51 protein-coding genes (1 of these 51 only partly in view) are annotated in these 57,671 nt (G+C 48.2%); 19 read left to right on the top strand and 32 right to left on the bottom strand.

Annotated features, from left to right (window positions below; all coding sequences use genetic code 11):
• The 6 genes from GA0116948_RS17990 to GA0116948_RS18015 form a co-directional block, all read right to left on the bottom strand.
• Positions 1-504, bottom strand: the start of a protein-coding gene (locus GA0116948_RS17990) for an efflux RND transporter periplasmic adaptor subunit (protein ID WP_089714778.1). The gene continues 858 nt to the left of window position 1, outside the view; 504 of the gene's 1,362 nt are visible here — the first part of the coding sequence; the start codon lies at positions 502-504; the stop codon falls past the left edge of the window.
• Between the two features lie 39 nt (positions 505-543).
• Positions 544-2,001, bottom strand: coding sequence for a TolC family protein (locus GA0116948_RS17995; RefSeq protein WP_089714780.1), 1,458 nt, complete (start codon positions 1,999-2,001; stop codon positions 544-546).
• Positions 2,002-2,092: 91 nt separating this feature from the next.
• Positions 2,093-2,758 (bottom strand): ABC transporter ATP-binding protein, encoded by a 666-nt coding sequence (locus GA0116948_RS18000; protein WP_089714782.1) that lies wholly within the window; start codon positions 2,756-2,758, stop codon positions 2,093-2,095.
• Between the two features lie 51 nt (positions 2,759-2,809).
• On the bottom strand, positions 2,810-5,230 hold the full coding sequence (locus GA0116948_RS18005; RefSeq protein WP_089714784.1) for an ABC transporter permease: 2,421 nt from the start codon (positions 5,228-5,230) through the stop codon (positions 2,810-2,812).
• A gap of 72 nt (positions 5,231-5,302) precedes the next feature.
• The gene (locus tag GA0116948_RS18010; RefSeq protein WP_089714785.1) at positions 5,303-5,992 is read right to left on the bottom strand and encodes an ABC transporter ATP-binding protein; all 690 of its coding nucleotides are present in this window, start codon (positions 5,990-5,992) and stop codon (positions 5,303-5,305) included.
• 26 nt (positions 5,993-6,018) lie between these two features.
• Positions 6,019-7,266, bottom strand: a complete 1,248-nt coding sequence (locus GA0116948_RS18015) for an efflux RND transporter periplasmic adaptor subunit (protein WP_089714787.1) — start codon at positions 7,264-7,266, stop codon at positions 6,019-6,021.
• A gap of 282 nt (positions 7,267-7,548) precedes the next feature.
• Between GA0116948_RS18015 and GA0116948_RS18020 the strand changes: the two genes are divergently transcribed.
• The 5 genes from GA0116948_RS18020 (at position 7,549) to GA0116948_RS18040 (ending at position 13,838) form a co-directional block, all read left to right on the top strand.
• Positions 7,549-8,889, top strand: a complete 1,341-nt coding sequence (locus tag GA0116948_RS18020; protein ID WP_089714789.1) for a sigma-54-dependent transcriptional regulator — start codon at positions 7,549-7,551, stop codon at positions 8,887-8,889.
• A 3-nt stretch (positions 8,890-8,892) separates the two neighbouring features.
• Positions 8,893-10,224 (top strand): sensor histidine kinase, encoded by a 1,332-nt coding sequence (locus tag GA0116948_RS18025; protein ID WP_089714791.1) that lies wholly within the window; start codon positions 8,893-8,895, stop codon positions 10,222-10,224.
• Positions 10,225-10,488: 264 nt separating this feature from the next.
• Positions 10,489-11,232, top strand: coding sequence for a hypothetical protein (locus tag GA0116948_RS18030; RefSeq protein ID WP_123891860.1), 744 nt, complete (start codon positions 10,489-10,491; stop codon positions 11,230-11,232).
• 47 nt (positions 11,233-11,279) lie between these two features.
• The gene (nadB, locus tag GA0116948_RS18035; protein WP_089714794.1) at positions 11,280-12,878 is read left to right on the top strand and encodes an L-aspartate oxidase; all 1,599 of its coding nucleotides are present in this window, start codon (positions 11,280-11,282) and stop codon (positions 12,876-12,878) included.
• Positions 12,879-12,953: 75 nt separating this feature from the next.
• Positions 12,954-13,838, top strand: coding sequence for a lysophospholipid acyltransferase family protein (locus GA0116948_RS18040; protein WP_089714796.1), 885 nt, complete (start codon positions 12,954-12,956; stop codon positions 13,836-13,838).
• A 138-nt stretch (positions 13,839-13,976) separates the two neighbouring features.
• Here GA0116948_RS18040 and GA0116948_RS18045 read toward each other — a convergent pair whose 3' ends face one another.
• From GA0116948_RS18045 to GA0116948_RS18070, 6 genes are all read right to left on the bottom strand, one after another.
• Positions 13,977-14,351 (bottom strand): LysM peptidoglycan-binding domain-containing protein, encoded by a 375-nt coding sequence (locus GA0116948_RS18045; protein WP_089714797.1) that lies wholly within the window; start codon positions 14,349-14,351, stop codon positions 13,977-13,979.
• A 7-nt stretch (positions 14,352-14,358) separates the two neighbouring features.
• The gene (locus GA0116948_RS18050) at positions 14,359-14,850 is read right to left on the bottom strand and encodes a BON domain-containing protein (protein WP_089714799.1); all 492 of its coding nucleotides are present in this window, start codon (positions 14,848-14,850) and stop codon (positions 14,359-14,361) included.
• Between the two features lie 161 nt (positions 14,851-15,011).
• The gene (locus GA0116948_RS18055; RefSeq protein WP_089714801.1) at positions 15,012-16,415 is read right to left on the bottom strand and encodes an MBL fold metallo-hydrolase; all 1,404 of its coding nucleotides are present in this window, start codon (positions 16,413-16,415) and stop codon (positions 15,012-15,014) included.
• Between the two features lie 203 nt (positions 16,416-16,618).
• Complete coding sequence (locus GA0116948_RS18060; RefSeq protein ID WP_089714803.1) at positions 16,619-16,978, bottom strand: ArsR/SmtB family transcription factor; 360 nt, start codon at positions 16,976-16,978, stop codon at positions 16,619-16,621.
• A 219-nt stretch (positions 16,979-17,197) separates the two neighbouring features.
• Entirely contained in the window at positions 17,198-17,872 is a 675-nt protein-coding gene (gene tsaB / locus GA0116948_RS18065) for a tRNA (adenosine(37)-N6)-threonylcarbamoyltransferase complex dimerization subunit type 1 TsaB (RefSeq protein WP_089714805.1), read from the bottom strand.
• A 3-nt stretch (positions 17,873-17,875) separates the two neighbouring features.
• Positions 17,876-18,532, bottom strand: coding sequence for a 3-hydroxyacyl-CoA dehydrogenase family protein (locus GA0116948_RS18070; protein WP_205686175.1), 657 nt, complete (start codon positions 18,530-18,532; stop codon positions 17,876-17,878).
• Between the two features lie 109 nt (positions 18,533-18,641).
• Here GA0116948_RS18070 and GA0116948_RS18075 point away from each other — a divergent pair, with 109 nt between their 5' ends.
• On the top strand, positions 18,642-19,022 hold the full coding sequence (locus GA0116948_RS18075) for a RidA family protein (RefSeq protein ID WP_089714809.1): 381 nt from the start codon (positions 18,642-18,644) through the stop codon (positions 19,020-19,022).
• A 79-nt stretch (positions 19,023-19,101) separates the two neighbouring features.
• On the opposite strand, the gene GA0116948_RS18080 is transcribed toward GA0116948_RS18075, so the two are convergent.
• From GA0116948_RS18080 to GA0116948_RS18095, 4 genes are all read right to left on the bottom strand, one after another.
• Complete coding sequence (locus tag GA0116948_RS18080; protein ID WP_165798526.1) at positions 19,102-20,679, bottom strand: L,D-transpeptidase family protein; 1,578 nt, start codon at positions 20,677-20,679, stop codon at positions 19,102-19,104.
• A gap of 214 nt (positions 20,680-20,893) precedes the next feature.
• On the bottom strand, positions 20,894-22,444 hold the full coding sequence (locus GA0116948_RS18085) for an Rne/Rng family ribonuclease (RefSeq protein ID WP_089714813.1): 1,551 nt from the start codon (positions 22,442-22,444) through the stop codon (positions 20,894-20,896).
• Positions 22,445-22,895: 451 nt separating this feature from the next.
• A complete protein-coding gene (locus GA0116948_RS18090) occupies positions 22,896-23,747 on the bottom strand; it encodes a tetratricopeptide repeat protein (RefSeq protein WP_123891861.1) in 852 nt (283 codons plus the stop codon).
• Positions 23,748-23,773: 26 nt separating this feature from the next.
• Positions 23,774-24,058, bottom strand: a complete 285-nt coding sequence (locus GA0116948_RS18095; RefSeq protein ID WP_089714817.1) for an HU family DNA-binding protein — start codon at positions 24,056-24,058, stop codon at positions 23,774-23,776.
• 192 nt (positions 24,059-24,250) lie between these two features.
• On the opposite strand from GA0116948_RS18095, the gene mutY reads away from it, so the two are divergent.
• The 8 genes from mutY to GA0116948_RS18135 all read left to right on the top strand — a co-directional run bounded on the left by mutY (position 24,251) and on the right by GA0116948_RS18135 (position 31,030).
• Positions 24,251-25,336 (top strand): A/G-specific adenine glycosylase, encoded by a 1,086-nt coding sequence (gene mutY / locus GA0116948_RS18100; protein ID WP_089714819.1) that lies wholly within the window; start codon positions 24,251-24,253, stop codon positions 25,334-25,336.
• 56 nt (positions 25,337-25,392) lie between these two features.
• On the top strand, positions 25,393-25,800 hold the full coding sequence (locus GA0116948_RS18105; protein ID WP_089714821.1) for a hypothetical protein: 408 nt from the start codon (positions 25,393-25,395) through the stop codon (positions 25,798-25,800).
• A gap of 90 nt (positions 25,801-25,890) precedes the next feature.
• Complete coding sequence (locus GA0116948_RS18110) at positions 25,891-26,355, top strand: single-stranded DNA-binding protein (protein WP_089714822.1); 465 nt, start codon at positions 25,891-25,893, stop codon at positions 26,353-26,355.
• A 156-nt stretch (positions 26,356-26,511) separates the two neighbouring features.
• Positions 26,512-27,870, top strand: coding sequence for a gliding motility-associated protein GldE (gene gldE, locus GA0116948_RS18115; protein WP_240619251.1), 1,359 nt, complete (start codon positions 26,512-26,514; stop codon positions 27,868-27,870).
• Between the two features lie 6 nt (positions 27,871-27,876).
• Positions 27,877-28,476 (top strand): gliding motility lipoprotein GldD, encoded by a 600-nt coding sequence (gldD, locus tag GA0116948_RS18120; RefSeq protein ID WP_240619252.1) that lies wholly within the window; start codon positions 27,877-27,879, stop codon positions 28,474-28,476.
• 70 nt (positions 28,477-28,546) lie between these two features.
• Positions 28,547-29,128, top strand: coding sequence for a DUF3109 family protein (locus GA0116948_RS18125; RefSeq protein WP_089714827.1), 582 nt, complete (start codon positions 28,547-28,549; stop codon positions 29,126-29,128).
• Between the two features lie 168 nt (positions 29,129-29,296).
• The gene (locus GA0116948_RS18130; protein ID WP_089714829.1) at positions 29,297-30,673 is read left to right on the top strand and encodes a LutB/LldF family L-lactate oxidation iron-sulfur protein; all 1,377 of its coding nucleotides are present in this window, start codon (positions 29,297-29,299) and stop codon (positions 30,671-30,673) included.
• A gap of 153 nt (positions 30,674-30,826) precedes the next feature.
• Entirely contained in the window at positions 30,827-31,030 is a 204-nt protein-coding gene (locus tag GA0116948_RS18135; protein WP_089714830.1) for a YqaE/Pmp3 family membrane protein, read from the top strand.
• Between the two features lie 6 nt (positions 31,031-31,036).
• On the opposite strand, the gene GA0116948_RS18140 is transcribed toward GA0116948_RS18135, so the two are convergent.
• The 8 genes from GA0116948_RS18140 to GA0116948_RS18175 all read right to left on the bottom strand — a co-directional run bounded on the left by GA0116948_RS18140 (position 31,037) and on the right by GA0116948_RS18175 (position 43,216).
• Positions 31,037-32,455, bottom strand: a complete 1,419-nt coding sequence (locus GA0116948_RS18140) for a carboxypeptidase-like regulatory domain-containing protein (RefSeq protein WP_089714832.1) — start codon at positions 32,453-32,455, stop codon at positions 31,037-31,039.
• Positions 32,448-33,023 carry an RNA polymerase sigma factor gene (locus tag GA0116948_RS18145; RefSeq protein WP_089714834.1) on the bottom strand — a complete coding sequence of 192 codons (576 nt, stop codon included), beginning with the start codon at positions 33,021-33,023 and terminating at the stop codon, positions 32,448-32,450. Before GA0116948_RS18145 ends, GA0116948_RS18140 begins: the two co-directional genes overlap by 8 nt.
• A gap of 191 nt (positions 33,024-33,214) precedes the next feature.
• Positions 33,215-34,732: a bifunctional phosphoribosylaminoimidazolecarboxamide formyltransferase/IMP cyclohydrolase gene (gene purH, locus GA0116948_RS18150; protein WP_089714836.1), complete on the bottom strand. Its 1,518-nt coding sequence runs from the start codon at positions 34,730-34,732 to the stop codon at positions 33,215-33,217.
• A 12-nt stretch (positions 34,733-34,744) separates the two neighbouring features.
• Entirely contained in the window at positions 34,745-36,817 is a 2,073-nt protein-coding gene (locus tag GA0116948_RS18155; protein ID WP_089714837.1) for a ComEC/Rec2 family competence protein, read from the bottom strand.
• A gap of 129 nt (positions 36,818-36,946) precedes the next feature.
• Positions 36,947-39,763 (bottom strand): carbamoyl-phosphate synthase large subunit, encoded by a 2,817-nt coding sequence (carB, locus tag GA0116948_RS18160; RefSeq protein ID WP_089714884.1) that lies wholly within the window; start codon positions 39,761-39,763, stop codon positions 36,947-36,949.
• Between the two features lie 296 nt (positions 39,764-40,059).
• The gene (locus GA0116948_RS18165) at positions 40,060-41,208 is read right to left on the bottom strand and encodes an MFS transporter (RefSeq protein ID WP_240619253.1); all 1,149 of its coding nucleotides are present in this window, start codon (positions 41,206-41,208) and stop codon (positions 40,060-40,062) included.
• A 54-nt stretch (positions 41,209-41,262) separates the two neighbouring features.
• On the bottom strand, positions 41,263-42,009 hold the full coding sequence (locus GA0116948_RS18170; RefSeq protein WP_089714886.1) for a DeoR/GlpR family DNA-binding transcription regulator: 747 nt from the start codon (positions 42,007-42,009) through the stop codon (positions 41,263-41,265).
• Between the two features lie 598 nt (positions 42,010-42,607).
• The gene (locus GA0116948_RS18175) at positions 42,608-43,216 is read right to left on the bottom strand and encodes a helix-turn-helix domain-containing protein (protein ID WP_108675062.1); all 609 of its coding nucleotides are present in this window, start codon (positions 43,214-43,216) and stop codon (positions 42,608-42,610) included.
• A gap of 225 nt (positions 43,217-43,441) precedes the next feature.
• On the opposite strand from GA0116948_RS18175, the gene GA0116948_RS21710 reads away from it, so the two are divergent.
• The 4 genes from GA0116948_RS21710 (at position 43,442) to GA0116948_RS18190 (ending at position 47,029) form a co-directional block, all read left to right on the top strand.
• The gene (locus tag GA0116948_RS21710; RefSeq protein ID WP_262487174.1) at positions 43,442-43,567 is read left to right on the top strand and encodes a hypothetical protein; all 126 of its coding nucleotides are present in this window, start codon (positions 43,442-43,444) and stop codon (positions 43,565-43,567) included.
• 122 nt (positions 43,568-43,689) lie between these two features.
• Positions 43,690-43,920, top strand: coding sequence for a hypothetical protein (locus GA0116948_RS18180; RefSeq protein ID WP_089714843.1), 231 nt, complete (start codon positions 43,690-43,692; stop codon positions 43,918-43,920).
• Positions 43,921-44,069: 149 nt separating this feature from the next.
• Positions 44,070-45,980: an acetate--CoA ligase gene (gene acs / locus GA0116948_RS18185; protein WP_089714845.1), complete on the top strand. Its 1,911-nt coding sequence runs from the start codon at positions 44,070-44,072 to the stop codon at positions 45,978-45,980.
• 98 nt (positions 45,981-46,078) lie between these two features.
• Positions 46,079-47,029, top strand: coding sequence for an alpha/beta hydrolase (locus tag GA0116948_RS18190; RefSeq protein WP_089714846.1), 951 nt, complete (start codon positions 46,079-46,081; stop codon positions 47,027-47,029).
• 43 nt (positions 47,030-47,072) lie between these two features.
• Here GA0116948_RS18190 and GA0116948_RS18195 read toward each other — a convergent pair whose 3' ends face one another.
• The 7 genes from GA0116948_RS18195 to GA0116948_RS18225 form a co-directional block, all read right to left on the bottom strand.
• Positions 47,073-47,771 carry a L,D-transpeptidase family protein gene (locus GA0116948_RS18195; protein WP_089714847.1) on the bottom strand — a complete coding sequence of 233 codons (699 nt, stop codon included), beginning with the start codon at positions 47,769-47,771 and terminating at the stop codon, positions 47,073-47,075.
• Positions 47,772-47,906: 135 nt separating this feature from the next.
• Positions 47,907-50,855, bottom strand: coding sequence for a M16 family metallopeptidase (locus GA0116948_RS18200; protein ID WP_089714849.1), 2,949 nt, complete (start codon positions 50,853-50,855; stop codon positions 47,907-47,909).
• Positions 50,856-50,986: 131 nt separating this feature from the next.
• The gene (locus tag GA0116948_RS18205; protein ID WP_165798527.1) at positions 50,987-51,754 is read right to left on the bottom strand and encodes a FecR family protein; all 768 of its coding nucleotides are present in this window, start codon (positions 51,752-51,754) and stop codon (positions 50,987-50,989) included.
• An 88-nt stretch (positions 51,755-51,842) separates the two neighbouring features.
• On the bottom strand, positions 51,843-52,139 hold the full coding sequence (locus tag GA0116948_RS18210; protein WP_123891863.1) for a hypothetical protein: 297 nt from the start codon (positions 52,137-52,139) through the stop codon (positions 51,843-51,845).
• A 40-nt stretch (positions 52,140-52,179) separates the two neighbouring features.
• Positions 52,180-53,121 (bottom strand): outer membrane beta-barrel protein, encoded by a 942-nt coding sequence (locus GA0116948_RS18215; protein ID WP_089714855.1) that lies wholly within the window; start codon positions 53,119-53,121, stop codon positions 52,180-52,182.
• The gene (locus GA0116948_RS18220; protein WP_089714857.1) at positions 53,118-54,233 is read right to left on the bottom strand and encodes an anti-sigma factor; all 1,116 of its coding nucleotides are present in this window, start codon (positions 54,231-54,233) and stop codon (positions 53,118-53,120) included. Before GA0116948_RS18220 ends, GA0116948_RS18215 begins: the two co-directional genes overlap by 4 nt.
• A 21-nt stretch (positions 54,234-54,254) precedes the next feature.
• A complete protein-coding gene (locus GA0116948_RS18225) occupies positions 54,255-54,740 on the bottom strand; it encodes an RNA polymerase sigma factor (protein ID WP_089714888.1) in 486 nt (161 codons plus the stop codon).
• A gap of 309 nt (positions 54,741-55,049) precedes the next feature.
• On the opposite strand from GA0116948_RS18225, the gene kbl reads away from it, so the two are divergent.
• A complete protein-coding gene (kbl, locus tag GA0116948_RS18230) occupies positions 55,050-56,240 on the top strand; it encodes a glycine C-acetyltransferase (RefSeq protein WP_089714859.1) in 1,191 nt (396 codons plus the stop codon).
• 314 nt (positions 56,241-56,554) lie between these two features.
• Here the strand turns inward: kbl and GA0116948_RS18235 are convergent, their stop codons facing one another.
• Positions 56,555-57,670 carry an efflux RND transporter periplasmic adaptor subunit gene (locus GA0116948_RS18235; protein ID WP_205686176.1) on the bottom strand — a complete coding sequence of 372 codons (1,116 nt, stop codon included), beginning with the start codon at positions 57,668-57,670 and terminating at the stop codon, positions 56,555-56,557.
• Position 57,671: the final 1 nt, after the last annotated feature.

Raw genomic sequence — 57,671 nt, forward strand, 5'->3', positions numbered from 1 at the left:
GGCTGCATTATAATCTGCCTGAGCAGAAAGGTAATTTGCCTGGGCAGTTTCGAACTCCGAGCGGCTCACTACTTTTTGTTCATTGAGTGCTTTATTACGGTCGTAAGCGGCCTTGGCCTGGGCCAGTTTGGCCTCATAGGAGCTGAGGGCTGCATGGGAATTGGCCAGCAGGGCCTGCGACTGACTATAGGCAGCCGTGGCACGGTCTAATTGGGAGCCGTAAATGTCGGCATAAATACGGGCCAGGGTTTGACCCTTTTTAACGGAATCGCCCTCCATTACTAGCAGGTCGGTAATTTCACCCGATACGTCGGAGCTTACTTTCACCTCCGTTTCAGGATAGATTTTACCGCTTGCAGATACTACTTCAATAATATCGCGGGTGGCTGCTTTGTCGGTAGCGACCTTAATGCCCTCATCTTTGTGGGTGGCTTTATAACCCACGATAATAAGCACAATCACTACCAGTATCCCTCCAATCCAATAGAGCGTCCTTTTTTTCATATTGCGGTGGTGTGTGTTGATAGAAACCGCGGGAGGTATTTACAGGGAAATATGTTGATCCCGGTAAAACTCCAGCAGCTTCATTTTAAAGATGTAGTCGTACAAAGCAGACACTTTATCGATTTGTGCCCGGAACAGGTTACTCTGGGTGGTGATGAAATCGATCGTATTCATCAGCCCCAGTTCGTAACGTTTTCCGGCAAAGTCAAAAGCGCGCTGCGATGCTTCCACGGTACGGGAAGCGGCGTTGTATTTCTGTAAAGAGCCTACGGCGTTGGCATAGGCCGTATAAATATCTTCTCTTAATTGCTGGTTGTCTGCGTCTGTCGTGAGCTTTTGCTGCTCAAGATTTAGTTTTGATTTGTTGTAATTAGTGCGCAACTGCCAGCCATTGAGGATAGGGATGTTCAAGCCTGCCGCATAGGTCTGCTGAAAGTTATCGCTGAACTGACGCCCAAATTTACCCATAGCCTGCGCAGAATAATTAGACCCCCAATAGCCTGACAGGCCAATGGTGGGGAACAGCGATCCCCTCGCCGATTTTACCAGTTTATCGTACTCTTTTATACGTAATTGGTCTGCCCGGATAAGCGGGTAGGTAGATTGTGCTGCGCTGAATACCATTTCGGGCGACAGTTCGGTAAGGTGGGGCATAGGAATATCGGCGATATTGCCCGGTATCTGCGGCACATAAGGCTGATCAAAACCCAGGTTCAGCAAGGCTTTCATCTGTAGTACAGAAACAATAGCCGTGGTTTGCGCGCTCACCAGCGTACTGCTATCGCGGGCCTGCTGGGCTTCGAGATCGGCTTGATTACTTTCTGGTACCGCACCGGCTATTACCTGCTTGCGGGTATTTTCTAACTGGGAGTTGGTAAGCTTTAACTGGTTTTCACTGATATGCACCTGTTCATTGTTCAGCAGGATTTGCAAAAATGCCTGGGCAATATTGAGGGCAATGTCGTTGCGAGCCTTTTCCAGCAGGAAGTTGTTCGCCTGTGCTTCAAAGCGGTTGCCGGCAATGCGGTTGCGCGCCGAGAACCAGTTGAATAAGGTGGCACTCGATTGAAAATTGGCACTGGTAGCAAAATATCCCTTGTTTACATACTCATAAGAGGTAAGGTCAACCGTACGGCCCAGGTTATAGTTCTCGCTTACATTACCAACCACGGTAGGTACCTGCGCCAACTTGCTTTGCTGATAAGTAAGCTCTGCAAACCGTTTCGTAACATCCTGCTGCTTAATGGTAATATTATGCTGCATGGCATAGTCCACACTTTCCTGCAATGTCCAGGTACGGGTAGAATCGGCAATTTGGGCGGCCGCAGGCTGCACGCTAGCTACTTGTAAAAGGATGAGCAAGCCAATACTTGCCGGGGTGAATAACTTCATGGGTAAATCTGAATATAGTTGTGGCAGCGCCAGTTGAATTTTCCACACCAGGGGCAGTATACGAGCAGGCATGATGCGGTGCCGCACTAAGTTAATGCAAAACATGATATAATATTTAGGGTACTATTTAGAAATATAGGAATAGGCTGACCAGCGTGCCGGACAAGATAAATTTACTGGGCAGGTCCAATTGGCATTAAGCCAATACTTTTCCATCCTGTAGCCGGATCACGCGCTGGCCATAACTGGCATTTTCTTCGGAGTGGGTTACTTGAATAATGGTGATCTTATCCTGTTCGTTCAGGGTGCGGAAAAGTTCCATAATCTGGCGGGCCTGCTCGGAGTGCAGGTTGCCGGTAGGTTCGTCTGCCAGGAGCACTTGCGGCTGCGCCACTACGGCGCGGGCAATGCCCACCAATTGTTGCTGCCCGCCGGAAAGCTGGGCAGGAAAGAGGTCTTTCTTAGCCACGATATTAAAGCGGTCCAGGATATCGGCCACCTTGCTTTTACGCTCGCTGGCACCCATTTTTTTATAGAGCAGCGGGGTTTCTATATTTTCATACACCGTAAGTTCATCGATGAGGTGATAAGCCTGGAATACGAAGCCAATTTGACCACGATGCAATTGCGTTCTTTTCTTTTCATTCAGTTTGCTCACCAGCTCCCCATCAAAAATGTATTGCCCATCTGTAGGCTCTTCCAATAGGCCTATGATATGCAGCAGGGTAGACTTTCCGCTGCCGGAAGGCCCCATGATAGACACAAATTCCCCATCATGGATCACCAGGTCTATATCATGCAGAATATTCACTTTCCCAAAGCCTGCCGGGTAACTCTTGCTAATGTGTTTTAATTGTATCATAATGCGGTAAGCTAATTTTAAACAGTAGTACAATGATGGAAGGTAGCTGCGCTATTCACTGCGCAGGCTATTCACCGGGTTGGCCAGTGCCGTACGGACGGCATTAAAACTAATGGTAAGGAAAGCAATGCCCAAGCCTAGGAAAGCCGCCACTACAAAGACGCCTATATGAATTTGAATGCGATAGGCGTAATCCGCCAGCCACTGGTTCATCGCCCACCACGATACGGGTATGGCCAGGACAATAGCCAGTGCCACCAACTTCAGGAAATCGCCGGAAAGCAGGGCCACAATGCTATTTACACTAGCCCCCAGTACTTTGCGGATGCCCACTTCACGGGTACGCAGCGACATGGCCATTACCGCAATGGCAAACAATCCCATGCAAGCAATTACGATGGCCAGCACAGCGCTGCTGATGAAGATGCTGGTAAGCCTTCCCTCCTGCCGGTATTGCCTTTCGGTATTTTCATCCAGGAAAGATCCCTGGAAAGGTTTGCCCGGCTCCAGTGCTATCCAGGCTTTCTTTACCAGATCCATAGAGGCAGGTAAATGACCGGGAGCTACCTTCACGAAAATATAGTTCAGGTAAGAAGGGGCGCGAATGGTTATGCTCAGCGGATCTATATTGTTTTTCAGGGATTGATAATTAAAATCTTTCACTACGCCAATCACCGTCATCAGGCTGTCGTTCACACCCAGCGGCAGCCGCACGCCAATAGCTGTTTGCACCCCACCCAGCTCTCTGGCCATTGCCTCGTTAATCACCAGGCCTTCCTGCACATCGGTAGGATGATTGCGCGAGAAGTCGCGGCCTGCCAGCAACTGCAGGTCCAGCGTGGAAAGATAATCGTACCCTACGTTCATCCAGTGGGTTTGTACGCTGTGATCATTATAGGTGAAGCCCATGATGGAAGTGCTGTTGCCCCCATCTAGCCCACGACCCAGGTTCACATCGGCGCCGCTGATACTGCGCACCTGGCTTTGGCTGCTTAAACGGTCGCGCAGTAGCCGGATCAATTTTTCAGGATCAGAGCCGGTTTCCAGCGGGATGCTGATTACTTCCGATTTATTATAACCCAAGGGCTGGTTACGCAGGTAGCTTACCTGCTGCCATGCAATGAGCGTGCAGCAGATGAGGGCTGCCGCAATGACAAACTGCGCCACGATCAAGATATTACGCAGGCCATTGTTTTTGCCCGCCGCTACCTTGCCTTTCAGTACCAGCAGCGTATTTTGCCGCGCCATACGCCAGGCAGGATAACCGCCCGCCAGCAGGGTAACAATGCCAAAGCAGGCCAGTACGCTGCTCAGTAAACGGGGTGTATACAACAGCGAAAAATGAATATTGGCCCGGAAGGTAGCGTTAAAGGCAGGCAGCAGCAAAGCTGCCACAGCAAGGCCCAGCAATAGGGCAATGCTGCACTGAATAAACGCTTCACTCCATAATTGCAAAACAAGTTGCTGCCGCAGCGCCCCCATCACCTTCCGCATCCCGATCTCCCGGCCACGTCCAAAGGCGCGCGCCAGCGTGATGTTTACAAAGTTGGTGGCGGCGATGAATAAGATAAAGCCAGTAATAAGCATCAACAGCAAAATATACCGGTGTCCCACACCTGCACCCATGCTGCTGATGGCGTTGAAATGCATTTCCGGCAAGGGAATAAGGCCATAACGGCGATAAGTACCGTCGGCACTGGGTTTTACACCATCTTTTTTATCCTGCACCAAAAAATCTTTCAGGTATTTCTGTACGATAGACTGCGTGCCAGCCAGGAAAGCGGCTGTTTTAGAAGGGTCTTTCAATTGGACGAACTGGCTGGCTACGCTTGCACCCCACAGGTTTTTTACAACAGGATAGTCCACAAATTTTTCAAAACGCAGGTAGAGGGCATTGTCGAAGGAAGAATTGGCCGGGGGATCGGCCACCACCGCAGTCACTACATAGCCTTCAAAACCATTTCCCATATTTACCTGCACCGTTTTGCCCACCGGCGATTCCCGGCCAAACAAAGCCTTGGCGATCTTTTGAGAAAGGACCATATTGTTCAGCTCTTGCAATGGTTCATGCGCACCCTCTACCACCGGGAAGGTAAACATGCGAAAGTAATCTCCATCCACCAGGTCTATGTTTTCGCTGAGTTGCTGATCACCATAACGAACCAGTCCTCCCGTGGAAATGAAGCGAGTGGAAGCCTTTATGTTGTTCATTTCCGCCAGCATGGTGGGTTGCAAGGCGGCAGGCAGGTTGGCCTTTTCGTTCACTTTTTGCCGGGTGTTTTCACTGCGGTACACCTGGAAAATGGCCGACTTATTTTTGTGAAAGGCATCGTAAGAATTTTCAAAAAACACCGTCATGCCCAACAGTAGTGCTGCCGCAAAAGCGACCGTCATACCCAGCAGATTCACGCCAGTTATTACTTTCGATTTCCAAAGATTTCTCCAGGCTATTTTCAGGTAGGTTCTAAACATATATGGCGGTGTCTGATTGTTGAAAAGGTTTTCGGCCAGGTAATGACCGTGTTAAATGTATAACGCAAACGATTACACGTGAAATTGTTCTTTGATATTTTCCGTTACCACACGCCCGTCAAAGAGGTTGATGATGCGGTGGGCAAAACCAGCGTCGTAAGGCGAATGGGTAACCATGATCAGGGTGGTGCCGGCATCGTTTAATTCTTGCAGCAACTTCATGACCTCTTCCCCATTGGTGGAGTCCAGGTTGCCCGTTGGTTCATCCGCCAGGATAAGTTTTGGAGCTGCCACCACGGCGCGGGCAATGGCCACGCGCTGTTGCTGCCCGCCAGACAACTGCTGCGGGAAGTGATTACGACGGTGCATAATGTTCATGCGCTCCAGCACTTTCTCTACCTTTTCTTTGCGCTCAGACACGGGTACTTTCAGGTAGAGTAAAGGCAGTTCTACATTTTCGTAAACGGTAAGCTCGTCTATCAGATTAAAACTCTGGAACACAAAGCCAATGGCGCCTTTGCGAAGCTGGGCGCGTTGCCTTTCACTCATGTGACCCACTTCTTTGTCCCAGAAATGATACTCACCGCCAGTGGGACTGTCTAACAGACCAATGATGTTAAGTAAAGTCGATTTGCCACAGCCGGAAGGACCCATGATCGCAACAAATTCTCCGTCTTTTATTTCGAGGTTAATGCCATTGAGGGCAGTAGTTTCTACTTCTTCGGTAGCAAACAATTTTTGTAAGTTCACGGTACGTATCATTGATAGTTATTTTAGTCGATGTATAATTAGAATTCAAGTACTTCTTTGTTGCCAAATGTTTCGTAGGAGGAGGTGATCACCTGTTCACCTGGATGCAGGCCTTCTAGTACTTCATAGTACATCGGGTTCTTGCGACCCAGGGTAATGTTGCGCTTCACGGCACGGCGCCCGCTGTTGTCTACCACGTATACCCAGTTGCCGCCTGTGTCGGAGAAGAAGCCCCCACTGGGTAGCAGGGTAGCGGAGGCAGACTTGCCTAGTTCCAACCGGATAGGCGAAGACTGGCCGCGGCGAATGCCATCCGGGGCCTGTTTTCCAAAGTTCAGGTCTACCGCAAAGCTACCATCCTTTATTTCGGGGTACACCTTGGTAACAGTAAGTTCGTAATTACCACCGTTAAATTCAAACGTAGCTTTCAGCCCGGCAAATACGCGGGTGAGATAATGCTCGTCTACAGTGGCGCGCATTTTAAATCCTGTGATGTCATCGATCTGGCCAAGGTTCTGCCCTTCTACAATATTGGAGCCTACTTCTACATCTATGCTGGATAGTTGCCCATCCACCGGTGCGCGTACTACCAGGTTGCTAAGGTTTTCTTTCATAAGGGCCAAGTTGCGCTGACTGCGTGCTACGGTGCCGCTTAGCTGGGCCACCTGAACACGGGCGTTTTCTTCTTGGAATTGTTGGTACTGGGCCTGGATATCACGCTGGTGGGTTAATCCTTCCAATTCGTATTTATTCTTATTAAATTCCTGTCGCGATACAATGCGTTCGTCTACCAGTTGCTTGTTCCTTTCATAAAGATCTTTGGCCTGCGAGATCTGGCGGTCTAGGTCTGCCAATGTTTTTTCCGATTCGTAGTGATTTTGTTTGAGGCTCAGTTTCGAGTTTTCCAGTTCATTGATAAGCCGGTAAATTTCCGTTTCGTGGTTCACATAATCCATCATTACATGTTGGTTTTCCAGGCGCAGGATAGAATCGCCCTTTTTTACCATACTGCCGCCCTCCAGGAATTTCCTGGTTACATACCCGCCCTGTATGGCATCCAGGCGAATGGTATTGAGCGGTAGCACTACGGCGGTAACCGCAATATAATCATCAAAAGGGCCCTGGCTCACTTTTGAAATAGTTACTTTGTCTTTTTCTACGTTAAGTTTGGAACGGTGGTCGGCAAAGATGAGGTTATAGCCGAGCAGCAACGCTACCAGGGTACCACCGGCGATGTAAAATATTCGCTTTCTATTCCAGTACTTTTTTTCAATTTTCTTATCCATAGCGGTGTCTTAAAGATTATTGGCTGAACAGGGTGAGCCAATACATGTGCCAAACGCCGAAATGCTTGACAATAGGCACTTTACAAGGATTTTACTAATTACAAGCGTACGCTGTTGAACATATCTTGTTCATTTCCGGACGATTTAATCCTGCCAGTACCGATACGTGGTTACAGCGTCAAATCTTTTATTATATTGGTACGTCCGGTTTTGAGACGATATTAGTGCCTAATCTGCAGAACAGGAACACCGTTTGCTCCACCCTTTTTCACAATTAAACATATGATTACACTAGACCCGGCCAAAATCTTAATTATTGATGACGACCTGGATGTGCTGCGCGCCGCACGCCTGCTGCTGAAAAGACATTTTGAGCAGGTAGATTTTGAAAAGAATCCCCAGAAGATCCCCTACCTGGTTTCCAATTTCGATTATGATGTGATCCTGCTGGATATGAACTTTACCCGCGACCTAAGCAGTGGTAAGGAGGGTTTTGAATGGCTAGACCGCATCCTGGATACCAAACCCCAATCTGCCGTAATCCTGTTTACAGCCTATGGCGATGTAGAGATGGCAGTACGCGCTATCAAAGCAGGCGCTGCAGATTTTGTGCTGAAGCCCTGGGAAAACCAGAAACTGCTGGACACCGTGCATGCCGCCTTGCAAAAACGCCGGGCCACCCAAAAAGAAAAAGCCAATAGCAACAATAGCCAACACCTCATAGGTCAAAGCCCCGCTATGCAAGCTGTGTTTGAAACCGTATCGCGCGTGGCTAATACCGATGCAAATATTTTGATCCTGGGAGAAAATGGCACCGGCAAAGACGTGTTGGCCCGCCATATCCATACGCTTTCTTTACGCAAGGACAAACCCTTTGTAGGCGTAGACCTGGGTGCCATCAGCGAATCGCTTTTTGAAAGCGAATTGTTTGGACACGTAAAAGGCGCCTTCACAGATGCCCGCGACGACCGCAAAGGCCGTTTTGAAGAAGCCAATGGTGGCACAATTTTCCTCGATGAGTTGGGCAACATCACGTTACCCCTGCAAGCTAAATTGCTCACCGTGCTGCAAAACCGTTCTGTTACCCGCGTTGGCTCCAATAAACTGATTCCACTGGATGTGCGACTTATCTGCGCTACCAACCGTAATATCCAGCAAATGGCCGCCCAGCAGCAGTTTCGACAGGACCTACTGTACCGAATTAATACCATTGCCATTCAGCTTCCGCCGCTGCGCGAACGTACAGAAGACATTCTGCCACTGGCCCTGCATTTCCTGGAGCAATACCGGCTGCGTTATCAACGCCCGGTAACCGGCATCAGCGATTCTCTGGCCAATCAGCTACAGCAATACGATTGGCCCGGCAATATCCGTGAGCTACAGCATGCCATAGAGCGCGCCGTAATCTTGTGCCAGGGCAAAACCCTGCAACCCAAGGATGTATTTATTAAAAATGCCGAACCAGAATTGTCCGACAATACAGGCTACAACCTGGAAGAAATGGAACGCAACATGATTGTGCAAGCCTTGAAAAAATGCAATGGCAATATTACAGAAGCCGCACGGGAACTGGGCCTAAGCAGGGCCGCACTTTATCGCCGGCTGGAAAAATATAATCTTTAGCGCTTGAACCGTTTTACACTACATATACTCTTGCGGGTGGCCCTGATCACGGCCACCATCGTACTCGGTGCTTGCTTATGGATGCAGGTAACGCCCGTGCTGGGCCTCATTTGCGCCGTATTGCTGGGGGTGGAACTATATTACCTCGTGTATTATATTTCCCGGATAAACCGCAAGCTCACCCTGTTCCTAGAATCAATCCGCTATGGCGATTTTTCTATCCGTTTCAGTGCCGATAATAAGCTGGGCACCAGTTTCGCAGCACTTAACCAACAGTTCAATGAAGTAATGGAAGCCTTTCGTCAAACCCGCGCAGAAAAAGAGGCCAACCTGAAATACATTGATACCATTATCCAGCACATTAGCATCGGCGTACTGAGTTTTGATGCCTCCGGCAAGATAGAGCTGATTAACCCGGCCGCCTTTCGCTTCCTGGGTATTTACCGCCTGCGTTACATTACGGAGCTAAAGAATAGCCATGAAAACCTCAGCGAGTTGTTATTAGGACTGGCCTCTGGCAAAAAAATATTGTATCAAACACAGAATGGCCAGCAGCTTTCCATTCATGCCACAGCGATCAGCTTACAAGGGCGGGCTATTAAACTGCTTTCCATTCAAAACATCCATGCAGAATTACAGCAAAAAGAACTGGAGTCTTGGCAGAACCTGGCCCGCATTCTCCGTCATGAGATCATGAATTCCATTACCCCTATCGTTTCACTCATAGACACCATGCAAGAGATAGTAGATATGGACATTGCGCCCATAATACCCGCACAAGAGGCCGTGGCAGACCTGCAGGAAGCCTTGTCTACCATCGAAAACCGCAGCAAGGGTATTATGAATTTTGTAAATGCCTACCGAGATTATACTACCCTGCCAGCGCCGCAGTTCACATTGATCTCCGTAAAAACACTAGTGAACGATGTGTACCAGTTACTACTACCCGCCTTGAAAAAGGCTGGCATTGGCGTAACCTTATCTATCCAGACAGACGTGGAAGTGCATGCCGATATTTCGCAAATGCAAATGGTACTCATCAACCTCGTAAAAAACGCCATGGACGCATTGGAGCATACCGAAAACCCCTCTATCAGTATTATCACCAACCTCCAGGGCGGACAGCTGGTGGTTATTTCCGTGGCAGACAATGGACCCGGCATTGATGAGGATGCACTCGATAAGATCTTTATTCCATTCTTCACGACCAAACGTACCGGCTCTGGTATAGGATTAAGCCTTTCCCAGCAGATCATCCAACTTCACAACGGACAATTGAAAGTGAGCAGCGATCCCGGTAAGGGCTCTACTTTTTTAGTGCTGCTGAATAGTTAATTCCAGCCTTTATGCATTTCTACCAATGCTGAAAATAATATTGCCTTTACCTAGCCCGGCTTGTTGCTCATCCTGGTATATGCCTGCACGTTAGCCGGGGCTTACCCATATCCTGGCACAACTACATATATTGGTGGCAGTAGGCATTATTTGCAAGGCCGTAATACTGCTCACCACCTGCTGCGCCATATAATTTTGATGATTCATTATTTCATATCCTGCTGTAAAATAGCTGAATTAACTACTTATGTCTTAATTTTAACTATGCCCGAGATTAACCGCGTACCTGGTGCTATGCGCCCTTTATGGCTGGCAGGCCTTTTCCTGCTCATCTTCATCAGTGTGTTGCTGCCGCCGTTTGGTGGCCGTCATTATGCCCTGTTAGCAGGTATGCCCCTGCTGATGGTGTTCTGGTGGACGAACAGCGCTGCCCTGCCCTCCCGCTTCCGTTACCCAATGTTGTTTGCTTTACTGGCCAATTTTTCGCAAGATATCGTCGCACTACGCTCCGTAGACTTTGACGGTCGCAGTAGTTCCCTGGAGTTCTTTTTCTTTATGGGGGCTTATCTTTTTACCCTGTTTTCCGTACCAGCATTTTTAATTTACCTGTTCGTGAAAATGCGCTTCTCGCTGGGCCAGCGCTGCCCTTGCAACTGGGTGGCCGTGTTTGGGTTTGTACCTATTACCACGCTGGTGGTACTCAATTTTATAACACCCATTACTTTCTCTCTTACCTGGCTTAGCCTGCTCTATATTCTATATGCCATCACCTTATACGTGTTGTTTGAAGCAGTAGTGCATGGCTTTGCAGGACCAGGGCGAACAGCAGGAAGACTATCCATGGTGGCGGCTTTTGGCTTTGTGTTGCTGCGTTATAAAATAACCTTTCCTACGCTGGAATTGAATATAGCACTGTCTGGCAGCCTCCTGCTCTTTCTACAGAATGCTTTCCTGGCCTTATTGGTTTATAGTACCGCCAGGTATCTAAATTCCCGCGTTATCCCTTAATTTTGATACACGCACCGGTTTTACCGGAATGCGAAACATGCAAAAATATGGAGCAAGTTGATTTTTTAGTGATTGGGTCCGGGATTGCAGGTCTTACCTATGCCCTCAAAGTGGCGGAGCAATGTCCCGATAAAAAGGTAATGATCATTACCAAAACCCGCGAGGATGAAACCAACACCAAGTATGCCCAGGGTGGCGTGGCGGTGGTGAAAGACCTGGAACACGACAGTTTCGAAAAGCATATTGAAGACACCCTCATTGCAGGGGATGGGCTTTGTAATCCCAAAGTAGTGGAGATCGTGGTAAGGGAAGGACCGCAGCGCGTAAACGAGATCATTGCCTGGGGAACCAATTTTGATAAGGAGGAAAATGGCGAATATTCTGTGGGCCGCGAAGGCGGCCACTCAGTATTCCGCGTTATTCACCATAAAGACGTAACTGGCCAGGAAATAGAACGCGCCCTGCTAACGGAAATCCATCAACGAAAAAATATCAGCCTGGTTACCCATTGCTTCGTGGTGGATCTCATTACACAGCACCACCTAGGCTACCTCGTTACCAAAAGCACCCTCGACGTAGAATGTTACGGTGTGTACGTGCTGAACCAACGTAATAACCGTATTGAAAAGATACTTTCCCGTATTACCCTGCTGGCTACGGGCGGCAATGGACAGGTGTACCGCACTACCACCAATCCCGGCATTGCCACCGGCGACGGCGTAGCCATGGTATACCGCGCAAAAGGGCGCATAGAGAACATGGAATTTATCCAGTTCCACCCCACCGCTTTATACGAACCGGGCGTCAGCAATGCCTTCCTCATTACCGAAGCGGTTCGTGGCGACGGCGGCATTCTGCGCAATCATGCTGGTGAAGACTTTATGAATCGCTATGATCCCCGACTGTCACTGGCCCCCCGCGACATCGTGGCCCGCGCCATAGATAGTGAGATGAAACGCACCGGCACCGAACATGTGTTCCTGGACTGCCGCCACATGGACCTGGAAAAATTCATCCACCACTTTCCCAATATATACGAAAAGTGTAAGTCTATCGGGATAGATATCACCAAAGACATGATACCCATTGCTCCCGCAGCACACTATAGCTGCGGCGGCATTAAAACCAATGAGGTAGGCAAAACGTCTATCAACCATTTATATGCCTGCGGCGAATGTGCCAGTACCGGCCTGCATGGAGCCAACCGCCTGGCCAGCAACTCCCTGTTAGAAGCCATGGTGTTTGCCCACCGCTGTTACCTGCAAGCGGTGGCCATGATAGATAGTACCAAATTTAATGAAGATATACCCGACTGGGATGCCCGTGGCACCATGGAACCCAAGGAAATGATCCTCATCACCCAAAGCCTTAAGGAACTGAAGTCGGTGATGAGTGATTATGTAGGCATAGTCCGCAACAACGAGCGCCTGCAACGCGCCCTGCGACGGCTAGACATGCTGCATGAAGAAACAGAAGACCTGTACGAACGTACCGTAGTATCGCCCCAGCTTTGCGAACTGCGTAATATGATTACCGTGGGGTACCTAATCGTAAAAGCCGCCAACTTCCGCAAAGAAAGCCGGGGCCTGCACTTCAATACAGATTACCCTTCGAAATCCAATTTGTTGCAGAATATTATACTATAAAAATTATAAACATTACAAGGTATCCTGCGTTTGGAATGCAACACGCCTTGTACTTACAGCATTTAACATCACTGAATGTATTATATTCTCCTTGGCATATGTTACCTGCTGGCTGCCCTTCCGTTCTTTATTTTATATGGAATCAGCGATTTTTGCTACCTGCTGGTATACCATGTATTCGGATACCGCAAGGCCGTGATCCTGGCTAATCTGAAGCAGGCCTTCCCGGAGAAAACAGATGCCGAAATAAAAACACTGGCGGCAAAGTATTACCGCAACCTTACCGACATGATGGTGGAAACCATCAAACTACTCACCATCAGCAAGAAAAACCTGCAACGCCGCTTCGATTGCGACCTCACCGTGCTGCACGACCTTTATGCCAAAGGCAAAAGCTGCCAGCTACACCTGGGCCATAATTTTAATTGGGAGTGGGCCAATGTGTTTTGCATGCAGGGCGTGGCCTTCCCCTTCCTGGTAGTGTACATGCCCCTGACCAATAAAACCGCCGACCGCCTGTTCCGTTACTTCCGGGAGCGCGCCGGTACCGTACTGCTACCCGCCAACGATATGAGCAATGCCATGGCCCCCTGGCACCAAAAGCAATACCTGGTTGCACTCGTGGCCGACCAAAATCCCGGAAATCCCCGCCGCACTTACTGGTATCCCTTCCTTAATAAAATGACCGCCTTTTACAAAGGCCCAGAAATGTCGGCCCGCCGGTACAATATACCAGTGGTGTTTGCTGATATCCGGAAAGTAAAAAGAGGGTATTACAAAGCCCGCCTGGTACTGGCATCCGAAAACCCAAAAAATACACCGGAAGGACAACTTACCGAACAATTCGTGCAATTTTTGGAAGCAAATATTCGTGAACAACCGGAGGTATGGGTATGGAGCCACCGCCGCTGGAAGCATAAATGGAAAGGGGAAATGAATGAGGCCAGCAAACCAGCTTAAACAAAATGTTTTCTTATAAAAACAAAAGGGCATTGTCATTGAAGAGATAACGCCCTTTTGTTTTTCCCATATCCAAAACCGCCATAGGAGTAAGTTTCAGGATATATTAATTTACCAGATCAATGACCTTGTCAATCCTTATGGGATCTTCAGTTTTTGTCCGGGGTGAATAAGATTGGGGTCTCTAATTGTGTCTTTGTTTGCCTCAAAGATAGCATTCCAGGTAAGGCCGGGATATAACTTGGCAATTGTACCCAAACTATCTCCAGGTTTTACCAAATACGTTTGTTGTTCGGTAATGCTTCCGGCCTGGGCAATGTCTAACACCAGGTCGCCTGTCTTCATTTCGGGATCTATAGATTCGTAGATCTGCCACACAGCCTCTTTTACTTCGGTGTTGGGGGCGGTGCCGCTTACATACAACACCCCTTCCTGTTCATGCACCTTTAAGCCGGTTACACCCTTTTTTTGTGCAAGGTCTATCAGCGATTGGTATTTTTCCTGCACTGCCATAATGAGATTATTTCAGGGTTAGCTGGTTATTTACTTTTTTAGGATGTGAGGCGTGTACAATCTGCATAATTTTACGCAGGGATGTTTTAGCTGTTTGGCCGGTTAGTGTTAACACTCCATTGCTGATGGAAGTGGTGATACCGGTAATACCATTGGCTGCAAAGCTGGAATCTACACTTTTGCGCAGGGCATCATCGGGTGAAATCTTTACGGAATCTATCGCTACCGGAGGGGCCGGTGACAGGGCAATGGTAACCTGGTTATCTATCTTTTTCACCCCTTTGATGTCCTGTACGGCAGTGGCAGCATCGGTTTTAGCGCTTTGGTCCACCACCTCTCCGCTGAGGGTTACCACTCCATTGGTTACCTTTCCGATCACGCCAGGACTAGTACTGGTAAGTTTTGTATTTACCTCCTCCTGGATATTTTCGTCCGAAGGTCCGCAGGCCACCAGGAACAAAGCCAGGAAGCCAGTCATTAAAAAGGTCTTTTCTCTCATCGTACATTGTTTTGGTGATGATACGTTGCGAACAAATATGTTCCAGGGTGATTACAAATGAATGGGAAGGTTTGTTCACGGCAAAAGCCCTTAGTACAGCTACCAATGCAAAAAGGCACCCCCTGATGGGTGCGCCTTTGCAACATTTAAACCTATAAAACTTAGTTCAGTACATTCTTTTCTTTCACTACTTCTAACCCCTTCTCTTCCTTCATCGCTTTAAAGCCACCGGCTACGTTACGCAGGTTGTGAATGCCTTCCCGTTTCAGCATAGAGCAGGCAATAATGCTGCGGTAGCCACCCTGGCAATGCACATACAAATTAAAATGCTCGTCCAGATCCGCCATGGAACCGGGATCTACCATGTCACTCAGGGTAAGGTTCAGTGCGTCTTTGATGTGACCATCGGCATATTCCGTAGGCTTGCGCACATCCACAATTATCAGGTGCTCGTCGTGGGGCAAATCCATCGCCAATTCATCCGGTTCTACCGTAATGATCATGTCTATCGGTTCTCCGGCAGCCTGCCAGGCGGCATAACTACCGTTCAGGTAACCAGTTACCTTTTCAAAACCCACACGGGCCATGCGCACCAAGGTTTCTTCTTCCTTCCCGGGTTCCGTTACCAGTACTATTTCTTTGTTAAATGGCAATAGGTTACCCACCCATTCCGCGAATCGTCCTTCCAGGCCTATGCTGATGCTGCCAGGTACATAACCTTCGGCAAAAGTATCGGCATGGCGGGTGTCCAATATTAATGCGCCATTGGCCACACGTTCTTTAAATTCCGCTATGGACAAGGGTTTCAGCGCTTTTTCCTTTACGGTCTTCAAAGCGCTGGCACCTTCCTGATTCAGTTTTGCATTAATGGGGAAATAGGCGGGTGGAGTAGATAGGCCATCCGTTACTTCGTTAATGAAGGCCGCTTTCTCTGTAGCCAGCAGGGCGTAGTTTGTTTTCTTTTCATCGCCGATCGTGCTGTAAGTACTGGGACCCAGATTTTTGCCACAGGAAGAACCTGGACCGTGTGCCGGGTACACCGTTACATGATCTGGCAGTGTTTTAATTTTGCTGTTCAAAGATTCGAACAGCATAGCAGCTAGTTCTTCTTTGCTCAAGTCGCCACTGAACAGGTCTGGGCGGCCTACATCGCCTACAAAAAGAGTGTCGCCGGTATAAATACTATGCGGCTCCTTGTTTTCATCGCGAAGCAGGTAGCAGGTGCTTTCCAGGGTATGGCCGGGCGTATGCAAGGCCTCGATGGTCACCTCGCCTATGTGAAATATCTCATGGTCTTTGGCAATGTAGGAAGGGAAGCTCGTCTCCGCCAGGGGGCCATACACAATGGGCGCTTTCGTAGCTTCCGCCAGCTCCACGTGGCCCGATACAAAGTCGGCGTGGAAATGGGTTTCAAAAATATATTTAATCGTAGCATTGCGCTCTTTGGCAAGGGCTATATACTCATCAATATCTCTTAACGGATCTATCACCACTGCTTCTCCCCCCGATTCTATAAAATAGGCAGCTTCAGATAAGCAGTTAGTGTACAATTGCTTTACGAACATTGGCTCATAATTTTTACAAAAATACGAATAAATCGGAGCCACACCCATGGATAAAATCTATTCCCCCTGTGGCAGTTTCCAATAGCACCTTTCAATTATAACTGAATTTATAAGGCTGCCAACGCCCCATCGCACCCCAAAATGAAACTGCCTTCCCAGTCCGGGAAGGCAGTACATAAAATTTTTATAGAACAAACTGCTTATTAACCTACCAGTTCTTCTACAAATTTGGCAACTTCGGCTATACGGCCTTTGTTAATCGTATAGTGAATAAATTTACCATCTCTTTCAGTAATCACAATACCGGCCCTTCTAAGAATAGCCAGGTGCTGGGAAGCCACTGACTGCTCCAGGCGCAATTTAACGTAGATCTCTGTTACCGTCATTTTCTTATGATCCTCCAGTAGGCGAATCATTTGCTGACGTAACTTGTGATTGATCGCACGTAATACCATCGCAGCTTTCTTAACTGCAATGTAATCCAATTTGATCTGATCTTTTTCGCTGTTACCCCTAGAAATAATAAGCGTATTAGAAGAGGTTGTCAATAATGTTTTTTCCATCGCTTAAACAGTTTTTAAAAATGATGAATAAAGGGATCAACGGACAGTAAATCGCAACATACTAGAAAATAGCTGCGGATTATCGATTGATACAAAACTATAATATCTATCACAATAAAAAAAATTTCTATACCTTATTTTTTCATATATAAAGGTCGTCACTTGCGAAAAAACACTTATTTGACAATTCCGTGACCAAACTTGAAGCTTTGTTCTTTTTTATTTCAACGGGTGATAAAACGCCTTTAAATAATGAGGCGAAAAGTAGGCCACATCCTCAAAGCGGCCTCCAGCATATATTTGCTCTGCAAGTGGCACCATGTGGGCGGCGCTGATCTGGTAAGGCAGGAAAGCTGCCTGGGGCGATTTTTCCATGAGTGCTTCCCATTTTGTACTCCCATCACCAAAAAAGTAAATACGATGGGTAGCCAGCCATTCCTGGAAATTGTCTGGCGAGAGGATGAGGGCCTCCCCTGGTACAATGGTTTCCAGCCGGGCATTATATATTGCGGTAAATACCTCCATCCGGCGTGCATCTATCATAGGGCAGTACAATGCTTCGGCGTCTTGCTGCTGTAAAAGGGCACCCTGTGCCATGAGCTGTAAGGTGCTGACGCCAATGAGCGGCTTCTGCCAGGTATAACAAAGTCCTTTGGCCGTGGCCAACCCAATGCGTAGCCCTGTATAAGAACCCGGCCCTGCGCTCACTGCGATGGCGTCTAGCTCCTGCCCCTGCATGCCCTGGCCCTTCAAAACTTGTTGCACAAATAAAGTAATGGAGGCCGCTTGCTCCCGCTGCTCGGGGTTTTCTAGCAATTGTAAAACCTGCCCGTCTTTTGAAAGGCATACCGAACCCACGGTGGTGGCGGTATCTATGTGTAAGATGGTTGCCAATGTTTATGATTTTATGGTGAATGCTTCTGCTGCCAGCAGGGGGCAGATAGCGTAACGGGCCAGCCCTGTAGCAGCTTGCACGGCCTGCAATATGCCATATACCTGGTCCAGTCCTATTTTTGTGCTCCACTCAAAAGGGCCAAACGGGTAATTAGTACCTAGCTTCATGGCCATGTCTATGTCTTCCCGACTAGCCGTACCTTCCTCCACGGTAAAGTAAGCTTCATTAATAATCATGCTCACCACACGGGGCGTTACCATACCTGGCAGGTCTTCCACCCTTTCATACGCCCATTGCAGCATACCCGCCATGGCCCTCCACTTTTCCCACAGCGCCGCATGGCTGCAAGATACCTCCAGCACCAGCATATGCCCAAAGCCAGGCAGCCAGTTGCAGCCAATGATGTTGCCAGCATTATAATGTTTGGTAATTGCCTGGAGCGAAGTCTTCACCACGTTACCCAAAACCATTGTTTCCGGATATTGGGCATAGTGGCTGGCATTGCCCGGCGTATCGTCCAGCGAAAGGTCGATGACCATCGTGTAGGCTGTTAGGTCTATATGATCAATGGCTGCCTGGTACAATGTATTGCAACCGGAAAAATTTCTTTGTTGCAATGCCTGCCAGCGGGCGGCATCACCTGTCACAAGGATGTTCATGGCCTGTCGCATTTAAAGAACGAAATTAGGGAAAAGCATTCTTTGTTGGCCGGGGAAAACTACACAAACACACATTGCAGCTTGCGGCATTTTGCCTTAATTTTATCGCATGGAAAAACAGATCATTCAATCCAGCAATGCGCCCGCGCCTATCGGGCCATATAGCCAGGCTGTAAAAGCCGGCGGTTTCGTATTCGTGTCCGGCCAGGTTCCTATAGACCCTGCCACCGGCAACCTGGTAACCGGTGATATCGCCACAGAAACTACCCAGGTAATGGAAAACCTGAAAGCCGTACTCACCGCTGCCAACCTTACGTTCAACGATGTGATTAAAACCACCATCTTCCTCACCAAAATGAGCAACTTTGCTGCGGTGAATGAAGTATATGGTCAATACTTCAGCGATAATTTTCCTGCGCGGGAAACTGTAGAAGTATCCGGTCTGCCCAAAGGCGTGAACGTAGAAATTTCCGTGATAGCGGGTGCTTAATAAAAAGCTCTCAAAATAAATCGTCGCTTTGCAGCCTTGGCGGCTATAAAGCGACGATTGTTTTTTACAAAGGTCCTCCCTATTTGGCAAAGAGCAGTTTGGCCAGTTCTGCATCGTGGCCATATACATCGCTGCGCATATTCAGGCGGCCCTGCGAATCTACAAAAGCCGTAAAGTAGCTGATGTACACAGGCACCTGCTCATCCCCTTTTAGCTGAACATATTTTTCTTTACCGGCGTTCATGGCAGTATGTATCTTATCGGCATTCCATAAGCTGTCTTTACGCAGCACCCAATTGGCCAGTTTTTCCGGCTCCTGAACACGTATGCAGCCATGGCTGAAAGAGCGGTCAGTGGCATTGAACAGGCCTTTGCTGGGCGTGTCGTGTAGGTAAATATTGTATTCGTTGGGGAACAGGAATTTCACTTTACCCAGCGAATTTTTACCACCCGGTTTCTGGCGGATGATGTAGGGAAAATTACTGCCGCTGTATTTATTAAAATTCACACCGCTTACAGGTTTGCCAGTGCCGGTTACCACTTCCATGTTTTCGCGTGCCAGGTAACCGGGGTTGCGTTTCACCGCTGGAAGTACTTCATGAGCCAGTATGCCGGGGGCCACGTTCCAGTAAGGACTGAATACTACGTATTGCATTTTTTTGGTGAAGATCACCGTACTGCCGCCTGGTTTGCCCACTACTACATTACAGTTCCAGGCCAGCTTACCATCTTCGTACACATATAATTTATATGCCGGAATATTTACCAGGAGGTAGTCGCCGCTGGGATCTGCGGGTACCCAGCGCAGACGTTCCATGTTTACCAGGATTTGTTCCATGCGGTTTTTCAGGGGTACGTTCAGCGCTTTTACCACGGCGGGGGTAATTTGCCCATCTACCTTCAGGCCCATGCGATCTTCAAAGTTACGCAGTGCACTATCCAGGGCGGGGGTAAAGGAAGCGGAGGTATCTGCATCAGGCAGGTCGCCCAAGGCATGTAGTTTAATTTTCACGGAAGTTACCACGGGCGATTGCTGACCGGGTTTGAGGATGTTTTTGCTAACAGCAATGGTATCCCATTGCCCGGCTTTATCCACATCCGCCAGTTTCTTCAGCTCATCGCGCAGTAGTTTGTATTGCCGGTTCACCGGTTCGTCGCTGGTGAAGGAACCTGATTTTTGAGAAATTACGCTTTGCAGGAGGCTGGCCATGTCCAGCTTTTTACGGGGAATGTACCAGTCCAAACCTTTAGTAGAATCGCTGGTTCTGCCGCCCCATATTTTATCGGCATATAAAAAGAAATGGGCAGTGAGCATCATTTCCAGTTGAGCAATGCGAGGGTCGCCGGGATGTACTTTACCACTATCTACGCCTACATCATTATACAGCGCGTCCAGCGATTTACTTTGAAGGCCACTGGTATCGTTGCCCAGTGCGGGGTCTGTGCGAACCATGTTCATGAAATTGCCTGCCTGTTCGGTAAGGCTGTCGTGGTCTACCCAGGCATAGTGATATTCCCGCTTAGCGTAGAAGTCGCGCACGTTGTCTGCGTAAGGTTTGTACAACGTGCTCGAGTCCAGGAAATGGCCAAGAGCATTACTGTCCAGCACCTGCGGCAGCAGATCCTGTTTGGTAAGCACCTTTTTATTGCGCTCCAAAGACGCTTTGCTGTTATTTTTTTTACCGCCATTTTGCTGACAGGCCAATAGGGTGCAGATTAAAAGGCAAATTGAGACCAGGGGAACATGCCGCATTGTCATTAGATAAGGTTTTGAGTATAGTATTTCCATTTGCCCAAAAACACTGCCAATTAAAAAAGGCTGACCCTTTGCGGCCAGCCCTCAAAAATGTTATGGTAAAAATGGTACAAGGCTAGAATTTAATCTCTTCATCATTTGCATCGAAGAAACGGTATTCCGTGAGGTGGTAGTTATTATCCGGCTTCAATTTTACCCAACGTTTAAACTTAAAGTACCATTTCCACTGCCGGCTTCCCAGGAAGCCCTTGGTGAGATAGGCGTACAATATGGGGTGTACGCGAATGCTCAGGCCTTTGTGCTGGTGGTTGATGAGGTAGAGTAAGTTTTTTTCGATGTCTTCCAGGATGAGCATAGAAGCCCCGATTTTGCCGGTGCCTTTGCAGGTTGGACAATCTTCTGCAACGGAGATGGTCATTTCCGGTTTCACGCGCTGGCGCGTGATCTGCATGAGGCCAAATTTGGAGATGGGGAGAATAGTATGTTTAGCGCGGTCCTGGGCCATGTGTTTTTCCATGGTTTCGAACACGGTCTTTTTATTTTCCGGCAACTTCATATCGATAAAGTCGATGATGATGATACCACCCAGGTCGCGCAGGCGTAGCTGGCGGGCAATTTCGGCGGCCGCTTCCAAGTTGCTGGCCAGGGCGTTCTGCTCCTGGTTGTTGCTGGAGCTTTTGTAGCCACTGTTCACGTCTATCACGTGCAGGGCTTCTGTGGCTTCGATAATAAGGTATACACCGCTATCCAGGTTCACGGTTTTACCAAAGGCAGATTTTACCTGCCGGGTAATGCCGTAATGGTCAAAGATGGGCGCTCCGTTATGATAATATGTAACAATATCTTGTTTTTCCGGGGCAATCTTCTGGATGTACGCGCGGGTATCGCTGTACATATTTTTATCATTGATCACAATCCGGTTAAAGCTTTCATTGAGCAGGTCGCGCAGCATGCTGGTGGTCTTGGCCTGTTCGCTCAATACTTTCTGTGGGGCCACAGCTCCTTTCAGGTTGGCCTGTATAATATTCCAGGTTTCTACCAGCGCGGTAAGGTCCTCATGGAGTTCTGCGGTTTTCTTGCCTTCTGCGGCAGTGCGTACAATCACGCCAAAGTTGGGTGATTTAATGGCCTCTACTATTTTTTGCAGTCTTTTACGTTCTTCTGAAGAATGAATCTTTTTAGAAACGGCTACAATGTCGTTGAAGGGTGTTAACACGATAAAACGGCCAGGCAAAGATATTTCGCAACTCAACCGGGGACCTTTGGAGGAGATTGGCTCTTTGAGAATCTGTACGAGGATGTTGGGTTTGCCTCCCAGCACTTCGGTTACTTTCCCGGTCTTAACAATCTCGGGTTCATTCTTAAACTTTCCAAAATCAAATCCCTCCGGGCTTTTGTCGTGCATAGCCAATTGGGTAAATTTGAGGATGGAACGGATATAGGGGCTAAGGTCTGTATAGTGCAGGAAGGCATCTTTCTCGAATCCTACATCTACGAAAGCAGCGTTTAGCCCCGGGATAAGTTTCTTTACTTTCCCCAGGTACAGGTCGCCTACCGAAAAATTTGGATTGCCGCTTTCGTGATGCAGCTCTACTAGCCGCTTATCTTCCAGCAATGCAATCTCTACACCGGTAGGTGCTGCATTTATAATTAGTTCCTTATTCAAGTGTCGTAAATTTTAGCCTTTTAAGCTGCACCATTGAAGGGGGGCATGGCATCCTGCGTAATAAACCTACAGGCTATGGCATCGCCAGATAGCAGCTAACAGTTGTAAGTTAGCATTTCTTCATTATAGTTAGCGATGAAGGATTTGCGCTCCAAGGGTTTAGCGATCACAGGTATTTTCCGGAAAATGGTCGACGGTCCGGTAAAAAAACCTGCATGACTCCGGCAATTTAATGATATAATCGCCAAAATCATGCAGGATGTATGAAAATTTTATCCGGTCTGCGCTTGTGTATACCTGTTTAAAGGCGGGGAAATGGGAGAAATTATTTTTTACCTTTCTTATGCCGGTTCTTTCTCAACCTCTTTTTACGTTTATGCGTAGCTATTTTATGTCTTTTTCTTTTCTTACCGCAAGGCATACTTGATTTTTTAAAATGTGAGAAATAAACTTATTTGGTATCGGCTATATAATCATCGATTTCTTTGATCAATGCCGGATCTTTTACATTTTGTTTGCAGCGCTCAAATAACTGCACTGCTTTTTCTTTGTTGCCCATCCCCTTGTATGCTTCTGCCAGTACGAATAAGGCCTTTACATTGTCCGGGTGATTTTTGAGAACGCCTTCCAGCCGGTCTATCGCCTTGTCATACTGACCGGAGGTGATGGCCAGGTTGGCCAGGGTAACCTGTGCGTCCAGATTTTCCGGGTTTTTCTCCACTACGGCACGCAGCTTACCTACCCCTACCATTGGTTCCCCACTTTGCATATAAGCAAGCGCTTGGGAAATCCGGAGCGAGTCGTTATCAGGATTCAATTCAATGGATTTATCGTAGAGGGCAATAGCCTGCTGCGCTTCCCATTTGGCAAGGTCCTGGTTATCGACTTGCTGTAGGTCTGTCAAAAATAAATTGGCTGCAAAGGTGAGGCTTTTTTCGGAATTTTCCAATTTGGCCGCTTCGCCGAGGTAATAGGCGGCCAGCGGCGGCTGGTGTAGGCTATCCCAGGCCGACGCAAGTTCGTGGAATACATTTGCCTGCTGGGCTTTTACATCGCCCCGCACCACTTTGTTTTCCAGTGATGTAATCTTAATCAGGCTGGAGGCCGGTACGTTTTGCTTGGCCTGCGCCAGCAAATCTTTGAAATCAATAGCAACACCGGGCTGCCCGCCACCCATCATAGGGGCTGCGGCAGCAGTAGTAGCAGTACGCTTGTCTGGCTTGGGCACAGTACGTCCAAATGCAAACAACAACACAACGGCAACAATGCCGACACCGGTAAGGAGAACTTGAGATTTTCGCACACCTAAATTATTAGGCTGCAAAATTACTAACTTTTAAGCTTCTTTACTTCGGCTACGAATTCTTTTGAAGGCTTGAACGCGGGGATGAAGTGCTCCGGGATCTCAACAGCCACATTTTTCTTAATGTTACGGCCTATCTTAGCCGCACGCTTCTTGGTAATAAAACTACCAAAACCGCGAATGTAAATGTGTTCGCCATTAGCCAAAGCCTCTTTCACTTCCTTGAACATAGCTTCAAGTGTTACCAACACATCAACTTTAGGTATGCCTGTTTTCTCAGCAATGTTGTTAATTAAGTCAGCTTTTCTCATATTGAAGCGGAGGATTACTTTGTTCGTAAAGTTATTTAAAAAAATTCTAATTGCTAACTTTCACCCAAATATATTTTATCTTTTTTCCTCATAACTGAATCATTGATAATTAACGTTCCTTTGCCATGCGGGAATAAAATAAAATCGCAGGAAATGCACTACAGTATTGAATTTCAACATACATAACCACTTATGAAACGGGCTGGAAAAGCTTTTTTTACCGAAAATCTGCTGATTTGGAACAGTGAAATTAATACCAGAAATATGCCCTGGAAGGGGGAGAAAGACCCTTACCGCATCTGGCTGTCCGAAATCATCCTTCAACAAACCCGCGTAGAACAGGGATGGCCCTATTACGAGCGCTTTATAAAGGCTTATCCCACGGTGAACCACTTGGCCCGCGCCAGCGATGATGAGGTGTTCCGCCACTGGCAAGGCCTGGGTTATTATAACCGCTGCCGTAATATGTTGGCAGCCGCCAGAACCATATCAAAGGATTACCAGGGTCAATTTCCCCATACCTATGAAAGTATACTGGCCCTTAAAGGGGTAGGCGCCTACACCGCTGCTGCTATTGCCAGCTTTGCTTATGGCTTGCCACACGCCGTGGTAGATGGTAATGTGTACCGTGTGCTGGCCCGCTATTTCGGCATACAAACGCCTACCGATACTACGGAAGGTAAAAAGGAATTTACCCTGCTGGCTGGAGAACTATTGGACAAAACACAGAGCGCCGCTTACAATCAGGCCATTATGGACTTTGGCGCGGTAGTGTGTAAGCCGCAACAGCCTGCCTGCTCCTCCTGTCCTCTCAGCACACAATGCCTGGCCTATCAAACCGGCCGCGTGGAGCAACTGCCATTGAAAACCAAAAAAATTATGATCCGGCAACGGTTCTTTTATTATATTATATTAATATACAACAAACAGGTATATATTCGCAAGCGAAAAGAAAAAGATATCTGGCAAAATCTTCATGAATTTATCTTGCTGGAGCAACCTTGCCCGGTTACACAGGCGGAGCTGCTGGCTTCCGAAGGATATAGGGCAGCACTACCCGGGGTAAGCTTTAAGGTGGAAGGCCTGTCGGCCCCGTATAAGCAACAGCTCACCCACCAAACCATCATTGCCCAGTTCCTGACCTTGCGGGGCAAAGGCAGGGCACCGGCGCTGGAAGGCTACCAACTGGTGCCGCAATCGATGCTGAACGATTATGCCTTTCCAAAAACAATCACGAGTTATCTTGAAAAAAGTGCACTGGGGCTTACGCTTTTTTAGGGAGTTGGCACACTTTTATCCTGACTTATATTAAACGTGGAGTTGGCCTTACCTACATGTTCCAACGCTTTTACCCAGGGATAGATGAGGCTTTGAGTTGCTTTACCTACGCATTCCATCACGTTTACCCAGGTTATGACTGGATGTTGTATGCCTTCTTAGTGAAGGGAGGATGCAGGCACACAGGGGTAAAAGGTCCGTTTTGCACCAATTCAGGTACCATCAAACAAACAATATCGCGGCATTCTCTTAAATCTGCTTGTTTCTTAAACAAAAATGCGAAATTGGAACTTATTCCACGTGCTCATTTCCGCCTGCACTACCGGCTATATCAGAAAGAGGAACACTTCCCGGTTACCGTAAAAGTGATGGTGCGAAAATGGCTAAAGATAATGGCATTCAATACGTGTCGTTTTTTGTTTAAAATCGGCCTGAACTTTGCATTTGCAGCCGCAGGAACGTGAAAAAAAAACGCTGGATCAAAAAAAACATTAACTTTAGAAAGGTGGTTTTATGAACGAAGAATTCATTATCAATAGCAAAAACCTACAATCATGAGAGGCGTCAATAAAGTAATGTTGATAGGCAATTTAGGACGGGACCCGGATGTGCAATTTTTAGAAGGTAACATCGCAGTAGCTAAGTTTTCCCTGGCTACCACCGAAACATTTAAAGACAGGGCAGGCAAGCTAATCTCCCAAACTGAATGGCATACAGTAGTACTATGGCGCGGGCTGGCCGAATTGGCCCAAAAATACCTGCACAAAGGCAGCCTCGTATACATTGAAGGACGCCTGCGTACCCGTAGCTGGGAAGACAAGGAAGGGAACAAGAAGTTTGCCACCGAAGTGGTGGGTGATAACCTTGTAATGCTGGACAAACGGCTGGACCTGAACAGTTCCGAACATGGCATCAGCAGCCACCAGGGCGGATCCGGCACCAGTAATAACGGCGAAACGTTCCCCAACATGGAACTGCCCCCCTCCATGAACGAACCTGCAGGCGACTTACCATTTTAATTACTCATTTTCTTAACTTTACATATCATAATATAGGTGCGCCCCTCTGTTTGGCCAACTTATATACCTATCTTTACTTCATATGGGAAAGCGATTCAATCACGCGGCTGAATTACTTTCCCTTATTTTTGAGTGGTTCTATTAAAGCACATTACTTTGGAAATCCAATCGGCAAGCATTTTATCCACCGGACATTTTTTATTACAGGCGCCACCCATTACGCCCAACGTAGTGGTTTACCTGCTCGTTATTTTCCTGGTACTCTTGCTGGCATTCATTGTATCCGGATCGGAAGTGGCTTTTTTATCACTAAATTATAAAGACCTGAACGTACTTAAAACCCGGCAAAACGTTTCTGGTAAACTGATCATCAAACTGCTGGAAAAGCCCAAATCCCTTTTAGCCAGCCTGCAAATTTCCAGCATCCTGCTCAGCATTGCCTTCATTTTTATTACCAATTATCTTTTCCAGCTACTCATTAAGTCTTCTACTACCGAGACTTTCCTGGAAATGATTTCCGTGCCCGTGCGGATTATAATCATCTGCGCCGTACTGCTGTTTTTCGGACAGGTATTGCCCCGCACTTGGGCCGCCCAGAATAACATTCGCTTTGCTACTTATTTTGCCTGGTTCATTAATATTATACACGCCACGCTGGAGCCGGTGAGCGATTTCTTCGTAGGCCTGAGTGGTAATATCGAAGACAAGCTTTTTCACCGCAACCTTGGCGCTGTAAACTACCAGGAGATAGACGATGCCATTGAGGCCAGTGTAGACGCCACCACCAGCCAGGAAGAGAAAAATATCCTGAAAGGCATCCTTAAGTTTGGCAACATTACCGTAAAACAAATTATGCGCGCCCGCCTGGATGTGAACGGGGTAGAGTACGACTCCTCCCTGTCTGAACTGATTAAGCGTGTAGCAGATTTGCAATTTAGCCGCCTGCCGGTATATAAGGGCAACCTCGATAACATTGTGGGCGTTATCCATACCAAAGACCTGCTGCCTTACCTGGATAAGCCAGATACTTTCGACTGGCACGAGGTGATGCGCCAACCTTTTTTTGTACACGGCCACAAATTAATTGAAGACCTGCTCGGCGAATTCCAGAGCCGCCGCATACATTTTGCCGTGGTGGTAGATGAATTTGGCGGTACCTCCGGGATTGTAACCCTGGAGGATATCATGGAAGAAGTGATAGGGGATATCAAGGATGAATTTGACGAAGATGAGTTCCACTACAACAAGGTGGATAACGATACCTATGTATTTGAGGGCAAGATCATGCTGAATGATGCCTGCCGGATCATGAACATTCGTCCGGACACTTTCGAGGCCGTGAAGGGCGAAAGCGATTCTATCGGTGGCCTGATCCTGGAACTGGCGGGAAAATTTCCCGAAGAAAATAGCGTCATTACCTATGGCGATTACGACTTTACCGTACTGGAAGTGGCCAAAATGCGCGTTCAGAAAGTGCAGGTGAGCTTGAAGCATGGCATTACCAAATCTGAATAAATTATCGTGAATACATTACTGCGTTTATTGGCCAGCAGCGCCCTGCTGCTGGTACTCCTTGCTGGTTGCGACCCGGTATTCACGCCTAAGCCAAGGGGGTATTTTAAAATGAAATTCCCGGAAAGAAAGTACCGCGTGTTCGATCAGCCGGGTTATCCTTATACTTTCGAGTATCCGGTATATGCCAACGTGGTAAAAGACTCTCTTTTCTTTGGCGAAAAGGCTGAAAACCCCTGGTGGATAAATCTGGAATTTCCTACACTCAATGGGAAGGTGTATATGAGCTATAAGGTAATCGGCGCCGGCGATAACAGCTATGAGAAGTTGGTGAACGACGCGTTTAAGCTTACTTATAAACATACCTACAAGGCATCTGCCATCGATGAAAAACCCATTCATACGCCCAATGATGTGTATGGCCTTTTCTATAATGTGTCTGGCGATGCTGCTTCCGCTAAGCAATTTTATGCCACCGACAGTGTGAAACATTTCCTGCGCGGTGCACTGTATTTCGATGCTACGCCCAATGCAGATTCCCTGGCACCCGTACACCAGTTTCTCCAGGAAGATATGTGGCACCTGGTGCAAACCCTGAAATGGAGATAGCGAGGGGGCTGTATTGCAAACACCCGCATTTCCTGTAACTTTGTGACAGCCTTCATGCCCGGCTTTTGCTATGATCATAATAGACGACAAATACATTAGTGACGAAATAGTAGAGGAGCAGTTCGTTTGCAATCTGAGCGCCTGCAAAGGAGCCTGCTGCGTGGCCGGCGACTGCGGCGCGCCGTTGAACAATGCCGAAACTAAAACACTTAAAAAGATTTATCCTGCCATTAAATCCTATCTCCGCCCCGAAGGTATCGCCGAGATAGAGAAAACGGGCTATCATACCATAGACGATGAGTATGGGTATGTAACGCCCATCGTGAATGGCGGTATCTGCGCTTATGCCACGGTAAATGAATACGGCATTACCGGCTGCGGCATCGAAAAGGCTTATAACGATGGTAAGGTGCATTTTAAGAAACCCATCTCCTGCCACCTCTACCCTATCCGCATCAAAAAATACGACAACTGGGAAGCCGTAAACTACGACCGCTGGGACGTATGCAAGGCCGCCTGTAAGAATGGCAAGGCCCTGAAAGTACCGGTGTACCGCTTCCTGCGCGACGCCATTGTGCGCCACTACGGCCAGCCGTTTTATGATGTATTGGATAAAATAGCCCAAAAGTCGTTCCCCCGCCAGGATCAGTAATTTTGTCCATTTATAATATCGTATCAGTTTTTGACAAGAAATACCGCGCCCGTGGCCGGATTTTTGTTTAAACTTGCAGCAGGATAATCATACGGCATGGCCCATGACGGCCTACTGCCTTTCAACGTTTATCTTCACTTCATTTACTACTAACTAACTGACCCGCATATGCACCCATCTGCTTCCACTTTCCTGAAGGCGAGTGAAGAAAAGGCGGCCGATTTGCAGCACCGGCAAACCATTAATTATAACATCGGGAAATACAACGCTGCCGTAGTAGGCGGCAAAAAACAGTTTTCTGATATCATGACCGCGCGCGAGCGGGCCAAGAATACCAAGTGGCGCGCCATTGAGCAACTCGACAAATACCTGGAAGATTTTGAATCTAACTTCATTAAACGCGGCGGGAAAGTGATCTGGGCGGAAACTGCCGAACAGGCCCTGGCCGAGATCCATGCTATTTGCAAGGCCAAAAACTGCAAGACCGTTGTCAAGAGCAAATCGATGGCCACAGAAGAAATTCACCTCAATGATTTTCTGGCCAAACATAATATTGAATCGGTAGAAACAGATCTGGGCGAGTATATCCAACAACTGGATGAAGAACCGCCCTACCACATTGTAACGCCGGCCATGCACAAAAGCAAGGAAGACGTTGCAAAATTATTTGCCGAAAAACTCGGTACCGACCCTACCCTTACGCCAGAACAGCTTACTCTGGTGGCCCGGGACACCCTGCGCGCCAAATATACCCAGGCGGAGATAGGCATTACCGGGGCCAATTTTATCATTGCAGACATTGGTGGCATTGCCATCACCGAAAATGAAGGCAATGCCCGCCTAACCACTTCCTTTCCCAAAACGCATATTGCGCTGGTGGGCCTTGAAAAAGTGCTACCCTCGATGAACGACCTGGCCCTTTTCTGGCCACTGCTAGCCACTTTCGGCACTGGGCAGCAAATCACTTCCTACAATACTATTATTACCGGCCCCCGCCAGGAAGGCGAAACCGATGGTCCTGATGAAATGTATGTGATAATCCTGGACAACGGGCGTACCAATATTTTGCAGGATGTGGAAGCCCGCGAGGCATTATACTGCATCCGCTGCGGCTCCTGCCTGAATGCCTGCCCTGTGTATAAAAATATTGGCGGACATAGTTATGCAACCACTTATAGCGGCCCCATTGGATCGGTGATTACGCCCTACCTGAAGGGGCTGGATAACTATATGCACCTGAGTTATGCATCGTCTCTTTGCGGCAACTGTACGGAGGTATGCCCTGTGCGCATTAACCTGCATGAGCTATTGCTGCACAACCGGCACAAGGCGGTGGAGGAACATTTCACCAGTGGCGGGGAAAAACTCGCCTGGTATGGTTGGAAGCAGGCCAGCCTGCACCGCAGCCTCATGAATGTGTCGGGTGGTAAAATGAAGAACTTCGTGATCAAGCGCCTCTTTGCAGGGGCCTGGGGGGCGGAACGCGCCCTGCCTATCTTTGCAGACAAATCGTTTAATCAACTCTGGAAGGAAAGAAGAAAATAAACAGCATATACGGCCTTGCTGGTGGCTGTAACTTACTTCCAGCTAGGATTATCCCATTGCAACACGAGCCTGCCGATTTTAAACCGGCAGGCCCGTGGGCTTTTTGGATCAATAGCTTTTTAGTATATTTATTACAACACAACGTTTCACCATATGACACTGTTAGCTATTTTGTTGCCCTGGTTATCCTTCATTTTAAGAGGTCGCATTTTAACCGGCATTTTATGCCTGCTCCTGCAAATCACCATCATCGGGTGGATACCGGCCGCTATCTGGGCGGTAGTATCGCTCAGTGAGGCCCGGGAAAACCGACGCAACCGGAAGCTTATCCAGGCTATTAAGAACAGTAACCGGTAAGGGCAATTATTTCTTAGGGCCAGGCATTTTCACGGCCAGTTTAACCTTTGCCGGGCGGTAGTCTGATGCTGGCTTCCAGGCCGGACCTTCTTTCAGTAACTCTATTACCTGCTGATCAACAAAATCGCTGACCCCACTCAGTACTTTAAAGTTCTCCAGTTTGCCGGTAGGCGTTACCGTAAAGATAATGCGCAGCCTTCCATTAGGGCTGCCTACTTGCTGAAGGTGATCGTCCAGGTAGCGGTGCAGGCTGTCGTACCCTGGTGCGGGGGCGGGGGCCTGATAGCCGGCGGGAGACTTAGCGTCTTTTCCGTAACCCACAACAATGGTTTCCGACAAGGCTTTATTGCTGGCTTTAAGCTGAAGCTTGTTTACCTGGTTAGATGCGAGCAACGTGGTGTCTATTTTATCGTACCCAATAAATTGCAATTCTATTTTCCGGGCGCTGTCGCCAGGGCCGGCAGGCAGGCTAAAAAATCCGGAGAGGTTGGTCTGCACTGCATTGGGCGACCCGTTAAAGCGCACCACCACCCCCGGCAGTGGCTGACCATTTTCATCCGCTACTATACCCTGGATGGTGGGCATACCGGATGAAATGTCTTCATTGAGCGACAAAATACTTCCTGCATCTGGCAAAACGGGCCGGGCATTCAAATTTTTCCGCTTGGTGGCATAGCCGGTTACCGTAATCGTATCTGCCGCCTGGTATCTACCTAATGTCCTAACTTTTTGCAGTGCTGCGGGCGGGGTTTTCGTGATGGCCAGGCCGGGGGTGGCGTTGTCTAGTGTGGCCACCACCGTAGCGGCGGGGGCAGGCGGTATCACTTCCTGGTCAGGTTTGTTTGTTTTATTGGCGCGGGCTTTTATCACCGGGGCTTGCAGTACCGGTGCGGGCTGAGGGGCAGGCATGGCTACTGCGGGCGCGGGCTGGGCATCTGCCAATGGCTGGGGCACACGGGTGTTGCTATCCAGGGCCAAGGGGCTGGTAGTAATAGGCTGCTGGGGCGGTGTCGTTATTTGTTGGGCAATGGGTGTTTTGGGTGCAGGACCATTATACAGCCATTCGTAGCCACCAGCGGCCAGCAACAACAATACTGCAGCAGCCACCGCCCATCGGTAATTAAAAGGCCGGATCTTTACCACGGGGGAGGCAGACCCTGGCGTGGCAGCAGGCATTGCTACGGGTGAAACGATATCCTCCTCCCTGTCCACCCTTTGTGCCAGGAGGCTTTCCAGGTGGGCCATCTGGGAGGTCTGGCCTTCAGGGTACTCCTCATACCCTTCCAGGGCCTCTGCCAGGAAGGGGTCGGACAAGGCCTGTTTTTCCAGGGCATGCATAGCCGCATCGTCCAGCTCACCGGCGAAGTAGCGACGGATCAGGTCCGCAGTTACCAGTGGGTTTATATTTGAACGTTCGTTATCCATGCTGATCCATACAGATTTTGAGGTTTCGCTTTCCGTTTTGTATATAACTTTTTACTTTATTCATTTCATATCCCGTAAGCTCTACCACTTCGCGGTAGCTTTTTTCCTGGAGGTAAAAAAGCTGTACGCTTTTCTTTTGTTCGGCGGGCAGGCGTTCCAGGCATTTTTCCATAGACTGCAAGTGGTCTTCCAACTGGTATTCGCTGTCATGATGTGCCGCTTCCCCCATTTCCATAAAACTCCCTTCTATCATGGGTACTTCCAGGCCCTGGCGGTTTTTCATGGCCCGCAACTTCATGAGGCAGTGGTTGCGGCTCAGCACGTGCAGCCAGCTTTTAAAATGCTGTATTTCGTGTTGCTTCACCTTACCGATCAGCTCTTCGAAAATCTGCATAACAGCATCCTGGGAGGAGGCTTCGTCCAGGTACTTCAGGCATACCCCATACACCAGCGTCATGTAGCGCTGGTACAGGGCAGACAGGTATTCCAGCTTCCCGGTTGTTTTATACTCCTGGATAAGCATGGCATCGTCTGCCGTGGTGAAAGTATGTTGCTGAATGAATTTCATGGGTGCCTGGCCGAAATATAGAGAAAATTTTGATGGTGGATGGGCGTTTTTATGGAATGGCTGGCAGCTCTTCCGGCTTGCCGGGTCTTCGCAGAAGTAGGTCTTGTTGAGGGAGTAACAACTGTGGCAGAGGTCTTGAAAGAACAGGCCGCCCTGATGGAGCGGCCTGCTATCTTAATTATTTTAATATATTAATGACGGAAGTGGCGCATGCCGGTAAGCACCATGGCCATACCGTGTTCCTTGCAGAAGGTAATAGAATCTGCATCGCGGATAGAGCCGCCGGGCTGGATCACGGCGGTAATGCCGGCATCGTGGGCAATGCTCACGCAATCATTAAAGGGGAAGAAGGCATCGGAAGCCATAACCGCGCCTTTCAGATCAAAACTGAACTGGCCGGCCTTTTCAATGGCATGGCGCAGGGCATCAATGCGGGAGGTTTGGCCACAGCCTTTGCCAATAAGTTGCTTATTTTTCACCAGTGCAATGGCATTAGATTTTAAGTGCTTGCACACCAGGTTGGCAAATGTAAGGTCGGCATGCTGCTCCGCAGTAGCGGGGGCTGCCCCTACTTCTTCCCACTTGTCAAAATTACCTTTGTCGCTGTCCTGTTCCAGTACGCCGTTCAGCACGTTCTTAAACATTTTGGCCGATTTGGCAGGCTGTTTTTGTTGCAGCAGAATGCGGTTCTTCTTTGCTTGCAGTACCTCCAGTGCATCGGCATCAAAACCGGGGGCAATGAGTATTTCAAAGAATATTTCGCTTACTGCGGAGGCGGTGGCTTTATCTACCTGGGCATTACATATCAGTACGCCGCCAAAGGCGCTTTCCTTGTCGCCAGCCAGGGCATTTTCCCAAGCATCCAGCAAAGTGGGGCGGGAGGCAATGCCGCATACGTTGGTATGTTTAATCACCACGAAGGTGGTTTCGGTAAATTCTGCGATAAGCTGACAAGCAGCGTCTACGTCTACCAGGTTGTTATAGGAAAGTTCCTTTCCGTGCAGTTTCGTAAATATTTCATCCAGTTTGCCATAAAAAACGGCTTGCTGGTGGGGATTTTCTCCGTAACGCATTACCTGGCCCTGTGGGGTAGACACCTGGAAGTAGGCTGGGGCCGGCTCATCTTTCAGGAAATAACCTGCTATGGCAGTATCGTAATGGGCGCATACTTCAAAAGCTTTCGCCGCAAAAACGCGCCGGTCCTGGAGACTGGTGGCACCGGCTTGTTCGGTGAGTACTTTTTCCAGGTCGGCGTATTGATCTTTGGAAGCCACGATCACTACATCTTTATAATTTTTACCAGCCGCACGGATCAGGGATACGCCGCCAATGTCTATCTTTTCGATAATGGTCTGCTCTTCCGTGGTGCTTTTCACGGTTTCTTCAAATGGATAGAGATCTACGATCACCAGGTCTATTTCCGGGATAGCATATTGTTTTAACTGCTCCAGGTCTTGCGGGTTATCGCGGCGGGCCAGTATGCCGCCAAACACTTTTGGGTGCAGGGTTTTTACCCGGCCACCCAGGATAGATGGATAGTCGGTGAGGCTTTCCACCGATACACAGGGTACGCCCAGGTTTTCAATAAATTGCTGAGTACCGCCGGTAGAGTAGATCGTAACGCCCTGCTCCCCTAATTTTTTCACAATGGCCTCCAGGTTATCTTTATAGAAAACAGAGATCAATGCTGATTTAATTTGCTTTTGCATGTATGGAAAAGATTAGAAATTTACAACGAAGGCCCCTTGCTCGGGAACCGAGAAGCAGCGCAAAGTTAGCGCCTCACAATCATTTTTCCATTGTTTGATTTTACCGGACGAACAAGAAGCGTCGAAAATAAATAGCTGCGTATCGAAGCTTTGCAACAACTGGCTGATATCCACATCTGGATTATGTGAAAGCAAAATGTAATCCGTCTTAAACTTTTTTATGGGCGATGCAGTGGGTAGCTTGTCCTGCACTATCACCAGGCGGTGGCTTGCAAAAGCCAGGCATTGCGCGCCGGGCAGTATGTACTGCCGCGCAATATACCGGGGCAACCGGGCGGGCAGCAGGTGTTGTTGCAGCAAAGCCGTATTGTTTAACACCTCAGGATCGCCGGCAAAGGTTACTTGCACGCCTTGTACTACATCTATCGCTGTATGGTGGTTTATATTGTACACCAGCAGGGTGCGCTGGCTACGGGCATGCAACACATTATATAAATGTAGCAGTGCCGCCGCTCCCACAAAACACAGGCTCCAGCGGAATGCTTGGCGGTAGGCCAGCAACAACCAGGCTGCCAGCGCCAGCAAGGCCATATAAAGTAACCCCATCTCCCACCCGCTGATGTACAATCCATTTGTAACTGCATACGGCTGGCGGCTGATAAAATTCACCCAGGTATTCATAGTAAATAACAAGCCATACAGGCATTGGCCTACTACCCGCGCCAGCGGCATTATCCAGCCCAGGGCCAGTAAAGCTATGCACCCATACATTGCTAGTTCCGACAAGGTAACGGCCAGCAGGTTTGCAATTAAAAACAGGTTGGGGAACTGATGAAAGTAATACAGGCTTACCGGCACGGTAAGAATTTGGGCAGCCAGGGTGGTGGTAATCATATTCCAGCAAAAACGAGCAGCACGCCCCTTCACCCGCCATAGGCCAGCCATAGGCCGCTGAAACAACATAAGGCTTAACACTGCGCCGTAAGACAACTGGAAACCCACGTCCAGCAAGAACCTTGGCTGATAACATAATAACACGAACGCCGACGCGGCGAGTAGATTATACCGGTTCGTATAGCGATGTATAGACAGCCGCTCCAGGGTAATGAAGGTATACATTACCGTGGCCCGCAACACGGAAGCGCTGCCCCCGGCCAGCAAGGCAAACCCCCATAACACCAGCAGGATGGTAACGGCTTTTATTGGTTTCGACAACCGTCTTTGGGGCAATGCCTGCCATAACCACAACAATGCCTCATATAGCAGCAGCAAGTGCATGCCGGAAATAGCAATGATATGCACCACGCCAGCCTGTGTGTAATCCTGCACTAATAATTTATCCAGGTCGTCCTTATAGCCAATGAGTAAAGCCTCTGCCAGTCCAGCCTCACGGGGTGAAGGGATGTAAGCCTGGAAGGTGTGTACGCAATATTGCCGGCAGCGGTCCAATATTTCCTGGTACCAGGGCAAATGTCCTCCCGGCAGCACCTGCGTGCGGGCAGGGGTAAGCCATACCTGGTGAAAAATATTTTGCCCGGCCAGGTAGCTTTCATAATCAAAGGCCCCTGGATTGCCACTGTTGCGAATGGGCTGCATTAGTGCTTCACTGAGGATGCGATCGCCGGAATGCAGGTTGATATTGGGTTTTAAGTAAATTAATAACTCACCCATGGCAGGCCGCAGGGCGCCATTGTGTACCATACCCAGTACACAAGCGGTGGTTTTATAGCCGTAAGGTTTTTGCTGAAGCGGCGCATCGATGGTGCATACGAACTGACAGGTGTCTGAAAGCTGGCGGCCATACCAGCGGTCATCATGGCGTACATCTTTTTGCCAGGCCACCCAGGAAGCACATTGCATCACCAGGGCAAACAGCAGCAGGCCCTGAACGGGCGATAAAAAATATTGCCGGGCTATAGGCAGGTATGTGAAAGCAAATAATGCAGCGCAAATAACCACCACAGCAACCCCACTGAACACAGGCGTTTCCGGCCAATACCACTGCCATATTAACCCTAGTATCCAGGGCAGCAGCAAGCGCACAAAGGGTGCCTTTTTAAAAAATGTAGCGACAAACAACTGCAAGAGATTAACAAAATTTGGTGTGGGGCTAATGTAAAGGGAGGGTGGTTACCAATGGTTATTATTTCGTTAACGCAAGTAAATTTTTTGCGTAAAAAAAAGCGGCGCCGTTTCCGGCACCGCGTAGATTATTTATTTGCTGAGATACATACTCTTCTCTTTATACAATTGGCGGAAGTAAGGATCTCGCAGGTCTTTAATGAAGCGGATGGCCTCTCCGGTAGATTTCATTTCAGGCCCCAGTTCTTTATTTACACCCGGGAACTTATTAAAGGAAAATACCGGTTCCTTAATGGCAAACCCCTTCAGCTTCTTTTCTATTTTAAAATCTTTCAGGGTATGCGTACCCATCATCACCTTGGTAGCTATATTCAGGTAAGGCACCTGGTAAGCCTTCGCAATGAAAGGCGTGGTGCGCGATGCGCGCGGGTTGGCTTCTATCACAGACACCTTGCCACTCTTAATGGCAAACTGGATGTTGATCAGGCCTTTGATATTTAACGCACGTGCAATCTTCTCTGCATAAACTTCCATGGTGGTTACTTCCATGGGACTTAGGTTAAAGGCCGGCAACACGGCATTACTGTCGCCGCTGTGGATACCCGCCGGTTCTATATGCTCCATAACGCCCATCACGTGAAAGTTTTCTCCATCGAAAATGGCGTCAATCTCGGCCTCCTGGCAGCGGTCCAGGAAGTGGTCTATCAGGATTTTGTTGCCAGGCAGGTGTTTAAGCAGGCTTAGAACGGAGTTTTCCAGTTCCTCTTCATTAATGACGATGCGCATGCGCTGGCCACCCAATACATAAGAGGGGCGCACCAGCACGGGGTAGCCCACTTCTTTGGCCACTTCAATGGCTTCGTCTGTCGTGTAGGCGGTACCGTAGTTCGGGTAAGGAATTTCCAGTGCTTTCAGCAGATCGGAAAAGCGGCCCCGGTCTTCGGCAATATCCATACTATCGAAAGAAGTACCGATTATCTTTACGCCTTTTTCTTCCAGGCGTTTGGCCAGCTTCAGGGCAGTTTGTCCACCTAACTGAACGATCACGCCTTCCGGCTTTTCCAGTTCAATGATCTCCCAAAGATTTTCCCAGAAAACCGGCTCGAAATATAGCTTATCTGCCATATCAAAATCGGTAGAAACCGTCTCGGGGTTACAGTTCATCATAATGGCCTCGAACCCTGCTTCCTGGATGGCCTGCAAGCCATGGGTGCAGCAGTAGTCGAATTCAATGCCCTGTCCAATCCTGTTGGGGCCAGAACCCAGTACGATAATCTTTTTGCGGTCGGAGCGGATGCTTTCGTTCTGGGTATCGAAGGTAGAATAGAAGTAAGGCGTTTTTGCCTGGAACTCAGCGCTACAAGTGTCTACCATTTTATACGTGCGGGAAATGCCGAGGGCGCTGCGTTTAGCGTATACCTCGTCTTCTTCGCAATTGCCGAAAATAAGGGATAGCTGAACATCGGAGAAGCCCATGTGTTTGGCTTCTTTCAGCAGTTCGTCCGGTACGGAAACCAGGTCGTATTCCTGCAATTGTTTTTCCAACAGCACGATGTCGTTGATCTGGTGGAGAAACCAGCGGTCTATGAAGGTTTGTTCGTAAATATGTTTTACAGACATGCCCTGCATCAGCGCATCTTTTATGCGGAATACACGGTCCCAGGTGGGGGTTTTCAGGCGCTCAAACAGTTGTTCGGTGCTCATGAGCGATTTACCGTAATAACCAAGTCCTACGGCGTCGTTTTCGAGGCTCTGGCAGGCTTTCTGCAAGGCTTCGGGGAAGGTGCGGCCTATGGCCATTACTTCGCCCACAGACTTCATTTGCAGGCCCAGGGTCTGGTCGGCACCTTTAAATTTATCGAAGTTCCAGCGGGGCATTTTTACGATTACGTAATCCAGCGCAGGTTCAAAATAAGCGGAGGTAGTTTGGGTGATCTGGTTTTTCAGTTCATCCAGTGTGTAGCCAATGGCCAGTTTGGCCGCGATCTTGGCAATGGGATAACCCGTGGCTTTGGAGGCCAGGGCAGAAGACCGGCTCACGCGAGGATTGATCTCGATAGCGATCAGTTCCTCGGTATCTGGGTTCAGGGCAAACTGCACGTTACAACCACCGGCAAAATTGCCCAGGTCTCGCATCATGCGGATGGCCTGGTTGCGCATATGTTGAAAGGCAGTGTCGCTCAGGGTCATGGCAGGGGCCACGGTGATGGAATCGCCGGTGTGTACACCCATGGGATCAAAGTTCTCCACGGTACAGATGATCACCACATTATCATTTTTATCGCGCAGCAGTTCCAGTTCAAATTCTTTCCATCCCAGCACGGCCTTTTCTACCAGCACTTCGTGGATGGGCGAGGCTTGCAGGCCACGGTTCAGGGCTTCGTCCAGGTCTTCTTTGCCATGTACAAAACCACCGCCTGTACCCCCCAGGGTAAAGGACGGGCGAATCACCAGCGGGAAGCCAATGGTCTGGGCAAATTCCTTGCCTTCGAGGAAGGAATTGGCCGTTTGCGCCTGCGCTACCGGGATACCCATCTGGATCATCCACTGACGAAACAGTTCTCGGTCTTCCGCTTTATTAATGGCTTTTATATCTACACCGATCAGTTGTACATTATATTTTCCCCATACGCCCAGTTCATCCGCTTCTTTACAGAGGTTCAGGGCAGTTTGTCCGCCCATAGTAGGCAGTACTGCATCTATCTGGTTTTCTTCCAGTATCTGTTCGATGCTTTCCACCGTGAGGGGCAACAGGTATACCCTGTCTGCCATCATGGGGTCGGTCATGATCGTGGCGGGGTTAGAATTGATCAGGATCACTTTAATCCCTTCTTCGCGCAGGGAGCGGGCCGCCTGGGATCCGGAATAGTCAAATTCACAAGCCTGGCCAATGATAATAGGTCCAGAACCAATGATTAGCACAGATTTGATAGATGAGTCTTTAGGCATTTTTAATATTAGTATTGAAAATGAAAACCTGCGATCTTCTGCGCCCGGAAGGGAAACAAAAAAATCGTGCAAAACTACGGGATATAAACCGGATAGCCGCATGAATTTTGCCTGCCCAATCATATAAAATTTTTATTTATACAATTGAAAGTTGATAGCCATGCTACTGCCTGGGTTATTCTGGGGAACAGGCAGGAAGGATGATAGCCCCCAATGATTCCCCATTATCTACTTCCATTAAAAAAGCCGGCAATAGAAATTGCCGGCTATATCATTTACTGAAACCTAAAAAATCTTTATGTTTTCACCCTGGAGGCTAGTACGGTAATACAGCCCCCCAGCAGGGCTATAATAAAAAACGAAACTTGCAAACCATGCCACTGCGCCACAAATCCTATGAGTGGGGGGCCTATCAAAAAACCGGCGTTGCCAATGGTAGATACCGTAGCCAAAGCCAGGCCGGTGGAAAGGTGGGTAGCGCGTCCTGCGGCACTATTTACCAGTGGCACAATGATGGATACACCTGCCCCTACCAGCAAAAAACCGATGGTAGCCGTAACCAGGTAAGGCAGGCAGATGGCCAGCATAAAACCGCCGGCAGTTAGCACGCCGCAGGCTTGTAAAATATGTTTTCGGCCAAATTTTGCGGTAAAAACGTCGGCAATCAGCCGGGCACCTGCGCTGGTGCCTTTAAAGGCCACGTATCCCACACCTACCAGCGATGGCGGTACTATCACTACTTTCTTAAAGTATACACCACTCCAATCATCCATCGTACCTTCACAAATGGCAGCGCAGAAAGCCACTAGTCCCAGCATGAGTAATACTTGACCCGGCCACGCAAAACGAGGGCGGGAACGGTCGGTATTAATATCCTGCTGAAGTACATAACGGCTCACCAATAGTAAAGTCAGTATATCCATGACCGTTATACAGGCAAAATGCCGGTAGGGTGCCCATTGCAGGTTAGTCATGCCCCATCCAATGGCTGCACCGGCAAAACCTGCCAGGCTCCAGTAACCATGAAAAGAGGCCATCACCGGCCGCCCATACCGGGCTTCCACGGCCACCGCCTGCGTGTTCATGGCAATGTTGGTGATATTACTGGCAAAGCCAAAAAAGATTAATCCCAGCACTAGCTGCCAGGGCGTTTGCGTAAGACCCAGCAAGGTGAGAATGCAGGCATAAGCCGCCGCACCGCTGATTACACACACCTTGCTTCCATATTGGGCTACCAACCACCCGGCAATGGGAATAGATACCATTAGCCCGATAGGCAAAGCGAATAACACACTGCCAAGGCCTGCATCGTTAAGCCCTAATGATTGTTGCAGGGCGGGTATGCGAGAGGTCCAACTGGCAAAACAAAGCCCTTGTAAAAAGAACAATGCGCTCACTGCTATCCGAGCTGCCCGGGCGGGAGTCCATGAACTACTTCCGATCAAAATTTTTCGACTTTTTCATTACGCCCACTTGCAGATCATGGAATCGTAATGTGCTTATATAACTTCTATGCCCAGGTCCTTATATGGACGGGTGAGCGGTATGTCCGGTTCGTCGGTAATAATCATATTCAGTGCACTGATGTCGCACACCTTAAATGTTTCTGCCGTACCCATTTTATCGGCGGTAGAAAGGGCGATCACTTTATTGGAGGCATTGACCATACTGGCTTTCACCTCTGCTTCTTCCATATCGGTACCCGTTACTCCCGCCTGCGGATGCAGACTGCAGATACCCAGGAAACAAATTTCTGCGCGCATGCGCTGGAACTGGCGAATGGTGTCCAAACCACCTGTTACCTGGGAATTTTTGATCACACGGCCTCCGGTGAGGATCACCTCCACAGCCGGATGATCTACCAGTTGCAAAGCAATGGGAATATTATTGGTAATGACCCGCAGGTGTAAGTTGGGTGGAAACATCTTCACCAGCATAAGCGTAGACGTTCCTCCATCCAGGATCACCGTTTGCCCGTTGTGCAGGAAAGATAAGGCCTTCTGTGCCATGGTCCGTTTATCTTCCTCATGATGCCCGATACGGTCTTTAAAAGAATAAGGATTGGGGGAATGGGGAATAGCGCCACCCCTTACTTTAATAAGAAGGCCACTTTTTTCCAATACTTCCAGGTCACGGCGCACCGTATCTTCAGAAACATGCAAATCGTTGCTTAGTTCGGCATGCAGAACCTTGTGGTCGGTCTGCAATTTCTTTAAAATATAGTCTAACCGTTCTTCTTTCAGCATTTTGCGGTATTTGTCACAAATATATTGCAAAAAATTGCAAGAAAAAGTTGGAGAATGCAAAAACTTGCATATATTTGCAATATAAAATAACAACATCGCAATTCATTGCACCGTTGCTTTTTCATAACGTGGAATTATAAATGGAGAAGATGCTGGCATTCTTACCGGCATGAACGCAACTCCGATCAGCTATAGTTGCGAGAACAAAATTTAACTGTTGTTTAAAAACGGCGCTTCCTTAAAGGATGCGCCGTTTTTTTGTGCAGTAGATGCTGGCTATCAAGCATTTACAATGAAAATGGCCTATAAGATTTTAAGTATTGGGCCTACCAGGAAAAGGCTTCTCCTATAACATCTTCCTGCTTTTGCCTTATTACTTAAAGATTACTACATAAATCACTGCATCTATTCCCATCCATTACATGGCCTGGCCGGGGGTATCCCGTATAAAAATAACTTTACTATTATTGCAACATTCTGCAATATTGCATACAACCCTTCGGTAGTTTGCGATATTTTGCAACATTCCTGAACGGTGCCCTTAAATATTGCAACTTAGTGCTATAACCCTACCAGGTGTCTTTTCCATCCACCCCGGTCAAGGAGCGCCATGTGGGCCGCTATCTACGGTTTTTCCGGTGAGCCTGGCTACTTCCTGTTGCAATAGGCGTACTTGCTCTTTATAATCTGCTACCTCCTTTAATAGCCAGTTATGCTCCTCCAGCAAGCGGTAATATCTTTCCCTCATCTGATGTTCCCGGGGCGGTGGAGCATCCTCCACCAGCATGGGGTTCAGGAAATATTCCCTTGAAATATTGAGGCCCTTTAACACCGCATCCAGCTCCGTTTCTGAAAAAACAGGTTTTTGATCCAGCGCGGCTGCTTCTTTCCGCGTCATCTTCAACAGTGTGGCCAGCCGGGTTTTATTGATGCCCTTTTCTACGATAAGCGTACGGAATCGACGGCCGTAATGCAGCGTCCCCTCCTGATATTGTACGCCACTCCACTCCATGAAGTCTTGCACCGTAATTCCTATCAACTGGCAAAATCGTTCCAGCGTGGCCCGTTTGATCTCTTTTTTCCGCAGATAATAATGCGCTATCTGGTTAGTAAAGCCCGCCATTGCTGCAAAGTCTACAATCTTTATGCGCTTGTCGTTCAGAATATATTTGAGTTGTTTTCCCATGTCCGGCAACGAGTGGGGCATGTATCAATAATTTAAGTTAATATATGACAATTGTATTTACAATGTTACATAAATAATATTAAATTAGATACTGCTCTTCGCTTTAAACTATTTCAAAATTGAAAAGGTTATTTTCTAATCAAAATGAGTGTAAAATAATTAACGGATAATTGCTATTCTTGGTTGTTATGATATTCTATTGCTATCATTTGCAAAAGCAGGGTGCTTGAGCGACTGAATAAATCTATGAAACATCCTGCCGGCAAGGCTTATACGCCAGGAGTCGGAGCATTTTTAAATGAAGAAGTTTTAGCGCTAAAGGACTTAAAACTTGTTAAAAAAGAAGTAAAAACAGCTTTAAAAACTTGTTAAAAATAGTTGATAAAAAATATCACTATTTTGATATTAATCTTGTAAAATTATAAATATATTTGCTGACAACTTAACGCCTTGTATCCTATATCATTCATTCATTTATAAACAAGGTCCCTTAAATGCTAGAAAAGGAAATTAATCAATTGCAGGACATTCATCAGAAACTTGTGGCGCTGGCTACTATTTTCAGACAAAAAGTTTGCGAGGAATGCAAGTGGAGTACCCCAACCTTCTATCGTAAAATGCGGGAGAGCGACAAATTCAGTAATGCAGAAAAAGAGAAAATTGTATCTATAATGATACAAGTAACAATGGACACCCAAAACTATTTTAAGAAGTATTATCCTTAAGTAGCATTACTACGGATATACATAATGCCAGCCGCCTGCCCTCCTCGCCAGCGTAGATTTAATACCCGCAACATTACCCTTCGTAAGTGATTTTGCTTACTTTTATTGCGTGTATACCGCTATTTCTAACGCAAAAAATTCCACTCGCTGTGTATCCGTATCAACTAAAAAGTTTCGAGGAGTATCAACAGGCTTACCACCAAAGCGTCATTGACCCGGAAGGCTTCTGGGCTAATATCGCAGAACATTTTTACTGGCGCAAAAAATGGGATAAAGTACTGGAATGGGATTTTAAATCGCCCAACATTAAGTGGTTTGCAGGCGGCAAGCTCAATATTACGGAGAATTGCCTGGACCGCCACCTGGGAACTTTAGGGAACCAACCTGCCATCATCTGGGAACCCAATGAACCAGATGAGCATCACCGCATTATTACTTACCGTGATCTTTATAATAAGGTCTGCCAGTTTGCAAATGTGCTCAAGAACAATGGCGTAAAAAAAGGTGACCGGGTTTGTATTTATATGGGCATGATCCCGGAACTGGCCATTGCCACGCTGGCCTGTGCCCGCATTGGCGCCATTCACTCGGTGGTTTTTGGCGGCTTCAGCGCGCAAAGTATTGCAGACCGTATCCAGGACGCCCAGTGTTCTCTGGTGATTACCTGCGACGGTGCCTTCCGTGGCGGCAAAGACATTCCCCTGAAATCTGTGATAGACGATGCACTGATAGGATGCCCCACGGTGAAACGCGTGATCGTATGTACCCGCACCCGCACACCTGTTAGCATGCTCAAGGGCCGCGATGTATGGTGGGAAGATGAGATTAAACAGGTGGAAACGATGGGTAATCCTGCCTGCCCGGCAGAGGAGATGGATGCAGAAGATATGCTCTTTATCTTATATACATCCGGCTCTACCGGCAAGCCCAAAGGAGTAGTGCATACCTGTGGCGGCTATATGGTATATGCCAATTATACTTTTGTCAATACCTTCCAATACCAGCCTGGCGAAGTTTATTTCTGTACAGCAGATATCGGCTGGATCACGGGACACAGTTACATCGCTTATGGTCCGCTAAGTGCTGGTGCTACTACGCTCATGTTTGAAGGGGTACCCACCTACCCCGATGCAGGCCGCCTCTGGGATATTGTAGACAAATACCGCGTAAACATTCTCTATACTGCGCCCACCGCTATTCGCAGCCTTATGGGCTATGGACTAGGCCCGGTAAATCATAAAGACCTGAGCTCCCTGCGCAAGCTGGGGAGCGTGGGCGAACCAATTAATGAAGAAGCATGGCACTGGTTCAAGGATAATATTGGTAAAGGACGTTGCCCCATTGTGGATACCTGGTGGCAAACCGAAACAGGTGGCATTATGATCACCCCCATTGCCGGCATTACACCAGAAAAACCCGGCTATGCCACCCTGCCCCTGCCTGGCGTACAGCCTATCTTAGTAGATGAAAATGGAAAGGAGGTAACAGGAAATAATGTAAGTGGCAACCTTTGTATTAAGTTCCCTTGGCCCGGCATGCTTCGCACCACCTTTGGCGATCACGAGCGCTTCCGCAAGACATATTTCTCTACTTACGAAGGCCTTTACTTTACCGGCGATGGCTGTATGCGTGACGAAGACGGCTATTACCGCATTACCGGGCGGGTAGACGATGTGCTGAATGTAAGCGGCCACCGTATTGGCACTGCCGAGGTAGAGAACGCGATCAACATGCATGCCGGCGTAGTGGAAAGTGCGGTGGTAGGATATCCACACGAGATTAAGGGACAAGGCATTTATGCCTTTGTGATTGCTGAACGTTTTACCCACGATGCAGAACTTACCAAAAAAGATATTTTGCAAACGGTGTCCCGCATTATAGGCCCCATTGCCAAACCCGATAAAATTCAGTTCGTAAGCGGCCTTCCTAAAACCCGCTCCGGCAAGATCATGCGGCGTATTCTGCGCAAGATTGCCGAAGGCGAATTTGATAACCTGGGCGATACCAGCACCCTGCTGGAACCCGCCGTAGTAGAAGAGATCAAGAAGGGCAAACTCTAAAGGACTTCACTAATAATGGAAGGGTGTGTTTATAGCGGACACACCCTTTTTTCATGCCACTTGTTGCGAAAATGAAGGCCCGGCATTATATTTAAAATATGAAATTCCTTCGGCGCAGCGGTTCTGTACTGCTTTTTCTTTTCTTCTTATTAAATGCTATTGGCGCTATGCACGCCTGGAAGTTCACGCACTTCTACGAAGATCCCCACCACCGCAATAAAAAGCCGGAACAAATGAGTACTGGTGAAAAGATAAATATGATCTTCACCGGCATAAAAATTTCTAAGTCGATGGAGGAAGATACACCCTCCCTGGCCCACGAAAATATTATACTCCATACCCGCGACGGTGTAAGGCTGGAAGGCTGGTACATACCGGCAGATACGATCGCCAAGGCCCATGGCACCATCATTGTCCTACATGGTTATGGCAGCAGCAAAAGCGATAAACTGCCGGAGGCTTATTTTTTTCATCAGCAGGGCTACAACACCCTGCTCATTGATTTCCGCGCGCACGGCAATAGCAGCGGCCTTACCTGTTCTATCGGATATAAGGAAACGGAAGACCTGCTTTCTGCCTGGCGTTTTGTAGAAAGTAAGGGGGAAAAACATATACTGTTATGGGGCATGAGCATGGGCGCGGCCACCATCCTGAAAGCGGTGCCTGCATACCACCTGCATCCCGAAAAGATAATGCTGGAAGCTCCTTTTGCCTCCCTGGTAGATGCCGTGAAAAGCCGTATGCGCTCCGTGCATTTGCCGGGCACGCCCTTCGCACAGTTGCTTACTTTCTGGGGCGGCATAGAACAAGGTTTTTGGGGATTTGGATATGAACCTTACCGCTATGCGGAAGACATTACCTGCCCCACCCTGCTCTGCTGGGGCAAACTTGACACGCGGGTGATGGAAACAGAAACGCAGGAAATTTATGAACACCTGCGCGCGAAAAACAAACAACTGACTGTGTTTGCCGAATCGGGTCACCAATCGTTTTGCCTACATGAGCCGGAAAAATGGGAGGAAACGATGCAGGCCTTTTTGCGGCGATAGCCGAATTATTAAAATGCACGCTGCGAAGATGCTGCGGCATTCACTACCGCCGGATCACCACCGGCGTGCCAACTTTTAAAACGTTGTATAATTCTGCAATATCTGCCGATTTCAGGCTAATGCAGCCCAGCGTCCAGTTAATTCGCTGCTCCACATACTGGTCGTTGATGCCAGCAGCTTCTTCTACCCCATGAATACCTACCCCATCGCCAATGGTCGCGTTAGCCGGGATCACGCCCCGGGACTGGCGATCGTGGAAGCGTGTCCAGGAAGTTTCGTTGGGATAATCCAGCAACATGAAGCGGCTCCAGCGTGCATCCATCCTTTTGTTGCTGATATGAAACACGCCTTCCGGTGTACGGCGGTCGCCTTGCATTTGCTTATCGGTAAGGTCGCTATTGCCAAAGGTTACTTTATAGATCTTACGCAGCGTTACATCCTCGTACACGTACAGCCGGTAGTCCGTTTTGTCGATCAGCAGGAATACCTTGTCGGCATCCATACTACCTGGCAACAAGCGTACCCGGTACAGGTCTCCTCCAATGGTTGCCTCGATATTTTCCGGTGCGTTCATCACCAGATAATTTAATCCGCTGGTGGCAGTGTTAGTGAGCAGGCAGGGATTGGCCCAGGAAGGGGCAGTAAGGTGGCCCGATGGGATATTATTGGCTGAAGTATAAATGTTGAAGCTCAATAATGGCAACAGGAAGATGGTTGCTAACCAACCGCAATGGCGCATCATAGTAGTAATCGGTTTATAGGATTATTCCTTTCTTAAACGTTAATGAGGGATGCATATTGTGTTATAAAAAAGTGTAAAGCCAGGACGAATCATGTTCCGCCTGGCTTTACACAGTAAAATATTTAAACAAATGGTCTAGTAACCAAACAGTTCTTCCAGCGTTAGCACCTTCACCGCTCCATATTTTTTCAGTGCGTCCATGCTCACTTTTTTATCGCTCGCCAGGATGCAGTAGGTATATGGCTGGTGGGCCAGTTGTGTGTCGTGCAGTTGTTGCAAATCCTGCATGGTAATACTGGCTATCTGGCCATACACTTTTTTGCGCAGATCAGTATGCAGCCCTAGTTTTTCCGCACTCAGGTAGCTGAAAATAATGCCATCTTCGGTGATGCGTTCTGTTTCGATATCCTGCCGGATGGCGTTTTTAGACATTTCCAGGTTTTTAGTAACCAGGGGCATAGAATCCAGCAGTTCATTCATCCCATGAATAGCATCATCCATTTTATCGGCCTGGCTACCTACATAAGCCACTTCTGTATAACGGTCATCCTTTTTATCGGGCGATGCGTACTGCGCGTAGGTAGAATAGGCCAGGGCCTTAGATTCCCGGATGGTCTGAAAAACAATAGACTCCATACCGGCGCCAAAGTAATTGTTGAACAAAAGCAGCTTGGCCGTTTCATCCGGATTGTAAGTGGTGGTATTGCGTATCCAGTTTACCTCAGCCTGCACCATGTCGTAATTAGCAAACAATACCTGTTGTTGGGTCTGAGAGGTCTTGTCAAATTTTACCGCAGGTAAAACAGGCGTGAAGGTGGCAGGCATTTTATGCAGCCTGGCCACATCTGCCGTCACGGCATCCAGTTTCCGTGGCCCATAGTAGATCACCATGTGCTGGTAGGTGGGCAGTTTGTGCAATATATCCACGAGTTCATGCGCGGTGGTGTTATTGATATCTGCTGTGCTCAACTGGTAGTTAAACGGATTCTTTGCTCCATATATCCCATATTGTAACAGGGCGCTGGTAATGGCTTTTTTATTGAGTTTGGCGTCTGCGCGGGACTTGGCTATTCGGCCTTTTAGGGCCGCCAGGGCTTGTTCATTCACCTTACAGTTGGTCATCAGCTCATCAAACAAGGACACTGCCTTGTCGAAATTTTCCTGCAGGCCGGTAATGCCAATCGTTACATTTTCTGTACCAGCCGTTATATTAAAAGAGCAGGCAATGTTATAAAACTGTTTGCTGATTTCCTCTGAAGAATATTTGTCTGTGCCGAGATACTGCAGGTAGGATGCTGCCAGGGAAAGTTTACGATCGCTCCAGGTACCCATGTTGAAACGGTAATATAGCCGAAACAGGCCATTGTCTTTGTTTTGCACATATAGTACCTGGGCAGGACCTACTTTACTTTTCTGGATATCCTTGTCAAAGTTCAGCCACAGCGGCTGTACCGGGGTAGCCGGAATGGCAGCAATTTTATCGAGGAAGGGCGAGTGATCGTCGCGGTTCACCGATACTGGCGTGATGGTGGGTTTTTCCACTTTTACGATGTTTTTGTCTTCTCCTTTACGTTTGTACACCAGTACATAGTTATTGCCAAAATATTTGTTGGCATAGTCTACCACAGCCTGTTTGGTTACTTTGGACATATCGTCTACGAAGGCTACATCATCTGCATACAGATCTCCTTTGGATTTAATAAAATCATCCATCAGGTCGTACGCGCGGTTGCCGTTGCTTTGCAGGCCCTGTATTTCAGATAATTTAAAGTTATTGACGATTGCTTTCAGCAGGGTTTCATCAAACTGGCCGTTTTTCAGCAGGTCCAGTTGGCCCAGGAGCAGGTCTTTCACTTCTTCCAGCGACTGGCCGTTTTTGGCTTTACCGCTCAGTACCATCACGCCATAATCTTTAAAGGTGCCTGAACCAGCGTTGGCGCTCAGCACTTTCTGCTGGCGGTTCAAGTTCAAGTCTATCAGGCCGGCCTTCCCGTTGGCCAGGATCTGACTCATAACGGTGGCTAGAACATTGTCTTTGTGTTCGCGGATGCCGCCCAGGCGGAAACCTATGGTCACACTTTCTGCATCGGGTCCTACCACTTCCTTTACAATGGGGGCCGTAATGGGGGCTTCTGCCGGCGCTGTATATTCCGGGAAAGGTTTGGACTGCTGGTAGGAAAAATCCTGATCAATGGTTTTAATAACATAGTCAGGATTAAAATCGCCCGCCATTACGATGGCCATATTGTTTGGCACATAGTAAGTATTATAAAACTGGCGGATAGCCTTAATATTGGGATTCTTAAGGTGTTCCACGGTACCGATGGTAGTTTGCTGCCCATAGTTGTGGGTGGGGAACAGGCCGCCCATCAGGGCTTCATGCAGTTTGTTCTGGTCGTTATCCAGGCCACGGTTTTTTTCTTCATACACGGCTTCCAGCTCGGTATGGAAGAGGCGGAATACCGGGTTGCGGAAGCGCTCTGCCTGCACAGCCAGGTATTTGTCGATGGCGTTAGAGGGAATGTCTTCTTCGTATACGGTTTCTTCTACCGAGGTGTGGGCGTTGGTACCTTGTGCGCCCATGTTAGACATCATTTTATCGTATTCATTGGCAATGGCATATTTTGCTGCAATGCCAGACACGCTATCTATCTCGTGATACACGGCTTTACGAGCCAGCAAATCGGTAGTGACGTTATATTTATCATACAGGTTGTCTACCTGATCTATGTACAACTTTTCCTTGGCCCAGTCCAGCGATCCATACTGGTCGGTACCTTTAAAGAGCAGGTGTTCCAGGTAATGGGCCAGGCCGGTGTGATCTTTTGGATCGTTATTGCTACCCGCGCGCACGCCGATAAGGGTTTGGATACGCGGTTCCTTTTTATTAACAGAAAGGATAACGGTAAGGCCATTTTTCAACGTATAAAACCGGGCCTGTTGAGGATCGTTGGTAACATAACGATAAGTATAGCCACCGGAAGCGGCTTCCTTCCATTCGTGCGAGGCGGGCTTTACCTGCGCAGAGGAGAATTGTACAGAGGCTGCCAGTGAGCAGGCTAACCACGCTTTCAGTAAATTCATGACAATTTGGTTGGTTATTTTTGGAATTAGCAGCCAAATATAAATGATGCCTATCCAACAAAATGTTAAAACAAGCTGAGTTGCTTTGGAAAAGAATAAGCGGCTGGGCACAATTATGCTTTGGGGGGAACTTATTTCATCAAGATGTTTACGGTATTCTTTTTTATTTGGTAGGTAAACCCTTGCTCTGGACCAAGCTTGTCCAGGATTTGCGGCAGGGACTCATTATCCCAGGTACCGGTTATAGTTTTGGAAAGTGGAATATTTCCTTCCCAGTTAATATCGGTATTATACCAGTCTGCCAGCACGCGGAGAGCTGCCGGCAAGGCTTCTTTTTCGAAAGTAAGTTTGCCGCTGCGCCACATCAGCAGGGCTGTGGTATCGCAGGTTTCAGGCTCTATAAGGTCTATACTGGAATTGCCCATCACCATTTCTCCGCCATGCACCCACTCGGGCTGATTATCCATGTGTGAAACATAAGCCTTTTGTACTTTGGCTTCCCCGCTGAGCAACTGTACACTGGCACCTTTTTGTTCCACTTTTACTTTGAAAACGGCGTTGCGTACCGTGGTGGTGAGTACGTCGGTCACTACGCGAAAGGGGGTATCGGGGTAGGTATGGATCACGAAAAAGGCGTCACCATCCAGCACTACCTCCCGGTGGTGAACCGTAAAGTTACTAGGAATATAAAGCGTGGTAGCTCCGTTAAGGATCACTTCGGAACTGTCGGGCAGGGTAATGCTTTTGCGTTGGCCCGGAGCGCCCTGGTATTGTGTATAAGTAAGGTGGGTATTAAGATTGGCAGGCCGTTGCGGATGGTTGCAGGCAATGCCCGTGATCCACGGGAGAAGGATAAGGATGATTGCTAATAATCTGCTGTATTGCTGCTTTGCCTTCATGAAGAATAAAAGTAGTGGATTTCGGGCAATAAGCATAATCACCTATAGCGGAAGAAGCTGTTTTACTACTACAAAGCAGCGCAGTTTTTTATTGCAATGCTGGCAGCCATAGCGTACGAAAGCCATTAAACAGCAGACGGCTATGCAAAGAATCCTGGCTGGCTACCCGCAGGTGACTGTGGTGCAACGTTGGTAGGCGAAACAAATAATTATTGGCCTTTATGGTAATTACCTCCTGGTTCACTACATATTCCTGCTCAGCAGGGGGCATGCTGGCTATAAAAGCTTCCGGCTGGTTAGCCCGGAGGCCAAAGTAAATATGCTTTTGGGCATGGGCCCAGACAATAAGGCCAGCGCAAAGGAACAATGATAACAAGGATCTCATACGTGCAGATATTTTATACCCTGGAGGTCTATACATCGGCCTAAAACCCATTGAAGCGGATTCCTACAGAAAACGGATATTGTAATAAACCGTAGTCATGTAGGGCCGTTAATGCAAAGTTGCCATACAGCTTCAGCGGGCCATAGCCCAATTCACTGGTAACAGACAGTCTCCATTTATTAAGATTAAAATCGTCGTCTACCTTAACTTTCCCTCTTTCCGGGCTAATTTGTTTGGTTCTGGCTTTTACCAGGTAACCACCCATGATGCCACCGCTTATTTTAAAAGAACGGTTTGGCTTGTACGGATTGGCCGTATAGTTCAGCATGAGCGGGATAGACAGGTATTCCGCAAACATTTTATTCTTGCTGAAGGATACGCTATCGCGAAATACAGTGGTGGGGTATCCCGGTTTAAACGTGATATCCCGTGCAAAGCGATAATTGTTCATCTCTATACCCAGGGCATACTGTAGATTCAACTTGTGTTTTACAAGGTTGAGCCGTTGCATGAATAACCAGATATTTACATTTATAGATTTTCCGGTAATCAATTTAAATTCTGATGCAGTAAGCGGCGAACTTCCATAACGGGGGGCAAAATTATTGAGCCCCTGTGCGGAATAATCATACAGTTTGTTGGCTGAATAGTAGGGAGTAGCAGGGTAATAAGCCAGGTAGCTGGCCCCGCCGTAGTTGCTGCGGTCTGTATAGTTATTAAACCCCAAATCCACTACCAGCCAGCGGGTATGCAAATTCTTTTTAAGCTTGTTGTTGATATAAGATGTGTCATTATAAAACTTATAACTGGTTCTCCCATTATTATTTTTGGATTTAAGAATCACGAGTCCCTTTATCTGGATGGTATCCGTTGTTACCTGTGCCTTGACAGTGGCGGCAACATATAGTAGTACGACTAAAACTATCCATTTTATACAAGGGTAAGGGAACAGTCGCTTACTTATAATAACAACTTTACTCATTTATTGTTAGCTTTTTTCTTCGCAAAAAATCGTGCCACGTTGGTTACTTTATCCAGCAATTTATTATCCCCTGTCCCCACTACCGAGGCGATCAATTCGCCGTGGATAGCGGAAGGAGCCTGGATATGGTCTTTTGCGCTGGCAATTGCCAGCATTTCCGGTGTCTTATCTGCAGGCAAGTCCTGGCCGGAAGCGGCTAATACGGCAGGTGTATTGACGGCAGGCTCGGTTCCGGCACTTACATTTTTTGAAGTAGTGGAGGGAGTGATATTGGTCGTACTTGAACTGGCAGTTGCTGGGCTAGTGGCTTCCGCTATTTCATTATTATGATTAGTAATGGGTGCCGCAGCCATGCTAGCGTTAGCAGCAGTGGTAACAGGAGCGATCCTGGAACTTGTTGCCACCTTACTAGTGCTGGATGCATCGTTGCGGCTAGCCAAGGAATGGGTGCCGGCGTCTGTTACCTGGCTACTGCCAGCGGTGGTGACTGTTCCGGAAAGTATATTAGCCTTAGGCTTTGGGGGTACTGCCTGTGAGGAAGGCACGGTGGGTTTGGCAGCAGCTGGCACCTGTGCGGTGGCTATGGGCAGAGAAGCATTTCCATGGCCATTATTGACCGAAGGCCATACAAATACCAGTAATCCTGCCACCACAGCGGCAGCCCCGACGCTCCACCAGTATACCGGTAGTATGCGGCGGCGATGACGGTATAATTCAGACTTAGGTAGAAATACTTGGTCCATATCCGGTTGCAGGCGGGTCATTTGCAGTAAGTCCAGCGCTGCGCGGGCGGCCGGGGTAGCGGCTATATAGGCATCCACCACTTCTCGGTCGGCGGCAGAAAGCTCATTATCCATATAACTCATCAGGTAACTTTCCTGATTTTCCGCATGTAAAGCTGGCCTGCCGCGATATAGCAGGTCCTTATGCGGGAAGGTTACTTGAAGATCGGGGGTCATTACGGTACTTTCCCATACCTGCAGCTCTTGCTGCAGATGGGGGTGCTGCTCCAGGAAATGCCGCAACATAGCCTGTTCGGCGGCGTCGAGGTCGCCGTCGATGAAGCGCAGAAAGAATGCTTCGTAATTTGATATGTTAATACCTGCTGGCAAGATCTAGTATATGATGATAGTTTAAATAACGTTCTGAATTTTAACAAAATAGTCTTTCAGATGTAGGCGGGCCCGGTGCAGGTAAACCTTTACCTGGGATGGATTTAGCTCCATGATCATTCCAATTTCTTCGTAGCTGTATCCTTCATAATCTTTAAGGAGGATGAGGGAGCGTTGCACTTCGCTGAGACGGGCCAAGGCTTTTTCCATCACTTCGCGGGCATTATGCACATTGGTATCGGCTATGCTGGAATCTTCCTTGAAATTATCGACCAAAGTGATTCTTTTAACTTTACGTACATGATCGATCATATTATGATAGCCAACGGTGAACAGGTAAGACTTCCCCTTTTCAAAGGACACTTCCTGGCAGTGCTTCCATAATATCTCGAATGCGTTCTGTACCACATCCCGGGCGTCTTCGGTATGGCCCAGATTTTTGACAATAAACCGGAAGAGGTTATCGGCATACAGATCCACGCATTTATTGTACTCCTTTTCCGTCATCCGGTAACGCGGGGTTTTTTCAGTGCTAAGTTCCGACAAATGTTTAATAAACGAGACGCAGGTGCGACTTTCCCCCTTTCTATCACCGTTTCCATACTTTTTTGGAAGTTCCTGCATCCTTGCTGCATGCTTATGCTTACACACTGTAAAATTTTCCCTGCATGATAAAAGTGTGACGAAGTATAGACCCGTAATGTTACACCCGGGTCAAAATTCCCCTAAAAACAAGGGTCATTTCACCCGATGTGACCTTATGCCCTACTTTTATTGCACTAACTTTGCCCTTTCGGGAACAAAAAAGTATGCTACATGAACGATAAATTCATCCAACGCCTCCGCCAAGACCTTGCCGATATAGAAACTGCAGGTCTCTTCAAGCGAGAAAGAATCATCACTTCCGATCAAGGTGCAACCATCACTGTGAACGGCAATACCGTACTGAACTTCTGTGCCAATAATTACCTCGGCCTTAGCTCCCACCCTGCCGTAATTAAGGCAGCCAAAGAAGCCATCGACACCCATGGCTATGGTATGAGTAGCGTGCGCTTCATCTGCGGCACCCAGGATATTCACCGGGAACTGGAACAAAAGATCGCTACTTTCCTGGGTACAGAAGATACCATCCTGTATGCAGCGGCCTTTGATGCCAATGGTGGCGTATTTGAACCCCTGTTTGGCGAGCAGGACGCTATTATTTCAGACGCACTTAACCATGCCTCCATCATAGATGGGGTAAGGCTTTGCAAGGCCCAGCGCTTCCGTTATGAACACAATAATATGGATGACCTGGAAGCCCAGCTTAAAGCAGCAGCCGGCTGCCGCAGCCGTATTATTGTAACAGATGGCAGTTTTAGCATGGACGGGACCATTGCCCAGCTAGACAAGATCTGCGATCTGGCCGATCAATACGACGCCATTGTGATGAGTGACGAAAGCCACTCTTCCGGCTTCCTGGGCAAAACAGGCCGTGGCACCCATGAATATCGCGGGGTAATGGGCCGTATCGATATCATTACTGGCACATTGGGCAAAGCCCTGGGCGGTGCTTCCGGCGGCTTTACCTCCGGTCGCAAAGAAGTAATAGATTTACTACGCCAGCGCAGCCGCCCCTATTTATTCTCCAACTCTGTGGCCCCCAGCATAGTAGGTGCTTCTATTGCCGTACTGGACATGCTGAGCAGCACCACCTCGCTACGCGATAAGCTGGAATACAACACTACCTATTTCCGGGAGAAGATGACTGCCGCAGGATTCGATATCAAACCAGGCAATCACCCCATTGTACCTGTTATGCTCTACGATGCCCCGCTCAGCCAGCAGTTTGCCGACCAGTTGCTACAGGAGGGCATTTATGTAATTGGGTTCTTCTTTCCCGTGGTTCCGAAAGGGCAGGCCCGCATCCGCGTACAATTGAGCGCAGGGCATGAGCAGGAACACCTGGACAGGGCTATTGCTGCCTTTACCAAAGTGGGTAAAGCATTGGGCGTGCTAAAAGCTTAAGTTGATGGTTCTATAAACACACTTCTATACACAGTATTTCTCCAAAAAGAAATTTCCAGCGCCAGGTTCCTGGGCTGGAAATTGTCTTTTAGGGTATAGTGACATTACTGCCATGTTATAATTCCTCCCCTAGTTTCCTAAAAAAAATCCAGATCACAGGCTGCTTTCGCGCCCCACGATCTGGAAATCTGCTCTATACAATTAGGTTGGTCTAATAAAAGAAGCGCCTGCGGGCTAATGTTTCTTTGATTGTGGTGATGATAGCAATAAATCAGCGCAGGCACCCCTTCGTTAAAACACACACATAAGCTTCATTACTCTTTAACTGCCTGCACGGACGTACCTTCTTTAAGCTCATCACTGCCATTGATCACGATGACATCGCCATTGTTGAGGTTGCCGAATACCTCCACTTTCCCGTTAGATTCATTGCCTTTACGCACATTTACCCACACAGCTTTATTGTTTACTACCTTGATTACGAACACCTGCTCGGAGTTGGTGATTACTGCACTTTTAGGCACTACAAAAGTTTCATGGTTGCCGGGCAAGTCTATATGTACTTCGGCATACATGCCGGGCAATAATTTCTTGTTGCTGTTATTGATATCCATTTCCAGCATTTCCGCACGCAGCTTAGTATCCAGGCTACCGGCTACTCGGTTTACTTTCGCAGTAAAAGTATCGCCGGGCAATGAACGCACGGTGAAGTGAACCAGGCTGGCTTCCTGCAGGCTGCCGGTATAGCTTTCCGGTACCGCTATAGATAGACGCAGTTTTTGCTGTTCTTCCAGGCGCAGCAAAGGCTTGTCGGAACCTTTGCCTGCCGGGCCTACATAGGTGCCTGGATGCACGTTGCGCAGGGTGATAATGCCGCTAAAAGGCGCACGGATGGTGAGGTAGCTCAGCAACTCCTGCACTTCCCGCAGGGAGGAGCGGGCGCTTAGCAGCTCAGCGCTGTCTGCACTCATCTTGGAGAAGGCTATCTCCAGATCATTGGGCGATACCGTACCGGGCACCTTGCTGGTTTTGAGCATACGCTCGTAGGTAGAGTGGCTGGCCTGGTACACGGCCTCCTTATTGTGGAGGCGGGACTGGGCTTCCAGCAGTTGGGTATTCATTTCCGGCGCTTCCAGCGTAGCCAGCACCTGGCCGGTAGTTACTTGGGAACCCATATCCACATTCACTGTCTTTACATAACTGGTGAACTTGGCATACAGGTCGGCAAACTGGTAAGGTTTTATCTCACCAGGCAGTTCCAGCACGTTGTCGAGTTGGGTCTTTTCCAGTGACATTTCTTTTACCTGTACCGTATTGTCCGTTTTCTTTTCATCCTCAGCCTTCGTAGTGTGGCAGGAGGGCAGCAAGAGGCCTGCGGGCATAGCCAGGGCGGCCACCAGGGTGTATCTCAGGGATTTAATGTGTTGCATA

Origin of the sequence: Chitinophaga costaii, assembly GCF_900094705.1 — a bacterium.
GTDB lineage: Bacteria > Bacteroidota > Bacteroidia > Chitinophagales > Chitinophagaceae > Chitinophaga > Chitinophaga costaii.

Coding starts and splice junctions, on each gene's coding strand:
- GA0116948_RS17995 (WP_089714780.1), bottom strand. CDS start 2,001: ATGTTTTGCATTAACTTAGTGCGGCACCGCATCATGCCTGCTCGTATA.
- GA0116948_RS18000 (WP_089714782.1), bottom strand. CDS start 2,758: ATGATACAATTAAAACACATTAGCAAGAGTTACCCGGCAGGCTTTGGG.
- GA0116948_RS18005 (WP_089714784.1), bottom strand. CDS start 5,230: ATGTTTAGAACCTACCTGAAAATAGCCTGGAGAAATCTTTGGAAATCG.
- GA0116948_RS18010 (WP_089714785.1), bottom strand. CDS start 5,992: ATGATACGTACCGTGAACTTACAAAAATTGTTTGCTACCGAAGAAGTA.
- GA0116948_RS18015 (WP_089714787.1), bottom strand. CDS start 7,266: ATGGATAAGAAAATTGAAAAAAAGTACTGGAATAGAAAGCGAATATTT.
- GA0116948_RS18020 (WP_089714789.1), top strand. CDS start 7,549: ATGATTACACTAGACCCGGCCAAAATCTTAATTATTGATGACGACCTG.
- GA0116948_RS18030 (WP_123891860.1), top strand. CDS start 10,489: ATGCCCGAGATTAACCGCGTACCTGGTGCTATGCGCCCTTTATGGCTG.
- nadB (WP_089714794.1), top strand. CDS start 11,280: ATGGAGCAAGTTGATTTTTTAGTGATTGGGTCCGGGATTGCAGGTCTT.
- GA0116948_RS18040 (WP_089714796.1), top strand. CDS start 12,954: ATGTATTATATTCTCCTTGGCATATGTTACCTGCTGGCTGCCCTTCCG.
- GA0116948_RS18045 (WP_089714797.1), bottom strand. CDS start 14,351: ATGGCAGTGCAGGAAAAATACCAATCGCTGATAGACCTTGCACAAAAA.
- GA0116948_RS18050 (WP_089714799.1), bottom strand. CDS start 14,850: ATGAGAGAAAAGACCTTTTTAATGACTGGCTTCCTGGCTTTGTTCCTG.
- GA0116948_RS18055 (WP_089714801.1), bottom strand. CDS start 16,415: ATGTTCGTAAAGCAATTGTACACTAACTGCTTATCTGAAGCTGCCTAT.
- GA0116948_RS18060 (WP_089714803.1), bottom strand. CDS start 16,978: ATGGAAAAAACATTATTGACAACCTCTTCTAATACGCTTATTATTTCT.
- GA0116948_RS18070 (WP_205686175.1), bottom strand. CDS start 18,532: ATGAACATCCTTGTGACAGGTGATGCCGCCCGCTGGCAGGCATTGCAA.
- GA0116948_RS18075 (WP_089714809.1), top strand. CDS start 18,642: ATGGAAAAACAGATCATTCAATCCAGCAATGCGCCCGCGCCTATCGGG.
- GA0116948_RS18095 (WP_089714817.1), bottom strand. CDS start 24,058: ATGAGAAAAGCTGACTTAATTAACAACATTGCTGAGAAAACAGGCATA.
- mutY (WP_089714819.1), top strand. CDS start 24,251: ATGAAACGGGCTGGAAAAGCTTTTTTTACCGAAAATCTGCTGATTTGG.
- GA0116948_RS18105 (WP_089714821.1), top strand. CDS start 25,393: ATGTTCCAACGCTTTTACCCAGGGATAGATGAGGCTTTGAGTTGCTTT.
- GA0116948_RS18110 (WP_089714822.1), top strand. CDS start 25,891: ATGAGAGGCGTCAATAAAGTAATGTTGATAGGCAATTTAGGACGGGAC.
- GA0116948_RS18125 (WP_089714827.1), top strand. CDS start 28,547: ATGATCATAATAGACGACAAATACATTAGTGACGAAATAGTAGAGGAG.
- GA0116948_RS18130 (WP_089714829.1), top strand. CDS start 29,297: ATGCACCCATCTGCTTCCACTTTCCTGAAGGCGAGTGAAGAAAAGGCG.
- GA0116948_RS18135 (WP_089714830.1), top strand. CDS start 30,827: ATGACACTGTTAGCTATTTTGTTGCCCTGGTTATCCTTCATTTTAAGA.
- GA0116948_RS18140 (WP_089714832.1), bottom strand. CDS start 32,455: ATGGATAACGAACGTTCAAATATAAACCCACTGGTAACTGCGGACCTG.
- GA0116948_RS18145 (WP_089714834.1), bottom strand. CDS start 33,023: ATGAAATTCATTCAGCAACATACTTTCACCACGGCAGACGATGCCATG.
- purH (WP_089714836.1), bottom strand. CDS start 34,732: ATGCAAAAGCAAATTAAATCAGCATTGATCTCTGTTTTCTATAAAGAT.
- carB (WP_089714884.1), bottom strand. CDS start 39,763: ATGCCTAAAGACTCATCTATCAAATCTGTGCTAATCATTGGTTCTGGA.
- GA0116948_RS18170 (WP_089714886.1), bottom strand. CDS start 42,009: ATGCTGAAAGAAGAACGGTTAGACTATATTTTAAAGAAATTGCAGACC.
- GA0116948_RS18175 (WP_108675062.1), bottom strand. CDS start 43,216: ATGCCCCACTCGTTGCCGGACATGGGAAAACAACTCAAATATATTCTG.
- GA0116948_RS21710 (WP_262487174.1), top strand. CDS start 43,442: ATGAAACATCCTGCCGGCAAGGCTTATACGCCAGGAGTCGGAGCATTT.
- GA0116948_RS18180 (WP_089714843.1), top strand. CDS start 43,690: ATGCTAGAAAAGGAAATTAATCAATTGCAGGACATTCATCAGAAACTT.
- GA0116948_RS18190 (WP_089714846.1), top strand. CDS start 46,079: ATGAAATTCCTTCGGCGCAGCGGTTCTGTACTGCTTTTTCTTTTCTTC.
- GA0116948_RS18195 (WP_089714847.1), bottom strand. CDS start 47,771: ATGATGCGCCATTGCGGTTGGTTAGCAACCATCTTCCTGTTGCCATTA.
- GA0116948_RS18200 (WP_089714849.1), bottom strand. CDS start 50,855: ATGAATTTACTGAAAGCGTGGTTAGCCTGCTCACTGGCAGCCTCTGTA.
- GA0116948_RS18205 (WP_165798527.1), bottom strand. CDS start 51,754: ATGAAGGCAAAGCAGCAATACAGCAGATTATTAGCAATCATCCTTATC.
- GA0116948_RS18210 (WP_123891863.1), bottom strand. CDS start 52,139: ATGAGATCCTTGTTATCATTGTTCCTTTGCGCTGGCCTTATTGTCTGG.
- GA0116948_RS18215 (WP_089714855.1), bottom strand. CDS start 53,121: ATGAGTAAAGTTGTTATTATAAGTAAGCGACTGTTCCCTTACCCTTGT.
- GA0116948_RS18225 (WP_089714888.1), bottom strand. CDS start 54,740: ATGACGGAAAAGGAGTACAATAAATGCGTGGATCTGTATGCCGATAAC.
- kbl (WP_089714859.1), top strand. CDS start 55,050: ATGAACGATAAATTCATCCAACGCCTCCGCCAAGACCTTGCCGATATA.
- GA0116948_RS18235 (WP_205686176.1), bottom strand. CDS start 57,670: ATGCAACACATTAAATCCCTGAGATACACCCTGGTGGCCGCCCTGGCT.